This is a genomic window from Spirochaetota bacterium, assembly GCA_038043445.1.
Classification (GTDB): Bacteria; Spirochaetota; Brachyspiria; order Brachyspirales; family JACRPF01; genus JBBTBY01.
The window spans coordinates 1-57,671 of record JBBTBY010000003.1; the positions used below are offsets into that span (position 1 = coordinate 1).

At 53.4% G+C, this 57,671-nt stretch carries 49 protein-coding genes (1 of these 49 running past the window's edge); 22 read left to right on the forward strand and 27 right to left on the reverse strand.

All coding sequences use genetic code 11. The annotated features are described in order from the left end of the window. Both AABZ39_00070 and AABZ39_00075 read left to right on the forward strand, forming a co-directional pair. On the forward strand, window positions 1-340 hold a 340-nt coding region (locus AABZ39_00070), incomplete at its 5' end, for a hypothetical protein (protein MEK6793141.1). A gap of 9 nt (window positions 341-349) precedes the next feature. After that, a complete protein-coding gene (locus tag AABZ39_00075; GenBank protein MEK6793142.1) occupies window positions 350-1,576 on the forward strand; it encodes a hypothetical protein in 1,227 nt (408 codons plus the stop codon). A gap of 10 nt (window positions 1,577-1,586) precedes the next feature. Here the strand turns inward: AABZ39_00075 and AABZ39_00080 are convergent, their stop codons facing one another. Beyond that, a complete protein-coding gene (locus AABZ39_00080) occupies window positions 1,587-1,916 on the reverse strand; it encodes a DMT family protein (GenBank protein MEK6793143.1) in 330 nt (109 codons plus the stop codon). A 358-nt stretch (window positions 1,917-2,274) separates the two neighbouring features. Next, complete coding sequence (locus AABZ39_00085) at window positions 2,275-3,171, reverse strand: AraC family transcriptional regulator (protein MEK6793144.1); 897 nt, start codon at window positions 3,169-3,171, stop codon at window positions 2,275-2,277. A gap of 108 nt (window positions 3,172-3,279) precedes the next feature. On the opposite strand from AABZ39_00085, the gene AABZ39_00090 reads away from it, so the two are divergent. Together AABZ39_00090 and AABZ39_00095 are read left to right on the forward strand one after the other, a co-directional pair. Then, a complete protein-coding gene (locus tag AABZ39_00090) occupies window positions 3,280-4,527 on the forward strand; it encodes a hypothetical protein (GenBank protein MEK6793145.1) in 1,248 nt (415 codons plus the stop codon). A 67-nt stretch (window positions 4,528-4,594) separates the two neighbouring features. After that, complete coding sequence (locus tag AABZ39_00095) at window positions 4,595-6,781, forward strand: PAS domain S-box protein (protein MEK6793146.1); 2,187 nt, start codon at window positions 4,595-4,597, stop codon at window positions 6,779-6,781. Here the strand turns inward: AABZ39_00095 and AABZ39_00100 are convergent. The 11 genes from AABZ39_00100 to AABZ39_00150 form a co-directional block, all read right to left on the reverse strand. Further along, window positions 6,768-8,207 (reverse strand): alpha-L-fucosidase, encoded by a 1,440-nt coding sequence (locus AABZ39_00100; protein ID MEK6793147.1) that lies wholly within the window; start codon window positions 8,205-8,207, stop codon window positions 6,768-6,770. The genes AABZ39_00095 and AABZ39_00100 overlap by 14 nt on opposite strands. Before the next feature lie 126 nt (window positions 8,208-8,333). Further along, a complete protein-coding gene (locus AABZ39_00105) occupies window positions 8,334-10,169 on the reverse strand; it encodes a right-handed parallel beta-helix repeat-containing protein (protein ID MEK6793148.1) in 1,836 nt (611 codons plus the stop codon). 22 nt (window positions 10,170-10,191) lie between these two features. After that, window positions 10,192-12,654 (reverse strand): LamG-like jellyroll fold domain-containing protein, encoded by a 2,463-nt coding sequence (locus AABZ39_00110; protein MEK6793149.1) that lies wholly within the window; start codon window positions 12,652-12,654, stop codon window positions 10,192-10,194. 38 nt (window positions 12,655-12,692) lie between these two features. Continuing rightward, complete coding sequence (locus AABZ39_00115; protein MEK6793150.1) at window positions 12,693-13,757, reverse strand: uroporphyrinogen decarboxylase family protein; 1,065 nt, start codon at window positions 13,755-13,757, stop codon at window positions 12,693-12,695. A gap of 47 nt (window positions 13,758-13,804) precedes the next feature. After that, complete coding sequence (locus AABZ39_00120) at window positions 13,805-15,931, reverse strand: beta-galactosidase (GenBank protein ID MEK6793151.1); 2,127 nt, start codon at window positions 15,929-15,931, stop codon at window positions 13,805-13,807. 37 nt (window positions 15,932-15,968) lie between these two features. Further along, window positions 15,969-17,642, reverse strand: a complete 1,674-nt coding sequence (locus AABZ39_00125; protein ID MEK6793152.1) for a hypothetical protein — start codon at window positions 17,640-17,642, stop codon at window positions 15,969-15,971. A 197-nt stretch (window positions 17,643-17,839) separates the two neighbouring features. Continuing rightward, window positions 17,840-18,880 carry an aldo/keto reductase gene (locus AABZ39_00130; protein MEK6793153.1) on the reverse strand — a complete coding sequence of 347 codons (1,041 nt, stop codon included), beginning with the start codon at window positions 18,878-18,880 and terminating at the stop codon, window positions 17,840-17,842. Between the two features lie 5 nt (window positions 18,881-18,885). Next, complete coding sequence (locus AABZ39_00135; protein ID MEK6793154.1) at window positions 18,886-19,695, reverse strand: glucose 1-dehydrogenase; 810 nt, start codon at window positions 19,693-19,695, stop codon at window positions 18,886-18,888. A gap of 59 nt (window positions 19,696-19,754) precedes the next feature. Continuing rightward, the gene (locus AABZ39_00140) at window positions 19,755-20,786 is read right to left on the reverse strand and encodes a galactitol-1-phosphate 5-dehydrogenase (protein MEK6793155.1); all 1,032 of its coding nucleotides are present in this window, start codon (window positions 20,784-20,786) and stop codon (window positions 19,755-19,757) included. 102 nt (window positions 20,787-20,888) lie between these two features. Next, on the reverse strand, window positions 20,889-21,854 hold the full coding sequence (locus AABZ39_00145) for an AraC family transcriptional regulator (GenBank protein ID MEK6793156.1): 966 nt from the start codon (window positions 21,852-21,854) through the stop codon (window positions 20,889-20,891). 6 nt (window positions 21,855-21,860) lie between these two features. Beyond that, window positions 21,861-22,895, reverse strand: coding sequence for a hypothetical protein (locus AABZ39_00150; GenBank protein ID MEK6793157.1), 1,035 nt, complete (start codon window positions 22,893-22,895; stop codon window positions 21,861-21,863). A 295-nt stretch (window positions 22,896-23,190) separates the two neighbouring features. Here AABZ39_00150 and AABZ39_00155 point away from each other — a divergent pair, with 295 nt between their 5' ends. From AABZ39_00155 to AABZ39_00165, 3 genes are all read left to right on the forward strand, one after another. Continuing rightward, on the forward strand, window positions 23,191-24,087 hold the full coding sequence (locus tag AABZ39_00155; GenBank protein MEK6793158.1) for an AraC family transcriptional regulator: 897 nt from the start codon (window positions 23,191-23,193) through the stop codon (window positions 24,085-24,087). A 2-nt stretch (window positions 24,088-24,089) separates the two neighbouring features. After that, window positions 24,090-25,277 carry a methyltransferase gene (locus AABZ39_00160; GenBank protein MEK6793159.1) on the forward strand — a complete coding sequence of 396 codons (1,188 nt, stop codon included), beginning with the start codon at window positions 24,090-24,092 and terminating at the stop codon, window positions 25,275-25,277. A 157-nt stretch (window positions 25,278-25,434) separates the two neighbouring features. Further along, window positions 25,435-25,815: a DUF1801 domain-containing protein gene (locus tag AABZ39_00165; protein MEK6793160.1), complete on the forward strand. Its 381-nt coding sequence runs from the start codon at window positions 25,435-25,437 to the stop codon at window positions 25,813-25,815. Between the two features lie 36 nt (window positions 25,816-25,851). Here the strand turns inward: AABZ39_00165 and AABZ39_00170 are convergent, their stop codons facing one another. The 12 genes from AABZ39_00170 to AABZ39_00225 form a co-directional block, all read right to left on the reverse strand. After that, entirely contained in the window at window positions 25,852-27,894 is a 2,043-nt protein-coding gene (locus tag AABZ39_00170; protein MEK6793161.1) for a DUF4954 family protein, read from the reverse strand. Continuing rightward, a complete protein-coding gene (locus AABZ39_00175) occupies window positions 27,895-29,088 on the reverse strand; it encodes an acetate kinase (GenBank protein MEK6793162.1) in 1,194 nt (397 codons plus the stop codon). It lies immediately after the preceding gene. 44 nt (window positions 29,089-29,132) lie between these two features. Continuing rightward, window positions 29,133-29,435, reverse strand: a complete 303-nt coding sequence (locus AABZ39_00180; GenBank protein ID MEK6793163.1) for a PHP domain-containing protein — start codon at window positions 29,433-29,435, stop codon at window positions 29,133-29,135. An 869-nt stretch (window positions 29,436-30,304) separates the two neighbouring features. Beyond that, the gene (locus AABZ39_00185; GenBank protein ID MEK6793164.1) at window positions 30,305-32,521 is read right to left on the reverse strand and encodes an ATP-binding protein; all 2,217 of its coding nucleotides are present in this window, start codon (window positions 32,519-32,521) and stop codon (window positions 30,305-30,307) included. Window positions 32,522-32,934: 413 nt separating this feature from the next. Next, window positions 32,935-33,192 carry a hypothetical protein gene (locus tag AABZ39_00190; protein ID MEK6793165.1) on the reverse strand — a complete coding sequence of 86 codons (258 nt, stop codon included), beginning with the start codon at window positions 33,190-33,192 and terminating at the stop codon, window positions 32,935-32,937. Between the two features lie 9 nt (window positions 33,193-33,201). Continuing rightward, window positions 33,202-34,764: an ATP-binding protein gene (locus AABZ39_00195; GenBank protein MEK6793166.1), complete on the reverse strand. Its 1,563-nt coding sequence runs from the start codon at window positions 34,762-34,764 to the stop codon at window positions 33,202-33,204. Between the two features lie 9 nt (window positions 34,765-34,773). Beyond that, on the reverse strand, window positions 34,774-35,181 hold the full coding sequence (locus AABZ39_00200) for a hypothetical protein (GenBank protein ID MEK6793167.1): 408 nt from the start codon (window positions 35,179-35,181) through the stop codon (window positions 34,774-34,776). Between the two features lie 60 nt (window positions 35,182-35,241). After that, window positions 35,242-35,676: a hypothetical protein gene (locus AABZ39_00205; protein ID MEK6793168.1), complete on the reverse strand. Its 435-nt coding sequence runs from the start codon at window positions 35,674-35,676 to the stop codon at window positions 35,242-35,244. After that, on the reverse strand, window positions 35,676-35,942 hold the full coding sequence (locus AABZ39_00210) for a hypothetical protein (GenBank protein ID MEK6793169.1): 267 nt from the start codon (window positions 35,940-35,942) through the stop codon (window positions 35,676-35,678). Before AABZ39_00210 ends, AABZ39_00205 begins: the two co-directional genes overlap by 1 nt. A 79-nt stretch (window positions 35,943-36,021) precedes the next feature. After that, window positions 36,022-36,888 (reverse strand): hypothetical protein, encoded by an 867-nt coding sequence (locus AABZ39_00215; GenBank protein ID MEK6793170.1) that lies wholly within the window; start codon window positions 36,886-36,888, stop codon window positions 36,022-36,024. A 63-nt stretch (window positions 36,889-36,951) separates the two neighbouring features. Then, window positions 36,952-37,212, reverse strand: a complete 261-nt coding sequence (locus AABZ39_00220) for a hypothetical protein (protein MEK6793171.1) — start codon at window positions 37,210-37,212, stop codon at window positions 36,952-36,954. A gap of 476 nt (window positions 37,213-37,688) precedes the next feature. Next, window positions 37,689-38,696, reverse strand: a complete 1,008-nt coding sequence (locus AABZ39_00225) for an agmatine deiminase family protein (protein MEK6793172.1) — start codon at window positions 38,694-38,696, stop codon at window positions 37,689-37,691. Window positions 38,697-38,784: 88 nt separating this feature from the next. On the opposite strand from AABZ39_00225, the gene AABZ39_00230 reads away from it, so the two are divergent. Continuing rightward, on the forward strand, window positions 38,785-39,540 hold the full coding sequence (locus tag AABZ39_00230) for a DnaB-like helicase C-terminal domain-containing protein (protein ID MEK6793173.1): 756 nt from the start codon (window positions 38,785-38,787) through the stop codon (window positions 39,538-39,540). An 11-nt stretch (window positions 39,541-39,551) separates the two neighbouring features. After that, on the forward strand, window positions 39,552-40,202 hold the full coding sequence (locus tag AABZ39_00235) for a hypothetical protein (GenBank protein MEK6793174.1): 651 nt from the start codon (window positions 39,552-39,554) through the stop codon (window positions 40,200-40,202). Window positions 40,203-40,447: 245 nt separating this feature from the next. Here the strand turns inward: AABZ39_00235 and AABZ39_00240 are convergent, their stop codons facing one another. Then, entirely contained in the window at window positions 40,448-42,253 is a 1,806-nt protein-coding gene (locus tag AABZ39_00240; protein ID MEK6793175.1) for a DEAD/DEAH box helicase, read from the reverse strand. A 140-nt stretch (window positions 42,254-42,393) separates the two neighbouring features. Between AABZ39_00240 and AABZ39_00245 the strand changes: the two genes are divergently transcribed. From AABZ39_00245 to AABZ39_00275, 7 genes are all read left to right on the forward strand, one after another. Beyond that, window positions 42,394-43,185: a gamma-glutamylcyclotransferase gene (locus AABZ39_00245; GenBank protein MEK6793176.1), complete on the forward strand. Its 792-nt coding sequence runs from the start codon at window positions 42,394-42,396 to the stop codon at window positions 43,183-43,185. A 235-nt stretch (window positions 43,186-43,420) separates the two neighbouring features. After that, window positions 43,421-43,915 carry a tyrosine-protein phosphatase gene (locus AABZ39_00250; protein ID MEK6793177.1) on the forward strand — a complete coding sequence of 165 codons (495 nt, stop codon included), beginning with the start codon at window positions 43,421-43,423 and terminating at the stop codon, window positions 43,913-43,915. Window positions 43,916-43,930: 15 nt separating this feature from the next. After that, complete coding sequence (locus tag AABZ39_00255; GenBank protein MEK6793178.1) at window positions 43,931-44,224, forward strand: HTH domain-containing protein; 294 nt, start codon at window positions 43,931-43,933, stop codon at window positions 44,222-44,224. 172 nt (window positions 44,225-44,396) lie between these two features. Further along, on the forward strand, window positions 44,397-44,951 hold the full coding sequence (locus AABZ39_00260) for a hypothetical protein (protein MEK6793179.1): 555 nt from the start codon (window positions 44,397-44,399) through the stop codon (window positions 44,949-44,951). 26 nt (window positions 44,952-44,977) lie between these two features. Beyond that, window positions 44,978-46,141, forward strand: a complete 1,164-nt coding sequence (locus AABZ39_00265; protein ID MEK6793180.1) for a hypothetical protein — start codon at window positions 44,978-44,980, stop codon at window positions 46,139-46,141. An 88-nt stretch (window positions 46,142-46,229) separates the two neighbouring features. Next, window positions 46,230-46,493: a hypothetical protein gene (locus tag AABZ39_00270; protein ID MEK6793181.1), complete on the forward strand. Its 264-nt coding sequence runs from the start codon at window positions 46,230-46,232 to the stop codon at window positions 46,491-46,493. Window positions 46,494-46,630: 137 nt separating this feature from the next. Beyond that, the gene (locus AABZ39_00275; protein ID MEK6793182.1) at window positions 46,631-47,410 is read left to right on the forward strand and encodes a hypothetical protein; all 780 of its coding nucleotides are present in this window, start codon (window positions 46,631-46,633) and stop codon (window positions 47,408-47,410) included. Between the two features lie 359 nt (window positions 47,411-47,769). On the opposite strand, the gene AABZ39_00280 is transcribed toward AABZ39_00275, so the two are convergent. Further along, window positions 47,770-49,566 (reverse strand): DUF262 domain-containing protein, encoded by a 1,797-nt coding sequence (locus AABZ39_00280; GenBank protein ID MEK6793183.1) that lies wholly within the window; start codon window positions 49,564-49,566, stop codon window positions 47,770-47,772. Between the two features lie 504 nt (window positions 49,567-50,070). Between AABZ39_00280 and AABZ39_00285 the strand changes: the two genes are divergently transcribed. The 6 genes from AABZ39_00285 to AABZ39_00310 all read left to right on the forward strand — a co-directional run. Next, on the forward strand, window positions 50,071-50,862 hold the full coding sequence (locus tag AABZ39_00285) for an AraC family transcriptional regulator (GenBank protein ID MEK6793184.1): 792 nt from the start codon (window positions 50,071-50,073) through the stop codon (window positions 50,860-50,862). Between the two features lie 165 nt (window positions 50,863-51,027). Then, window positions 51,028-52,041, forward strand: a complete 1,014-nt coding sequence (locus tag AABZ39_00290; protein MEK6793185.1) for a zinc-binding alcohol dehydrogenase — start codon at window positions 51,028-51,030, stop codon at window positions 52,039-52,041. A 14-nt stretch (window positions 52,042-52,055) separates the two neighbouring features. Further along, complete coding sequence (locus AABZ39_00295) at window positions 52,056-53,093, forward strand: NAD-dependent epimerase/dehydratase family protein (GenBank protein MEK6793186.1); 1,038 nt, start codon at window positions 52,056-52,058, stop codon at window positions 53,091-53,093. Between the two features lie 33 nt (window positions 53,094-53,126). After that, on the forward strand, window positions 53,127-54,140 hold the full coding sequence (locus AABZ39_00300) for a Gfo/Idh/MocA family oxidoreductase (GenBank protein MEK6793187.1): 1,014 nt from the start codon (window positions 53,127-53,129) through the stop codon (window positions 54,138-54,140). 4 nt (window positions 54,141-54,144) lie between these two features. Continuing rightward, on the forward strand, window positions 54,145-55,167 hold the full coding sequence (locus AABZ39_00305) for an NAD(P)H-quinone oxidoreductase (GenBank protein ID MEK6793188.1): 1,023 nt from the start codon (window positions 54,145-54,147) through the stop codon (window positions 55,165-55,167). A 48-nt stretch (window positions 55,168-55,215) separates the two neighbouring features. Beyond that, window positions 55,216-57,671 carry the 5' portion of an endo-1,4-beta-xylanase gene (locus tag AABZ39_00310; GenBank protein MEK6793189.1) on the forward strand. It continues 217 nt past the right edge of the window, so the window shows 2,456 of its 2,673 coding nt (coding positions 1-2,456); its start codon is at window positions 55,216-55,218; its stop codon lies off the right edge, out of view.

Here is a 57,671-nt window from a genome sequence, read left to right on the forward strand (position 1 = left end):
GAAAACAGCCTTCCCGGGGGTGACCGCGTACGGCGGCTTCAAATATGCCGTGGGCATGGTCTCCGTCGATATTGCCGGCTCATCGCTCACCAATCAAATACCGTTCTTCCCCGTCACCGGTCTTCAGAGCCTCTATCAGGTGCCGACCCTATACGCCGGCGTCGTGCAGTCCCTCGGCGCCGATAATGACCTTATCATCGTCGGCGGCTATATGTTCGGGAAATGGCAGCCCTATGCGGGGCTCATCTTCGCGCTCCCCAACTGGGACCTGGGGCTCATGTTCTATCCGGAAGCGCCGCTCGTTGTTCACCCCTATATCAATCTGCATTTCAGGTTTTAGGGGGAAGCGATGAAAACAATGATACGATCGATACTGACAGCGGCAGCGGCCGTTTCCCTCATGGGTGCCACGAACGGTTCGACGGGCTCACCGACCAACGCAACGAATGACGGGTTTTTCACCATGAACGTCGCGGGGAGCCTGGCGGAGAACGCAATGCTGCTCAACCGCGCAAGCTTCATTTCCGCCAATTCCATTACCCTCGACGTGAGCGGCCTTTTCACGATAAGCGAACGCTCCGCGCTCATGGGACTCTACGAGTTCATCTACGATGGCCCGGGGATATCACCCCAGGACGCCGAGCGCATGAGCGAACGCGTGCAGGACCATAACGTGGTCGTGAAGTACATGCACGACATACTTCCAAATCTCACGCTCTCGGGCCGCATCGACGGCACGGCTGAATTCTATAAGCTGAGCCAAAGCGAGGCCTGGGGCAGCGGCATCTTCGATTATCTCCGCGGCGGCGGCGAGGTCGAAGCGCAATGGAATTATCTCGGCTCGCACTCGGCGGCACTTGCCTACAGCATCGGCTATCTCTATTTCCCGCGATTCACCGATCTGTACACCGAATACCTCACCGGAAGTTCACTGAACCAGGAAGTGTCGCGCGAGAGCCATGTGCTCCAAGTCGCCTCCATAGTGGCAGAGAACGATTCGCATGAACCGTTCACGTACCGTGTTTCGTATCGATTCACCGCGCGTAACTTCGTGAACCCCGGCGTTATCGGTGCCGATGCCTTATACTATCCAAATGTCTATCAGTTCGGGCTCGCGCACACTGCTACCGCGGATATCGCCTGGGAAATGATGTTCATGATACCGGGTATCGGTCTCGATTATGAAAATTCAGCGTCGACAGGATATCATCCGAAACCGCTGGGCACCAATAATCAGACCATCGGCATCAATTATGACTTCAATGACATTCGCGCACGCCTTACGCTCACCTTCGTTCTTTCAAAAGAGATACAAGCCACGGTATTCGGGACCATGTCCTACAAGTACTATCCGCATTTCCCCATACAGGACGCAAGCGGTGTGTATCAGGCGGAGAAGATGTACACGAGGACCGTGCTCGCCGGGCTGGCATGGAATTTCAAGCTGGGCGAGTATTATCGCCTCATACCGTCGTATACGTTCAAATGGGTGGATGCGAACAACAAGTACGGCGACGGAACGGCGTTCAATTACGATGTACACGGACTCGGGCTGCTCCTGTCGTTCGATTTCTGAACGGAGCGGCTTACCATTTCTTAAAAATGAAGAACACCGCGGCGATGATGCAGATGAACCCGACGAGATAGTTCCATCGGAACTCTTCTTTCAGATACACGATCGAGAACACTGAGAACACCACGAGCGTTATCACTTCCTGTATCGTTTTGAGCTCTGCCGCGGTGAACGTGCCATGACCGAAGCGGTTGGCGGGGACCTGAAAGCAGTATTCGGGAAGCGCGATGAGCCAGCTTATCAGTATCACCTGCCAGAGCGCGACGCCCTTGAACTTAAGATGGCCGTACCATGCGATGGTCATGAACACGTTGGAGACGATGAGAAGGCCGATGGTAAGCATTGTGCAGCTCCTGAGACACACTCACCCCATCCCCCGGCCCCTTCCCCTCTCTCACGGAGAGGTGAGAGAGGGGAAGGGGAGAAGAGAGTGCAGTCCCGATCTTATTAAGAACACTGTCAATATCGTTCAGCACGTCATCGTTCATAAAACGAATGGCACGCATACCTAAATCCCTCATACACAAACTGCGCATATGTCTATTCGCTTCTTGCTCATCATGAGATGCCTCTGCTTTTTATTTCCCCCTTCCCTCTCTCACTTCCCTGTGAGAGAGGGAAGGGGGTGCCGCGTATTTCGCGGCGGGGGATGGGTGAGTGTTTATTCTGCAGGAGTAATGCAGCGATAGAGGGGATAGCATTCATCCGGCATTCCTATGTTGTGCCCGGTATGCGCTCGGTGTAACACCGGTCATCTTCCTGAACATCGTCGTGAAATGCTGCGATGAGGCGAACCCGAGATCGAGCGCGATATCGGTGACGGGACGGCCCGGTTCCGCCAGCAGCGCCTTCGCCCGTTCGACGCGAAGCTTGATGAGATAGTCCATCGGCGTTGCGCGTGTCGCCGCCTTGACCTGACGGGCGAACGCGGTCGTGCCGAGGCCGGCATGTCCTGCAAGTTCACGGATGCTCCATTTCCGGCCGACATCCGAGCGCATGAGATCGAGCGCACGCATGACGCTCGCACGAACGGTTCCGACGGCGGATACCGGACGTACGATCGAACGTGCGGCGCGTATGAGCATTTCGGTCACGACGGCGTTCACGCGCTGGCGATATCCTATCTCGCCGAGGGCTATCTCTTCGTAAAGCGATGCGAAGAGCGCATCAATCCCCGGCACGACACCGAGATACGCCGTTGTGCGTGTGCGCAAGGCGTCCCCGAGGTCGCGTTCCTCGCGGGACAACATGCCGCTCCATGCGCCGAGTATGAGCCTCCCGTGCTTCGTACAAAGCTCAGGCTGAACGATCAACCAAGCCAGATGCCCCTTCCCTATGACGTTCTCGCGCCCGCTGTGTTCTTCCCATGGCATGGTCATCGATGATTCGCCGCTTTGGATGCGTATATCGCGCCCTTCCACCGTCCATTCGAATTCGCCGTCGACGGCGTAGCAGATCTCAAACCCGGGGTTCCGATGCGGCGTAAGTGCCGCTTCGGCATAGCCGCGGCGGTGACAGCCGAGCATGATGATATGCGGCCACGGATGAAGGGCCTTATCGCCCGGTTTGTAGACGGTGTTTATCTTTCGTATGTCCATGTACATTATTTCTCACGATGAAATTCGGCAAGCCGCCCGTCGGTATCGGTACTATCATATCTACGAACGGGATCACGGGAGCACATCATGATTGTAGCGGAAAAAACGATGAAAATCAACGTATCTGAGACCGATCGTACCGTCATGCGGACGCTTGCGCGCCGTGTGCGCGAGATGGCCGATCTTCCGATAATGGCGGAACGCAAACGCCTGTGGTATGCGCATAATGCGGCGAAAAGCGTTCGCCCGATGGTGCTCGCCTTCCCCGAGGGCGCGTGGGTGGAAATGCTCACGGATGCCGAGTGCGTATGCGAGAACACGATGCTTCGCGCATGGGAATTGGGCCTACGGCGCAAGATCTACTGGTATGAGCATATCAATGACGACAATACGATAGAGCCGTATTTCGATGTGCCGTGGAACATATCCGTCGGCTCATACGGCGTCGATATACACAGAACACACGGCGAGAACCGCGGCAGTTTCACCTGGACGCCGCCGCTCGCAAATCTCGGCAGCGATCTTAAGAAGCTTCATATTCGCGAATGCTCCGTCGACCGGGATGCGACGTATGCGATCAAGGAGCTCGCCGACATGATATTCGGCGATATACTCACGGTACGCATCGTGGGATCGGCGGCGGTAGGCTGCGGCATGACGAACGATGCGATACAGCTTATCGGCATCGAAGGCCTCATGCTCGCGATGTACGATGACCCCGACGGTCTCCATGCGCTCATGTCATTCCTCCAAAGCGACCGACGGCATGCGCTCGATTTCTTCGAACGCGAGGGGCTGCTTACGCTTAACAATGAGAACGGATATACCGGAAGCGGGGGCGTGGCGTATACGAAAGAGCTCCCGCAGACGAGTTACCATGCGGGTGAGCCGGCGCGGCTTACGGACCTCTGGGGTTTCGCCGAATCGCAGGAGACAGTGGGCGTATCGCCGGAGATGTTCGCCGAGTTCATTTTACCGTATCAGGTCCCGCTCCTTGAACGATTCGGCCTTAACTGCTACGGCTGCTGCGAGCCGGTGGACGGGCGTCTGCCGTACCTGCTCCCCATCAAGAACATGCGCCGCATATCGATATCACCGTGGTCGAACCAGGAATCCTGCGCAGCGCAAATGGGAGATCGATTCATCTTCTCGCGCAAGCCCAATCCCACGATGATATGTGCGCAGTTCAACGAGGACGAGATACGTGCAGATCTCAGCACAACGCTTTCCATCGCCGGGAGATGCAATCTTGAGCTTATCATGAAGGACACGCATACGGTACAGAACGAACCCGATCGCATCGGCCGCTGGGTCAGCATAGCGCGCGAGGAGATCGACCGGTACATCGGAAGATAGATATCTCCTGTTCGCGCATCCCCTCGCCCTGCGGTCGGAATGGGGGCCGGAAAGACGGCTTGACGACATGCAGGAGCGGGACTATACTGTCCGCCATGACAGTATTGGCGGTATTGGATCGCAGCCCTTTTCCTGCGATGGGACATCGCTCATGATGTTCCGTTCGCCGGAGCAGCGTACGGGTTCCCCTGCCCTCAGGGACTCGTTCCACGAGAACGTGATCCGAGCGAGCATGGTCATCGGGCTCACCCTGACGACAGTGTTCGCGGTGTACAGCATTATCACGGGTGAACAGCTTGATACATTCTTTAACGCACTGAGCGCGTTCGGTCTTGCCATAGGGCTTGCCGTCTTTCAATGGAAGAAGATGTTCAAGGTCGGCGGATTTTTTGCGATACTGTCGCTCCTGCCGCTCCTGTTATACGATGTAATAACGGCCAGCGGGTATTCGATGGACATTCTCTGGTCGCTTCTTCTCCCGGTAATTGCGATACTGCTCCTCGGGCGTGTCATCGGTTCCCTGGTGCTTTCCGCCTACTGGCTGACCGCCGCCGTTCTTCTGTTCACGGTATCGAGAGCGCTCTCGCCGGATATCAAGTACACATTCCTGATATTGTTCGGCGTCATCACGTTCTGCATATGGCTTCTCGAGACGTTCCGCATCCGCGCCTTCGACCTGCATATCGAGAGCGAACGGGCGTTCCGCGCTTTTGTGGATGAACTCCCGCAGATAATCTTCGAGTTCGATGACAACGGCCGGTTTACGTACGTCAATGAGCCCGCGCTCCGTGCCTTCGGCTATTCCCGCGATGATCTTAAGGCCGGAGTATATGCGGCACAGATGTTCCCGCCTGAAGACCGGGACAAGGCGCTTTCGTTCATACGGGAGCGCATGCAGAACCGCGAGCCCGCAGCGCATGAATACACGGTGATGCGCAAGGACGGCAGTCGTTTCCCGGTGCTCATTCACTCCAACCCCGTTGTCCGCGACGGCCGTCCTCTGGGCCTGCGGGGCATTGTCGTGGATATCACGGGGCTCAAGCACGAGCAGGCGGAAAAGGAAGCGCTGCGCGAGCGTCTGCATCTGATGGAGAAAATGGATGCCATTGGAAAATTGGCGGGCGGCATAGCGCATGATTTCAACAATCAGCTCGCGGGCATCAACGGTTTTGCGGAACTGATAATCCGTACGGCGAACACGGAGCCCCCCGAAAAGATCACGGGCTATGCCGCTCGGATAAAAAATATCGGCACCCGCGTCGCGGAGCTCACGTCCCATCTACTCGCGTTCGCCCGTAAGGGCAAGTACCTCTCAGTCCCGGTCGATATTCACCGGATCATCGACGATACCTGCATTATCCTCGAACGAAGCATCGATAAACGCATCCATATCGAACGGACATTATCCGCGCCGTCGCCGGTGATCGAGGGCGATCCCTCACAGCTGCAGAGCATGCTTCTCGATCTTGCGATAAATGCCCGCGATGCCATGCCATCCGGCGGCACATTGTCCATGACTACGAGCGAGACATATCTGTCCGATGGCGATCCGCTGCTGGCCTCATACGGGATAGGTCCGGGCAGTTTCGTGCGGCTGGCCGTGAAGGATACCGGCATCGGCATGACGAACGAGGTACAGCAGCGCATGTTCGAACCGTTCTTTACCACCAAAGGAGCCGGCGTCGGTACCGGCATCGGGCTTGCGGCCGTCTACGGTACCGTGCGCAATCACAAAGGCTGTATCGATGTGAAAAGCGCGACAGGGGCGGGTTCCGAGATCGCCGTGTATCTTCCATTGGCCCATGAAAGAACGGCCTCGGCCGGCGCAGAGCCGCCGGTGCCAGATCGGTTGCCGCCGGCTGCAGCGGGCACGCATGTGCTCATCGTCGATGATGAAATGACCATCCGTGACCTGATCTTTTCCCTGCTGACCGCGATGGGATATCAGGTGACCCGTGCGGCGGACGGGATCGAGGCCGAATCATTGTATCGAGACCATTGGCGAACGATCGATATCGTTCTGCTTGACATGATGATGCCGAGGCTTGGCGGACGAGCGACCTGGGAGCGATTGCGGGCGATCAACCGCGATGTCAAGGTGATACTGATCTCCGGGTACAGCATCGAAGGTGACGCGCAGGAGATGCTGGCCGAGGGAGTGCAGGGATTCCTCCAGAAACCGTTCGAGGTAAAAGCACTTGCCGCTGAGATACACCGGATATCGGGGAACGCACACCCTCTCACCCCAGCGTGAACTTAATGACAGCCCCCTTCTTCGACGGGCGGCTGTTCTCGTCGCGGAAATGCTTCGGTATATCGATGACCACGCCGTCGCTTCCCTGTTTGAAGCGGAGCGCATCATTCATCCCGAGCATCGACACCGATGCGATATTCTTTCCCGCAAGCGAAGTGAGTTTCATCGAGCCGACATCGAAGTGGCTGCTCGGCCAGCGGAGGAATATCGCATAGACCGTCTTCCCGTCCTTGCTCCGCGTATAACGGACATGACGCCCTTCCTGATAGACATCGTAACGCCGCGTATCGTATATCGCCTCGCCGTACGCCGAGAGCCATGCGCCGGTATATGCGAAGCGGTCCTTCACATCGGGATGGAATTCACCCGTCGGCGACGGACCGTAGCCCACCTGGAATATCCCGCCCTTCGCCGTAACATCGACGAGATTATCGATTATCCATTCGCCCGGCTTGTACTCGTCATAGCTCATGTAGGAGAAATTGATGCTGCCCGGGTATATCGCTTTCCACGGACGCCCCATCTTATTCAAATTATGCTGATCATAGAGCTCCTTCGCCGATTCCTTTTCGCTCGGGATGCTGCGTTCCGGCGTATGATGATCACCGTAGGCGCCGATGCCGCGGTTCCTTATCATCATGTTCGGCTGAAGCCGCCGTGCCATCTTCACCGTCTCGATGATATCCTTTGTGAAGCCGTGCTCCTCGTCAGGAAGATTCATATCAAGTGACAGAATATCGATGGGTCCGTAATTGGCGGAAAGCTCGCGCATCTGTTCGCGATGGCGTTGAATCATCCGGCGATACCCCGCCGGATCGCTTTTCGGGGGATAGTCCCTGTCGAGGTGCGGGGTCCATCGATCGCAGCGGAAATCCATGTCGAACCAGTCGATATGCGAGAAGTAGAGCCCGATCCCCAGATCGCGCTTACGCCCCGCGTCGATGAGCTCGCGGACCACATCGCGTTTGAACGGTGTTTCCATGATGCTGTAGCTCATATCGCAGTCGACGATCTTTCCCTCGTTCGGCGGCGTGTGCCCCATGCGGCGCTTTATTCGTGTCTTCGTGTCGTACATCGAAAAGCCGTCGTGATGCTTCGTCGTGAACGAGAAGAATTGTATCCCTCCGTCCTTCATCATCTGTGTCCACTCATCGGCATTGAATTTCGACGGGTTCCATTCCAGCGCTTTCTTCTCGTACTCAGCATGCATCGGATGGCCGGCACGCGGCAGCCCCCATGATTCGCGGAAATTGAACATGCAGTACGGGCCCCAATGAATGCGCAGCCCGAATTTCCGGTCGAGGAATCGCTCTATCGCCTCTTCGCTCGCATGGACATAATCGTCGTCCACGCCGCGGTAGTCGGGGTATCTCTCTTCGAGCCGCTTTTTCGCCGCCGCCTGTTCCTTGGTCACGGTATCGCTCATGTGCCGCTCCTTGTTTTCTATGGTATATCGATAATACCGTTGTGCGAAAGCGGCTAATACCGTACTGTTCCTGATGTATACGAGATTACGATGCGAATCAGCGCGGCGCTTGGTATGCGCAGCACCCTATTCCCCGTAACGCTCCCTGACAAGCCGTCTCGAATAGTCGCCGTAATCCTTCATCTCGCCCTGCGCGAGATCGCCCGGTGCGCCGATACGATTCCCGACAGCGCTTACATTGGATGAATTGAGTATGGTGATCGCATGCGTGGAGCAGAGCGCATAGTTCGTCCCGGCGCGGGAGCCGTCCTTCTGATTCACACGCTGTATGCTGTTCCCTGAAATGCGTACGCCGTTCGCGGCATTGATGAAGATCCCCGCGACCGAACACCCGTCGATGCGGTTGCTCGCGATGACGATGTTCCTGTTAAGCGGAAGCTGCGGCAAGCGCATAAGCTCGTTATCCGCCGGGCGCGGCGTCATGGTCGTGACCGCGATGGCGCCGTAGCCCACACGGTCTATCGGGCTCCACATCACCGGATCGTATCCGCAATCGCGGATGGTATTGTTCCTGATGATGACATCGTTCACCCAATTCGCCTCCGCCCAGAAACTGATCTGCGGTGCTATCTGTATCGCAGCCATTTTAATGTTCTCAAGGACACTCCTTTCGATGATGCCGTGCGGCGACTGCATGCGTATGCCGATGCCGCGATGCTCCGTGAAGCGGCAGTCGCGTATCGCCCAGTTCGGCGCATCGAGTGCGGGCATGGTGAACGCATCTCCGAACTTCGGCGCATATGCCGGCGGCCGGGCGAGTTCCACGCGGCATACGGTAACGCCCTTGGCATCCTTCGGAAAACGCCATTCGGTGACCACGGCATCCTTTATCAGGTCTTTCTTCGCATCCTCGATGGTCATGCTCGCTATGGGAACATCCCCGAGCATGGCGAACGATCCGTAGGTCAAGAGCCGTGCCGTGTCGCCCGTGCGAAAGAGCGCTATTGTCGATTCCATATCGCCATCCCAGCGGCTCGCTATCCATACCGTTCTCCCGCCGTCATAGTCGATGACGGGGTGGGCGTGTCCGTGAAAATTGACCGAATCATCGCCCATGAAGGAGAAATCGCAGCGCTCGAGAACGGGGCCCTTCCGCCCGACGCCGTAATTGAAACCGTCGGCCCCCGTGGAGATAAGCCTCTCTTCGCGGGCACCGTTCGGCAGCGGTCCGCGCTTGATCGTGAACCGAAAATAATTATCGCCGTCCATATAGCGGCAGAGCACCGCGGCGGAAGGCGCCGTATACACGATAACGTCCTCAACGCGTACCGATGTGCTGTTATAGATCTGTATCGCATGCGATTTTCTCGTGGTAAAAATAAAGTAGTCGCCGACGACAATGCCGCTGTGGTCCATCCAGTGCTTTGTGAGCGAGCGCAGTTTCCCCCGCGTCGGGGATAATATTTCGTTCTTCCTGAAATAGAGATCGGGCACATCGCGTTTCCACGCGCGTGTGTTCTTGTCAAAGAGATATATCTGCGTCGTACTGTACGCACCTTCCATGGCGGGATACCCGGCATGGACCTCATAATCGAATTCCGTGCGATCAGCAGATATCGCCGTGATAGTCGCCTGTGTGAACGGCAGGGGATCGTAGTCTATGCAGAGATCCCGAATGGCGACATTGGTACTTCGAAATATGCTGAACGTCGAACGGAGCGTCCTTGCAACGATAACCGTATCCGCCCCGGCGCCTTCGATGATAAGGCCGTTCGCCTTCTCTATCATAACGTAATCGCTCGCGGGATACAATCGCCCGGCGGGAAGCGTGATGCGCTGCGTTTTATTGGAAATGGCATCATTCACCAATTTCTGTATATCGACAATCTCTTTTGCGAACCCGCTCCAACAAAGGAATATCGACATGATGGGGACTGCGCATGACTTGATGCTGTTCTTCATAGCTGCCTCCGTTGCATGATCTTTATCGCTTGCCAAAGCGGCTTTTATCCGCCGAATATCGATCCTCAACTTCCCGTGCGGCAACACTTCGCTGTAATACGCGGAACATCCCAATGTCGCCGCTGAAAAAACCGCCAAGACCGCTCGGGCCGCCGAGAAAACTTCTTTCTTCGGTGCGAAGCCCCAGACAGGAAACAGTACCGTCGGGTTTTCCATTCACGTACAGTGCCAGTTCTCTGCCGTTAAACGTCACAACGACATGGCTCCAGGCGTTCTCAACAAGCGGCGTCCTTCCGGGCAGTACGACATCGATGCGCTCCTCGTTCATGCGTGTGATCTCGAGCGTCATATCGCCCTGCAGTTTAATATTAGCCACAGCACCGATAGACGCGAATATCGTCTGCGCCGCAACGGACGATCGAGGGCGCAGCCGAAGCTCGATCGTTACCGGTCCCGGCGGCATGCACATGGGGTTGACGCCGACGGGCGCGTTCGCCCCGATGAGCGCGATGCGGTTCGATACACCGTCGAATCGCAGATGCCACGGCGCTTCGGGACCATCCCGTTCAATGCCTGGGGCAGCGGCGGCGCTTGGAAGCTTCACATCGCGATGCATATGTCCGCGGTCAATAAGAACGGTGCCGGGTTCGATGATGAAATCCATTATCGTCGCCGTGTCGACAGGTAAAGATATGTTTGTCCGCGGCGGCTTTGCCTGTACCGGGGACGGGAAAACGAAGGTATCGTCGTTCATACGTATGACCGCGGTATACCGATCGATCTCGTCCATGAAAACGCGTTTTTCCCGCTCATGCTCATAGCGTATGGGCTGATACCCCGGACCGTCGTACTCCGCTTCGGTAAATCCGCCGCTCATATCGCTCGCCATTGTCATGCCGGTAAGCGGATTTGCGTTGAGTTCAATAAGCCCGCCCATCGCATCCTTCCAGGGAACGCCGCTGATGGAGATACGGCGCGGATAGGAACCCAGATCATCGGTCGCCACTGCGAGTGCCGCGTCTATCCCCGAAGCGATGCGGTGCAATGGAACATGAAGCCATTTTCTCGCGACCGATTCGCCATTGCGTACTATCGCGAACGGCGCAAGCGCCCCGCGCGGCACGAGAATATCTTTTCCATCCAGACGAACGCGAACGCTCGGAATACCGAAGCCGACGACGGAGATGCCTTTTGAAGAAAAGTTCCAACAGAGATGCCCCGGTAATGGCTCCGCTGCAGCGGGCTCAAGCGTAACGATCGATCCGTCGGAACATCGTACCCGGACATCGGCGCTGTATCGCCGCGCGATCGCATCGGATGCGTTATCCGTCGCATTCGGAACGAGCAGTACGAGTTCGAATAGACTCGGTTCATCGGCGACCACGGCTTTTCGATAGGAAAGGAATGCTTGAGGCTTCTCGCGCTTCGGCCACACGCCGGTCTTCCAGCGCGCACCGAAGTACGCGTTCAGATCGTTGAACGTGAACGTCGTATTCGCAGAACACTCCATCTCTGTTTCAGAGTAATCGTTCAGCGTTGTCAGGTGAACGAGATCGATCTCATTGGTCATGATGTCGAGCCATGTATGCCGATATATTCTTGTCCCCATCGGCGAGCTCATATTCCCGACACGTGTGCTCGATATATATCCCCAGCGGACGCTCGCTCCGATCATCTTCGGCTGTGCCATCGATGCGGCGGCTTGCTTCATCGCGCTGACGATGCTGTTCCCCGTTGCGAACAATGACGGATTGCCGGCGAAATTATATATACCGTCGGTCGCTTCTATGCCGGCAAGCGCCTTTTCGGGAACGCGCCCATCGTTCCATACGTCCTTTCCGAGGCCTGAGAGATCGTTTATGATGCAGAAGTCTCCCCCGGCGGCGCGTGCGCGAGCGATGCGTTCCTTCCACACATCCGCGCCGTAGTAGCCGAACGATATCACCAGGGGACGGCCGGCGACCTTGAAAAGGAATGGATGATCGAGAAGCTCTTTGCTCTTCGATATCACCGCAAGGAAATCGGCGCCTTTTTTGTCCATGCGGTCCATCATGATGCATATCTTCACATCAGTACCGGCGCGCCGCGCCTCTTCCGCCCACCAGAGAAGCGATTTCGGCCCCATATCCTCGAAGCAATCCACCTCAATTACGTCAATGCCCGCTTTGTTCGCATCGATGAATATCTGTCGGAACATTCCCGGCGTGCTGTTGGTCCGTTCTCCATAGATAGGCAGCAGCGGCGCGTTCTCGTAAAACCCGCCGGCTTCTCCCGCCGGAGTGATATACCCTTTCTGAAAGCGTTTTGACCCCGGCGTAGACCAGAGCATGATGTTGCCGATAACGATTTTCGGCATTTTCACATCGGCATCAGAGGGATGTGCGCATGGCGGAAAAAGTAAAAAGGCGGAGAAACAAATGACAGCAAGGGGAAGCGCTCTGGCGAGGCGAGCGATCGATGACGACGATACCCCGCATGTATTCATACGTTTTCTCCTCTTGTGATTATACAGGATAGTATGTCTCAGGGCAATTGCGACGGACAGCCCATGGTACTGCGTGTTTCGAAATAAGCAATGATATTTTCAAGCGGTATATTCCCCGGCAAACCGCCGCATGAGCTGATAATAAACCCCGGATGCTGCCGCCCCTGTTCTATCACTTCCTTCGTATGATCGGCGACCTGCGCGGGCGTTCCGTTCGTAAGGAGCTCCGTCGATATGCCGCCGATGAAACCGCGTTTCGCTTTACCCCAGGTATCGAGCACGCGCTGAAAGGGCGTCGCCGGATTCTCGAACATGATGCCGGCGATCGGCATATCGAGCAGGCGTTCGAGGAATATGTCGATATTGCCGTCGGATACGAAAACAATTTTCTTTCCCGCTTTCACCGCAGGCTCCATTATCTGCTGATACCGCGAGAAAATATGTTTTTCGTAGAATGTCGGCGGGAATACCGGCCCGGTGCCTGTGGAAAGATCGTCATGACAGAATACGACTTTATCGTCGGCTGCGGCGAACGCCTCGAACCGCTTTCGGCTGATAATGGCCCATCGCTCGAAGAGCTTATCGAACCGATCGGGCTCGGCCATCGCGGCCATCATGAACGGCTGCCAGTCAAATTTCATCACCGGCCACATGAAGAGCGTGGTGTAATAGAGATCGTACATCACCGCTTTGTCCCCGAAGTCACGTGCGAATTTCCCGCTTCGTTCACGCTGCAACTCGATGCGCTTTGCGAGATTAAAATCGTCCTTTGCCGTATCGTGATCGAACACCCAGTCAAAATCGAGCGATGTGTTCTTTGAGTGTTCCATTGCCGTCGGATAGACGCCGTAATCGCTGTAGGTGGTGCCGTTCTCTTCCCAGGTGCCGCCGGGCACTTTTGGGCGCGGGGCGTTCTTCTCCGGCTTCGCTACGTGAATATCGATGCCGAGTTTTTCCCAGGCGAGGGCGAACGCTTCCGGCGTATTGTCGAACGGGTCGATGCCCGTTACATGCTTGATAATGGCCGGATGATTGAGCGTTTCCTTGCTCGGTATTTTTTTTGGGGATCGACCCGAAAGCGCGTCGAGAACATCCTGCTTCATGTGCGTTTCTCCTCTTGGCCCATATTCGTCGTATTGGTGGATTGCTTTTACTGTCCGCCTGCACGGTATCCATACATGGAATAACCTATCTCGCGGCAGGCGTCTACCAGTTCCGCATAGGGCGTGTCGCATATATCGACGAACCCGGACTGATAGTTCTCAGACGCAAAGTTCGCTCCCGTAAGCGGCTGACTTTGATAGATGAACCAATTGCAGCCCACAAAGCGGGGGTTCTCAAGGACGCTTTTCACATACCCTTGATAACCGCTCGCGCGCTGCCGCTGATCGGCCACTTCCACCAGACCTGACGGCGAAAAATATCCGCGGTCGGGCGCGGTGATGTGGAATTCCGTGACCATGAACGGCTTGTCGATATCGGCGGGTATCGATGCAGTACGGATATCCGTCCTATATATGTTGTACGTAATGACATCGGCATATTTCGCGCATGCGTACACCGCGCGCGGCTGCGTCCACGCGAAACGGCACCCCATATAGAGGTGCTTCGGCGAGCACGCCTTCACTGCGTTACGGCACATTCGAAAATAGTTATCCGCGGTCTTCGCATAGAACGCGGAAAGGTCCGCATGCGCGCGATTCGTATCGGGTGCATTCGTAGCGGCAAGGATCGCGTCCCATGATCCATACGATGAACCCCAGACCTCATTGAGCTTCCCGATATCGCCGTATTTCGCCCGCAGATCATTCGCAAATACGATCTTTGCCGGCTGTGTTGCCGGGCATTGAAGTGTGGCGGCAGCAAGCACATTCTCATCACGTTCGTCGCCCCAGGAAAGTTCGTTATCGATGCCGAGCCCGATGCACCACGGGTCATTGAACGCATTCGACGCACGGCTGACGACTATCTTCCTCAGGTCTTCCTCGAAATCGGGGGCGAATACGTCGTAGAATTTGCTCCAGTATCCTTTCGACGCCTCAAGCATCGTCCCGTTCTTATTCCCGTCAATGTAGAAATAATAGGGCAGCTTCCGCTTATAGTAGAACGCACCATCGCCGTTGGCGCTCAGCGCGTTCATCCCCCAGCTGGCAAGGCGTGCAAGCGAGATATCGATGAACCGTTCGCGCCAGTTCTCCGCGCCGTATTTTCGTTTCAGGTTCGCTACATGGAAATTGAAGACGGCGACCTCGCGTCCGCGATACCCCTCATAATCCGAAAGACCGACGCGTGACCGCCCGAAGCAATCCTTGAACGAGGGGGCGTTGAACGGCGCATCCTTGAACCATGTGTCCCGCTCGGCCACGGGCGTCAGGGTGCCGAAGCGCATACCATGCATGCCGTGCATGAAAAAAAGATACCCTTCCGGATCGACGAACCACCATTTTCCGTCATGTTTTGCCGTATAAAAAAAACCGCGAGCCTCTTGCCGTGGGCCCGTTTTCCATCCATTGAACATGCTGCGATCGTTCGGTTTTGGGCGTGCAGCGATATCCTTTGCTTCCTCGTCTGCCCTCGCTTTCATCTCCTCAATGGAATGCGTTTTGCCCGGCCATTCATCGTGCAGATACTGCCCGAACGTATCGACGAACGGCAGCGGATCGACCGGAACGCTGCGCACGGTATTCTCACCGACCAGCCCTATGCGTTCGATAACGATGCTGTACCGCTCGGTCGGTCGGGTGACATAGAAAATGATCGTCTGCAGGTCCGCCATATCAAGAAGGTCCTTTTCTTTTCCTTTTCGCGCCCAGGAAGGAATGCCATTCATGTGGAACAATTCCGGCACGACAAATCCCGGCGGCAGCGCCTCGACGCGCGCGGGCGATATTATCCATGCCCTTTTTTCACCGGGGTTGATGTACATTTTCTGCACCCAGCGGCGATTCGCCTTCTCACCCCCGGTACTCTCGAGTTGACAGCCGAGATTCGCGCGATTCACACCGATATTCCTCACTTCAACAACGAGCGCGGTGTATCTCGATATGTCCTTCAATTCCGCCGGTACCGTTATCTTCACGCCAGGCCATGCATAATCGTACTTTTCATTGAACTCGATCCCGAGCCCGGCGCCTTTATCAGATCTGATGTGCGAAATTTTTGTCTCCACCGTCGTAAGTTTTGAAAGATCAAGCCCGACACTGAAGTCGAAAAGCACTCTTTCGTCCGCAGCACCAAGCCATGCCGCTATGCCTATGAGTATGAAAACATTTTTCATCGCATTCTCCCTGTGTTCATAACCCTGTGGCGCATTCTCATTCTTTCCCCCCCAAGGTCGGATACAACTTCTTCCAATTCGCAACACCGTCAGCCCCCTGCGAGTATTCATTCCACGAAACGTTCGTCTCCCCGGGAAAAATGGTCTTAAAAATATTATCGTGCTCGCTTTCCCAGACAAACGTAGTGCGATCGCTACGGTACGGCCTGTCGGTGATCCATTCCGGCGAATGAAGCTCGACGATCGGCTTGCCGGAACGCTCAACTCGGACAGAAACCGGCCCGGGGGAGAGCGGAAGCATGACATAATTAAGCCCTGCCGGTACATCGCCGATCTTCCGGCCGCGAAAAAAAAGCACGCCCGGCTCTTTCAAGGCCGTGACGATCTCAACAGCATCGTCGGATGCAAGCAGATCCGACCATTCCTTCTCGCCGATCATCCATTGCGGACGTCCGATCGCGATCGGGAATAAGAGCGGCTGTATCTCTGATCTGTATTTTTTATAGAACACGACGGCCTGATCGGGGAAATGCAGGGGTTCCTTCTTCCACGACGCTTTAAAATATTTCATCAGTATCCCGAACCCGAAATTGTGGTTGATCTCCGGGGCAAGATGATGCCCCTCCTCGTAGTCGTCCCATGACACGATGCCGACCATCTGCACATCATTGCTGATCGCAACACCCCATAGTGAACGAAACGTTGATGAAAGGCGGCTCGGCATCTCTATACGGCGAAGATCCTCAAACCCCTGCTTTATTTCATTGAGGTCAAGTTCGCGCTCATTTTTCGAGACCGACCATACTTTTGACATAGTGCCGCCGGGAAATACCCGAAGGACACACGTTCGATTGCGTTCACGGCAGAGCTCCGTAACGCGTCCCCATGCAAGCAGGTTCTCAGCGGTCTCCATGCATTCGAACCCCGTGATCGCCGGAAAATAATCGAGGATGAGCGATACATATCTTTCATAGAGCGGAAAGTCGAGTTCTCCGGCGGGCGGATCGATCTTATTCCCCTTCATTTTCCGGGTCAGATTATATATCCCATCGAGATGGAATACGATCGCACCGCGTACGCCTATCCTCTGGAACAGAGTGTCGTATGCATCGGCCACGGACTTCATCTTCACCTCTGCTGCCGCCGAATCCCGCAGAACGACGGACGCATCCGAAATGCCGCTTACGATCTTCAATGTGCCGAAAGTGAAGAAGATAAGTCGCCCGTCCGGTGTCCTCAGCCATTTTTTTGATGATGCCGTCTTTTCGAAAAGCAGCTTCAGCTTTTTTGCCATCACGTCGATGGTGCGTTCAGTGCCCCCTTGTATCCGGTAATTTCCCAAGCTCAGTGCTATCCGGAATTTCAGATCCTTTTCCTCGGCCACGCGCAGATAGCTCTCGATGACATTATGGTATAGGTTCAGCTCCCCCTCGCTCTCTTCGCCGCCCGGATAATACATATCGAACCCGTCGATCCCGAAATACAATGCCGTTCGCATTTCGCGTTCGACAATGCGGTCAAGCGCCAGCTGTGCCCCGGCGTCCATTGTTTTTTTCGAGGCTGCGGACGCAAGGCCGGTGCCGTTCACCCCGCCAAAGAACCCGCTGATAGGGAATACCAGATTGAACCCGCCGATATTGGAATAATCTCCTGTCGGCAGATATTTATTCATGGTGAACGTACCGGTCAGCCCGGGGAGAGTTTTTGTCATGCTATGGGCGATAACCAACTTTTCATTCGCGATCGGAAGAGAGAGCACGGGATTATTTTTGGACTCCGCAAATACCGCCGTGTGCAGAAGTAACGCCACCACTACGGGCATTATCATCGGACCCGCTGAATGAAAATTAACCGGCCGCACACCTTGAATCGTCCGTTCTTTCATTCGATATACGATACCATCCATACTTACACCGTCCTATCGTCGGCAGTATTCTCATAGTAGTCGAATGCCGGCCCCATTGCATCCATGAGCGGTGCGGTCGCGCAGTCAAGCTCATCGATGACATCCGCCGAAAGCGGCTTTTCCACTGCTTGTATATTCTCCTCAAGCTGAGCGATATTCCGCGCGCCGACCAGGGATGATGTGATGCCGCTCTTCGATGCCGCCCATGCAAGTGCGATGTCGGTGACGCGCATCTTCGCTTTTGCTGCAATATCTCGTATCGCATGAAGCGCCTCGTCCGTCTCGCGCTCAAAGCCGTTCTCGCGATGACGTGCTTGTTCGTTCGTGCGCGAATCGAAATGGCGGGTGCGCTTCCTGACCGCCGGGATATTGGCAAGCGTTGCGAATTTATCCGAGATGATGCCCTGGAGGAGCGACATATATCCAAGCACGCCGATGCCGTTCGCTTGACAGTGCGGGAGTATGCTTAATTCTATCGCCCGCGTGAGGAGCGAGTACGGCAATTCGTTGATGACTATCGGCACACCGAACGATTTCGATTCCGTGAGAACAGGCACACCGAAATTGCTCACACCGATATGGCGAATCTTTCCCTGTGCGCGTAGTTTTCCGAGCGCCGTGAAAGCGCCTTCGACGGTCGGCAGTATCTTCGCTTTCGTATAATGCTCGACCGATCTCGGATTGATGGGCCAGTGAACCATATAGAGATCTACGGCGTCAATACCAAGCCGCTTAAGCGATGCCTCGCAATGCTCGACGAGCGTCTTCGGCTCGCAATTCGAGGGCGATAATTTTGTACCGATGATGAGCTTCTCGCGCGGCAATCCTTTGATGGCTTTGCCGAGCGACTCTTCGCTCCTGCCGTCATTGTACGCTTCGGCGGTATCGAAATAGTTGATCCCCAGTTCGTATGCGCGATGCACAACGGAATCGACGTCGCTTTGATCCTGCGCACCCCAGTAGTCGCCGCCGCCGAACGCCCAGCAGCCGAGACCGAGTACGGATAACCTGAGATCGGCTGCGCCGCATTGTCGTGTTTCCATATATCCTACTTCTTCCCGCTCTTATCTGTCTTCTCTATCGTCGCTTTTGTCGCGCCCGTCGATATGCCGCCGTCGACGAGAAGCACCTGCCCCGTGATATATTCGCTCGCATCGGATGCAAGGAACACGACCGCGCCGTCAAGGTCATTGGGCTTCCCCGGGCGTTTGAGCGGTATGCGGTCACAGATATACTTCACCCATTCAGGATCATCATAGAGCATTTTGTTCTGCTCGGTCTTGAACCAGCCGGGGGCGAGGCAATTCACGGTGATGCCGAACTTCCCCCAATCGTCGGCGAGCGCCTTCGTCATCTGCGCCACACCCCCGCGGCTTGCCGAATACGGCACAAGCCCCGCATAGCCGAATACGCAGGTGACAGAACCGATATTGATGATGCGCCCGCAGCCGCGTTTTTTCATCGAAGCACCGAACGCCTTTGACACGAAGAACGATCCGCGGAGATTCGTATCGAGTATCGCGTTCCAGTCATCCCAGGTCACTTCAAGCGCGGGCTTACGCCGGTTCATGCCGGCATTATTGACAAGGATATCGATGCGGCCGAGGTCCTTGAGCACCGCCGCCGCAAAGTCATTGATGCTCTCTTCTTTCGTCACGTCGAGCGAATACGCCGCGACCGCGCGTCCGAGGGAACGGATCTCGTTCATGAATTCATAGCAATCCTCTTTCTTCCGCGCCGTGAGAACGATATCCGCCCCCGCTTTCGCGAGCGCGCGTGCGAAGTACTGGCCGAGCCCGCGGCTGGCACCGGTGACGACGGCACGTTTCCCGGTGAGGTCGAAGAAATTGTGCGGCATATATGCTCCTTGATGTCCGCAGGCGGGGTCGCGCGACCCCGCGCCTGCGGATCTCGTCATTACGGCTTCAATATCACCTTAAACAGCGGCTCCTTGTTCTCAAGCAGCGCATGGAACCATTTCTCGCCATCAGCAAGCGGCACGACTTTGCTGATAAGTGATCTCACATCGACTTTGCCGCCCGAGATCAGATCGATGCATTTCTGATATTCACCTGCCGATGCGCATGATCCGTTCACGCGTATCTCGCGGGTCACTACCGTCTGCAGCGGGAAGTTTATTTCCGGTGCGAGATTCCCCACGAGCGTCACTTCTCCGCCCTTGCGTACCGAATTCACCGCGGTCGAAACCGTCTGCGAAATGCCCACCGCCTCGAATGCGGCGTCCGCGCCTTTTCCGCCGGTGGCATCATATATCGCCTTCACCGCATCCGTCGCTTTCGGATCGATGCACACCGATGCGCCGAACTTCTTAGCGAACGACAGTTTATTCGCGTCAAGGTCAACGGCGATGATAGTACCCGCGCCTTTCGCACGCGCCGCCTGCAATGTCATAAGGCCAATGATGCCGCAGCCGACGATAACGACGGAGCCTCCCTGCTTTATGGCCGTACGTTCCACCGCATGAACGCCGATGGAAAGCGCTTCTATCATCGCGCCCTTTTCGAACGACATGCCGTCGGGCAGGCGATAGATGATATGCTCCGGCACAGCGACATACTCCGCCATCGCGCCGTCCTGTCTGTACTCATCGCAGGATACGCCGAGCACGCGGCGGTTATCGCAGAGATTGACGCGGCCGCTCTTACAGTATTCGCATGTACCGCAATAGATCGTTGAGTCGAAGGTGACGCGATCGCCCGACGCGCACTTCGTAACGCTTGCGCCGACGCGTTCCACGACACCGGCCGCTTCATGCCCCATGATTATCGGCGGCTTGCGCCGGCCGGTCTTTCCTGTCATACCGTGTACATCGCTCCCGCAGATCCCCACGGCCATGACACGTATGAGGACTTCGGCCTCCCCCGGTATCGGAGCAGGGACATCGCTCATTTCGAACCTGTTGGCAGCGGTATGAACGAGGGCTTTCATGGTACTCCCGTGAACATTCCTATGCCGTTAGTATACAGCCATGCACAAGAACGGACAATCATGCTGCTACGACAGTTGTATACAGGATTACGATTCCCGATACTACGGCAGCCGCTCCCGATATTCGCGCGGGGACATCTTCTTTTCCTGTCTGAAATTGCGGGCGAAATGCTGCGATGAGCTGAAATCAAGGCGATAGGCTATTTCGGTGACCGAGAGATTCGTCGCGCGGAGATAATTGCATGCCTGCTCTATCTTCAATCGGTTATAGTACTGTGCTATGCTCATCCCCGCAGCCTTCTTAAAATGCGAGCAGAGATAGTTCGGCGTATATTTCACGTGAGCGGCGAGTTCCCTGAGCGAATATTTCTTCTCGACGTTCTTCTTGAGATAGGCGACTATCTTCGCGGCAAGCGCATCGGCATGATCCGTGCTTTCCGGCTGCCGCCAGGCGGTGTGAAGAAGTACGCGATGAAAGAATGCCACAATGTCGGCACCGCGGCGTATCACATCGCTTCCATACGTCGGCGCCGACGGATCCATGAAATACTCAAGGCGGCTCGCATTGAGCGCATCGACGGCGATGCGTATACGGTCCCAGGATGCGCCTTCGTAGCGCACATGTATCCCCGTCTGCGGGATGCCGAAAAGTTCGGCGAGCGGTCTCGTTTCACCGCACGTTTCAAGGTATGTCACATCCCGAATATTCTTCCCGAAGTCATTCCCCGCACGCACAAGCTCGTCGACGGGCACCAGATAGAAGTTAAACGTGAAATACACGACATCCTTTGCCCGCGTTACGAACACATGCTTATCGTTCGGGTTGATGACGATGATATCCTTTTCCCTGACCGTGAACGTACCGTGCGAATGCTCAAGGAACGCCTCGCCATCCATGAAGAACATGCAGTGATACACACGGTGCACATGCCCGGTCGTCCGCATATCGCGAACTATCGTCGTATAATTGATATTGTACGGAACGAACGCGTACGCGGCATTGATACGAGGGGCGTAGATGAGCGGCCACATGGGGGCAAGTGTAAGCGATTTTCCGGTGAAATGCAAACAATTTCAATAACGACAATATTCCTGTATCGCCGCCATGATAAGGCGCATGCCGCTCAGCCGCGAACCGTTATTGATGGACCCCGCTGTCATGAGGCTCACGCCGCGTGTCGGTTTCGCCTGCTCGAAGTCACGCAGCGTTTCAAGGACGATGTTCTCCTCTTCGTTCCGGCTGAACGTGAACGGCGCCATCTGCCCGTCGATATTCGCGTGCGGGCAGTGCGTGCGTATCTCGCCGACCGATATCGTCGGCCCGAAATTGGTGCCGGTGAGATCGAGCGTGCCGAGTATCGGGAGCAGATGCGCCATCGCGGAATCAGAATGCTGATAGCGCACATCCTTCGGGTTTGGGCTGTAGCGGTCGAACATGGCCTTGAGCACCGGATAGCCGAAGAACTCGTACATATCGGCATTGAGCATGGCGCAGTTATCGTCCGCGAACGAGAAGCCGTGCGGGGCCGTCTCCGGATCATACCCCGCCTCTTCATCAAGGACGCGTGCAATACCGAGCATCGTCGTAATGATCGCGTCGCGGAAACGCGCAGCGAGCGACGGGTTGTCGAGGATGAGGAATATGAGGTTCTCGACGCCGAATACGGACGTGGCAAAGGTGACCGGTCCGCGCTGACCTCGATAGAGCGGCGGCTTTACGCCGAGCGCAAGAAGGCGTTTCTTTTCGGTTTCCCAATTCGCGGGAAGGAGGAATGCCCGTAAATTCTTATTACGCTCATCAACGCGGTCAAGCAGGGATGAAAGCTCGTCCGCTGTGTTCGCCGCCTGTTCAAGCCACCACGATCCGCCATGCCACATGTTCTTCGCCTCGAAAACATCGGCAAGGCTTTTCGTGCCGGGGTATCGCTTTGTCGGATCGGATGGCTTTTCATTGATAAGCCGGCGCCCGACGATATTTTCCGCCTTGTCGTTATACTGCTTTGCTAGGGCAAGCGCCCAAGGCTCGTCGTTCTGATAGCGCCACGGATCTTCGGGTATGCCGAGCTCATCGAACACGCATTCCCAGCTCATACGTATGCCGAGCGTCATCTGCGGAATGTCGCCGAATTTATCCTTCTGGCATGCCGCGTCATCCGTCCAGAAGCGCTCGATATCAAGCGGGGCAAGCCCCCGTTCGCCTTGGTACGGGCTATGAGGTCTGCCGCCTTCTCGCGCATTCCCTTTGTGATCGGATGCTCATGTGCAGTCATTCCCGGCTCCTCATGCAGTGTTCGTATCGATGCATTTGCTTATTTCTTACCGCATAAGTATAATTACATCATGGAACGATGCAAATAGACAGATATGATGTTTCTTTGTAAAATAATGATGTAATGATTAAGCGATGATAAACTATTACCTTCCATTGAACACCGTGCCCGAACAGCGGTCGGGTGTGTCGGTAAAGCATAGCGGACGCCGGTATCATCTGCGCATCGAGCATTTTTCTCATGCACGCATCGAAACGTCGTGGCCCGCGGAGCACAGGCATGCGACCTATCATGTGCTCATGTTCCTCGCCGATTCCCGTATGGGTTTCGACGGCGCGATACATCCCGTCCGCAAGAACGACATCGTTCTTATCGCCGCCGACATGCCGCATCGCTTTGTCACCGCCGAGGACGGCAGCGCGACCGAGTACTACGAGATAACGTTCGATCTTGTCGACGACAAGGGACCGCTTATCATGCCGTTCCACGAGCTTCTCCCGCTCTTCTTCCCTTCCTACGGTACTGCACCGTCCACCCCCATCGTTCATATCCCCATCGATCGGGCGGAGGAGCTCAATGCCGTGTTCAACCGCCTCCCTGCGCACGCCGCGCATACGATGAAGGATAATTTCTTCGGGCTTGCGGTAAGCGCCGGGCTCATCGAATTCCTCGCCGTCATCATGAGCGCCGATACGGGAACGAACGACACTCGCCGTTCACAAAAGGCGGAATCTGCGGTGCGTTTCATCTATCTCAACTATCACCGGCGTTTCACGCTCGAGGAGGTCGGCGATTATTGCCGGGCGAACCCGCAGTATATCAGCCGGCTCTTTCACCGCGAGATGAAAAAGACGATAATGGAATATGCCAATGAAGTGCGCATACGCATCGCCGAACGCATGCTGAAAAGCCGTGAGTACCGCATACGCGAAGTGGCGCGCATGACGGGCTTTGAGGATGAATTCTATTTCAACAAAGTGTTCAAGCAGATAACGGGCTTTACCCCCGGCTCGCTCCTCAGGGACGCATGATCATGCCCGAAGGCGATATCAGGAACGATCCATGGTACAGAACTGCGCTTACGCATGACGCGCTCGGGGCGCATCTGCGTCTTGCCGTACCGCACGATGTGTTCTCGACGATGCGCATCGATGAGGGTACGCTCCTTCTTCTCGAGAATCTCCCGGCGAAGGAGCCGGCGCATGTCCTTGACATGGGTTGCGGCTACGGCGCACTCGGACTCCCCATCGCAGCCCGCTTCCCTGCCGCGCAGGTTATCCTGGTCGACCGCGATCTCCTTGCCGTTCACTGGGCGAAAACGAACGCTCTCGCACATGGTCTATCCAATGTCTCGGTATACGGCAGCCTCGGATATCGCGATGTCCCCGAAGAAGAGCGTTTCGATTGGATACTCTGCAATGTACCGGCGCGCATCGGAGAGCCGTTCATCCGTCACCTCCTTGCGTGCGGGCGGACGCGGCTTACGGAGACCGGAGAGCTTCGCATCGTGGCGATAAACGATCTTTCCCCTGTGATCGAGGGGATCGGTGTCAGCGAAAAAATGCCGCTCGTGAAAGAAGGGCAGAGCGCATCGCATGCGGTCTACTCGTTGATGGCGGATCCATCGTTCACGAGAGACACAGCCGCGCCGGACGCTCTCTATCTCCGCGACACGGTCGCTGTTGACGGCTTGAGCTTCGACCGCCCGTTCGATATCGGCGGCGACGATCCGCGTCGATTGAAAAGCGCCGTGCCGATATTCCTCGACGCGATCATGAACCATGCCCCCAGACGAGTGCTCGCATTTCGACCCTCATACGGCATTCTCCCGCTCGTATCGCGCATGCGCTTCCCCGATGCCGATATTATCGCCGTGGAGCGCGACCTCCTCGGCATCGAGTATATCCGCCGCAATGCAAAGAAGAATTCGCTCGCCGGTGAAAAGCTTGTGCTCTGCGAGGCCCATCATTTCCCCGCATCGATAGCGGACGACGAGTTCGACCTCGCCGTCGGCGAACTTTCTTCCTCCGCCGGAAAGAACGTTGCACTCGCTGAGCTCAACGCGCTCGCACACGCCGCCGGAAAGAACGGTATCGCGCTCGTGCTTGCGCTTGAGAAGAACGATAGGGAATGGATACGCCCGTCAGCATCGCGGCAGCAATGCTCGCTCACGCGGCTTATTTCGCGTGACGGATATGTGCTTTTTCAGGTGCGGCGCTAGGCCATTTCGAACTACGAAAAATACGAAATTAGGAAAAATGGGAAGGGATTGAATAGTAGCCCCCCTTTTTTCGTGCTTTTCGTTAATTTCGTTGTTGCCATAAATTGACTTTCCTCCGATTATTCCTATGGTAGTCGTACGAGAGCATGGAGATCATATGAAGAAACCAAAAATCGATTATAAAACGGTCGATGAATACATCGCACAATGCCCGAAGGAGATCCGTCCGACACTTAAGAAATTACGGGCAACGATCCGGGCCGCCGCACCTGACGCTGACGAAAGGATATCATACGGCATGCCGGGATATTATATGGAGAGGCCGCTCGTGTATTTCGCCGCGTATAAGAACCATATCGGGCTCTATCCCGCGCCGAGCGGCATCACGGCCTTTAAAAAGGAATTAGCCGGATACGCATGCTCAAAGGGTGCGATACAGTTCCCCCTCGACAAACCGCCGTTCGCTTTGGTGCGTGCAATAGTGAAATATCGGGTGAAAGAGTCCGGCAACAAGGCCGTTATGAGAGCAAAGCGATAATGCTATCACCTCGTTGCGGGCGGGCGACGATGCCGATCAGCCGATGACGCGCTTCAACGCCTCGTACGATGTTGTTATCGTCTTCTGTTCCGCGCGAAGCTCTTTTATGAAGGCGTGGTTGTCGAAGGTGCTTCGCACCGCGGCAAAATCATTCTCGCCGTCGCCGTCGATGCCGTAACCGATGGCCGAGTATGCGCCGAATTCCTTCGCAGCATCGCGTTCCACCGTGGTCAATATCCGGAGCGATGCATCCTTCCACGCGGCAAGCCGCTCAGCCAATTCCGGAAGCGGCATTTCAGACGGCGCCTTCCCGTAGCGCGAAGCGAACGCCGCGCAGAGCCAATCCCATTCATCGTTCCGGTAGGAATCGTGTATCGCGCGGAAACGCACGAGCATGGCGTCGTAGCATCCGATCGTGCCTTTTTCAACATCGCGGATGAGCGTTTCTATCTTCGCCTGCGGCGCGATAAGCCCGGCTGCATCTATCCACGCACCGCCGTTGGGTGTTCGCATCGGCTCAAGCGCCTTTCGTATCCCGCGCGGCGTACGCTGCCCGGCAAGTCGCGTCACAATGCGGTCGCCGAAATATTTATCGAGTATGGTCCGGTAATGATCGAGTGCGATACCGATGAGCGAACGCTTCATGAGTATGCCGCCGACCGTGATGAACTCGGCACTAGCCGCCGCTTTTCCGCTCGCGTCATTCGTTTCGTGTCCGCCGAGGATGGCGAGCGCGCGCAGCACCTTCTGCATCGTGTAGGGGGAAAGTACATCGAAGGTTATGAGATCGAGCGGTGTTGAGACCGTTCGCCGGTCGCGTGCGGGCCATTTCCTGCCGTCGCGCCGTATCCCTGCCGAAAAGAAATTCTTTCCGGGCAGTATCATCGAAACACCGCGCTCTTCGGTGATCGACGAGAACGGCAGCTCCGAGGTATCGAAATTCGAATAATGCCTGCCGATGACGGTAGAAAACGCGCCGATGCGGCACGGCCAGAGGAGATAGCAGAACGATCCCGTCTTGCACCCGCGTTCGAGCACGCCCTGATGCAAGGGGCCGAGGCGATACTTGTGATTTGACTGATTCGTACCGCTCCCCGCATTGAAGAACGAATATGCCGCTGCGATGAGAAGCGTGGGGCGATGATGCGTGACCGTATACGGACCGCCGAACACGGAGCACGCCTCCGAATGGAACGCCTCCGCATTGGCGAAGAACACCGAGTTCTCCGATGAGAACTGACGCCCGATGCGGCATCCCTCGCCTGCGATCGTCCCCGCGATGACGGCGCCATCTTTGATGGATGCCCCTTTCTGGAAAATGAAATTCTCGGCGATAACGCCGTTGCCGACGACGGTCTTTGCCTCGCGTGACGAATCGACGGTCCCTTCCTTTATCGACTGAATGCCGTTCACTTCCGCGCATTCGCCGATGGCGACATTGACCACCTTGTTCACATTGATGATGCGGCTCCCGCTCCCGATGGGGGCCCTGTCCGCCTGTACGCTCTTCGCGTAACTGTCCGCCATTGCGTTGATGCGTTCGATGAGACGCTTCCGTCCGCGATAGAACACGGCGAGATACGCTATCTGCGCGCTCGTACGCGCGGTTATCGGCAATTCACGCCCGCCGCCCTCGTTCAGCACCGGCACGCGAGCGGCATTCCCGAACGCTGTTTTTCCGCGGCACTCTATCGTACCCGCGTTCTCTATGAGCACATCGTCCCCGATGACGAGATTGGAAAGCCAGCCGCGCACATCGGAAATATAGCATCCATTGCCGATGACGACATTATTGAGCTTGGCGCGGTAAAGCCCCGCGGTACGCGGTACGGAATCGTGATAGGAAAGCGTTCCCGAAAGTCTGCCGATCTTCACCGCACCCTGGAACACAACGGCACGCACGCGTTCCGGGTCGAAACCTTCCGCTACGAGCACGCGGTCCCAATTCTCCGACGTACAACCGTTCTTAAGGAGCGCATCGCGCTCGGTGTTCGTCAGACGGCGAAAGGCTCCGCCTTCTATCTTTTTCTTTTTTGCTTCACGCGGTGAGGTTTTTTTTCTGGCTCGCCGTTTCGCCATTTATTTCTTCGTCGCTATCGCGTATGTATCGCGGGCGATGGCCCCTTCCTCGTTCGTGGGAACGACCATGAGCTTGATCGCGGACGATGATGCCTGTATCTCGCCTTCCTTAACGGAAGCCGTGTTCTTCGACGCATCGAGGATAATGCCGAGCTTTTCCATGCCGGAGAATATGCGCTTCCTCATGATAGGGCCGTTCTCGCCGATACCGCCGGTAACGATGATGGCGTTTGCACCGTTGAGTACCGCAAGATAGGCGCCGATATATTTCCGGATGCGGTAGGCGAATATCTCGAGCGCGAGCGCCGCACGCCCCTCGCCCTTCGCCGCCTTTTCCTCAAGGTCGCGCACATCGTTCGAAACCCCGGAAATGCCGAGGAGGCCCGACTTCTTATTGCAGAGTGTGTCAACATCGTCAAGTGAATAGCCTTTGCGCTCGAGATAGAAAATGATGGCGGGGTCGAAATCGCCGGTGCGTGTGCCCATCACGAGGCCTTCAAGCGGGGTGAGTCCCATGGTCGTATCCACGCATTTGCCGTTCTTTACCGCCGCCATGGAGCAGCCGTTGCCGAGATGACAGGTGATGGCGTCGAATTGATCGAACGGTTTCTTGAGGAGTGCTGCCCCTCGTTCGGCGACATAGCGGTGCGAGGTGCCGTGGAAGCCGTAACGGCGCACCTTGAATTTTTCATAAAGCTCGTACGGGAGCGCGTAGAGATACGCCGTTTCCGGTATCGTCTGATGGAAGGCGGTGTCGAAGCATGCCACCTGGGGCACCGACGGGAGGAATTTCTTCGCCTCGCGTATACCCGTGAGGTTCGGCGGATTGTGGAGCGGGGCGAGATCGCAGTATTCCTCAATGACCTTCTCCACGCGCTCGTCGATGAGCATGGATGCGGTGAATCCCTCGCCCCCGTGGACTACCCGGTGGCCGCAGGCGCCTATCTCGTCCATCGATTTTACCGCACCCTTCGCCGGATCGGTTAACATATGTTCAATGACCGAAAGACCTTCCGTATGGTCCTTGATCTCGCGGACGAGCTTTATCTCGTCGTTCCCGCGCTTCATCGATGCATCAGACCCCTTCTCCCCGATACGCTGCACCATACCCTTGGCAATGACATCGCCCTCAGGCATTGAAAAAAGCTGGAATTTTATCGATGAACTGCCGCAGTTGAACACAAGGACTTTCATAGTGACTCTCCCGCGGGAGAACATACCACTACTTCATTCGCTTGTCAACAGGTTTTATGCCTTTGCTGAAGAGTATCAGTTTTCAGCCGCCGGTCTATATCGTCCGCAGATCTGAACCGCATCTCTGTTCCCGTATAGTGTTTCCCGACATCGGCGGCATGATTGTCCGTTGCATAGAGGAGCTTACATTCATTCTGCGAATGATACAGTATCGAACAGCCGTAATGGTCCTTCACGACAAGGCCGGACATGCCGCGGCGTTTTGCCAGAGCTATCAGCTCCGACACCGTCCTGCAGCCGTCAGAGTTGCTGCTGTGGCAGTGAAGGTCATAGCGATACTTCATCATTCTTTCTTTTGCTTGCTTGCGCGTCTGTATCTGCATTCGATGTAGAGCAGCGGTACGCCATTGGATGCATCGAAGTCTTCGGGCAATCGCAGTGCAACCAGATACTCCCGTATATCGCCCGGCGATTCGCGCATGAATATAAGGTATATGCCGTCCAGTAGCGCATGTATGTATAGCGATCATCGTCCCCGGCTATGCTGGGTGGCCCGGAGAGAAGACTTGCCTTGAAGTATAAGCTCGGCGGGATATCGGAATCCGTGAATTCGCTGTCAGCAATAGCCGATGCATTCTTCAGTGTATGTTCACCAAGTCTTCGGATTTGTATCATCGGGGGCCTCCATCGGTATTAGATACAGTATACCGATGGAGTGCGACAATACCTGTCGTCTTGATTCGCTTCGGGATCTCCGAAGATCTGCGTACTTTCCAGTTTCGTGCTGCAGCGAATACACACACTCACCCCCTCGGGGCTCCCCCTCTCTCACGGGGAAGTGAGAGAGGGGGAGAGCACAATCACTGTAAATAATTTTCTTGGTGTATCTAGTCCCGCTATTCATACATGATGGGAATGGGACGTCCTCCCGCTCAATGTACACTAGCCGCGAAATGCGCAGATCCCCTTCCCCTCTCTCACATCCCCGTGAGAGAGGGGAAGGGGCCGGGGGATGGGGTGAGTGCATTGAAGGGGAACAAAATTTATTTTGTAAGAATACAATCGACTTGGATAACCAATTCTATGACTCCATTTAAAATGCAATGAAATATTTCACGCAGATGTCGCAGATTTTTTATACTCATCTGCGTAATTTGCGAAATCTGCGTGAAACTCTTACCACAGACCATTTCGCTCGCCACCAAGTACTGAGGCGTTAGATGAATCCAATGGCGCTGCGCCTATCCAATGGATTATCCTCAAGCTCACAGGCTTCCCTGAAGTCCGCCATGGACACATGCGCACGGCGTTCGCTCGAAGCGCGGTACGCCGCCGTAATGACGGCGTTCTTGATGCGTCCGCCGGTATACGCATAGGTACGCGCAAGAAGAGCGAAGTCGATATCCGCGGCAAGCGGCATTGCAGGCGGCACGTTCGCGCGCCATATACGCTCGCGGAGCTTCGCCGTCGGCAGCGGAAAATCGATGCGAAAATTGATGCGCCGCTCGAACGCACGGTCAATGCTCCCTTTTACATTCGTGGTGAGCACCATGATGCCGTTGAAGCGCTCAAGCTGTTCGAGGAATATGTTCACGAGGTTCGCGTACATACGCGACACACTGCCGCCGTCCGCGGTCTTCTGTGCAAGCAATGAATCGCATTCATCGAGTATGATGAGTGCATCCGTGCCGTTCATCTTCTCGAACATGCGGTAGAGGTTCTGTTCCGATTCGCCCACGTAGGGGTTAAGGAGCGAGGGCAGCGAGAATGCTTTCGCCTCTTTCCCGAGATCATCGGCGAGCGCGTACGCGCAGGCGCTTTTCCCGGTCCCGCTCTCGCCCGAGAAAAGTGCGATGATGCCGTTGCCGCGGGGGAACACTTTATCGAAACCCCATTCCTTCCATATATTGTCGCGGTTGCGGCAGGAGTCCGCGAGATGCTTTATCTTCTTCCCGGTAGCATCATCAAGAATGATATTCCCGAGGTCGAGCATGCTGTGGCGTTCCACGGAATTGCCGAGCACGCGTCGATTAGCGGTCTTCTGCTCCGCTGCAGCACTTTCGAGATCGGCCATAGAAAGCGTCGGGGCAGCGCTGTCGCGGTTAAGCGCGCGGTATATCGCGGTCAATACGGAGTTTTTGATAAGACCGCCGGTGATGGGATACTTTTCCGCAAGAAGCCGCAGATCGACATCGTCCGCTCTCGGGATGCGGTCGGATATGTGCACATCCCAGATACGTTCACGTTCCGAGCGAGTGGGTATATCGAAATCGATGGTCATGAGAATACGCCGCCGCATGGCCTCATCGATGATGTAGCCGAGATTGGTGGCGAAGATGACGATGCCGTCATAGCGTTCTATCTCGCGGAGCACATCGCTCATATAGCCGTTGCCGGCGCGCCTGTCCGCGAGAAGGTCCTCGCCCTCATCGAAGAACACAATCGCATTATGCATCTTCGCTTCGGTAAGGAGCATGCGCAGATGATCGGCGAAACCGCGCCTCCCTTCATGATTAAGATCATCAATGCTCACGGAGAGCACGCGCCGCCCGAGACGCTGTGCGAGGGCATAGGCGAGCATGGTCTTGCCGGTGCCGCTTTTTCCCTGGAAGAGGAGCACCGCCGCTGTTCCATAGGATATTATCTCTTCGTATCCGAGCGCCTTCATCTTCGTGAGATAATCCGCATGATTCTCCACAAGCGCAAGGAGACGCTCTTTCTTCTCCGCATCGAGTATCACGTTCTCCCAGCGCACCTTGGGCTCAACAAGCCGCGTGAAATTGCTTAATTCCTCGGCCACATCCGTTATGCCCAGTATCCTGTTCTCAGCCGCCGCGGAAATGATGAGCTCGGGATTGTGATTGCGCATCTTGTTCGAATAGATGATGCTCGAACGTATGAGCGTCGAATTGCGTGAAAAATACCGCTCAATGGCAAGGCGCTCCTCTATCGTCGCGGAATACCGGAACACGAGCTCTGAAAGGTAGATGTCCGTGCCCTCGAAATTGGATGCGAACACGGCGAAGAGCATCTCCTGCTCATTATGATCGAGCCCGTATTCGGCGGAGAGCGCCTCAATTCCCGGCACAAAGCCGGATAGTCCTCTACGCACCGCCGCCTTCGCTGCAAAAACATCCACCCTCCTCCGCGCTTCCATTGCCGCTTCCGGGTCGCTTTTAAGAAGTCGTACCGTGTTGGCATTCGTTCGGCTATCACAATGATCCTCGCCGGAGGGCTTTTCTGCGAGCAAAAGAAGCGTGCGCATGGAGTGGAGCGCCAATCTGTCGTCCAATTCCTCAAGATTCGTCCGATACGGCGCTTCGCTCTCCATTTCCCTGAACGAAAGCTCGAGATTCCTTCTCTGGAGCGCGTTGTCGGCATAGTCATCATCATCGAGCTTTCTTTTCCGTACCGGGCGTATCATTTCATTCATGGTGCAACTCCATGACTAAATATACCGCATGAATACGACAGAATTTGTCGCGCGGCGGCGGTGATAAATTCCTGATAAACATGTGGCTGCAATTGAATTCGAAAAAGAAAACGTAATTGTAAAATACGTTTCTATCGTATAAGGATTTACTCAATATTAAGATGAAAAGAAAAAACATTAAGCGCGCCTTAACTTCATACAACAGCCGCTATACGCTCCGCTTCTCACTACCTTTCCCCTCGAAAAGACTTCGTCACGACTTCGACAAGCTCAGGACGGCGCTCAGCCCAAATCGGTAAATTCTTTATCGCCTTTCCCGCACCATGCTGCGACCTCCTCCTGTATTTCATTGAAATAGTTCTCCGCATTCGTACACATGATAACCGCCGTGCGTAAATCCTTCGCTTTTTCCGTCAGCCCCCGCGCATCGCATGCCAATGCGAGCATGAGCCGCAATTTACCGGCACATTTGCCGCAGATGATCTTTTTTGCGGTATTCGATAATTTTTGAACGCGGCATCGAAGTCCGTATCGGTACTGCCGACGAGGACATGATACACGTCCGAAAGCTGTTTCAGCGTGACCGTTCTGCTTTTTTTGAGCGGGCAATAAGATATCGTTTTCATCGCATGGACAAAGTCACCGATCGTTCTTTTATCGTTCTGCTTCATCGATACTCCTTACTCGTCCGTCTTGAACCCGAGCATTTTCTGCCTGTTCTGATTGCGCTCTATCTCCTTTAATGCTTTCTTCACATCCTCATCATCGATGCATATCTCCGCGGACGTCCCTTTCTTAAGCGCATTACGCATGATGCAGGTGGAAAGCTCCACGGCCATGGCCCCCGACATGACGGTATGCTCCGGTATGACGTCATTGAACGATGCGAACGATGTCCGTAAGCCCGAGAGTTTCTTCGTCACAAGATCGATGATGCACGATCTCCCGAGCTCCCCGAGGAAGATCCTGGCATCTATCCTCCCGGGCCGCTCTACGACGGCCTTCTCCACGTTATCGATGCGGTTCGTCGTTACCACGACCAGTATGCCGTCATTCTCCTCAAGCCCGTCCAAGTGCGACATGATGGTCGGCACGATGTTCTTCCCATCGTCCCCCGATTCCCTGTCCTTCATGAAGAAATCGATGTCCTCGAGAATGATGACAGCCGGTGCGCCCAGCCGCGCGAGGCGGAATATGCGGTCTATGTCGTCGGAACGGTTCACATCCCCGGCCTTTACCCAGATGACGGTCTCCTGCAGGGTGGTCGCGATTATCTTCGCTATCATCGTCTTCCCGGTGCCCGGCGGCCCGTAGAGCGCAACCCCGCGCTTGAACGGGAGATTCGCTTTGCGGTACGCATCCTTCATGCCGAAGAATCCGAATATCTCGGTCATTACCTCCTTTCGTGCGCGCTCCTCAAGGACGATATCGCTCATGGTCACTTTCTCCTTGAGCTTGATGATGCGCTGATCCCCCGTGAATTTCCCTCCCTTAAGGTCGAGGTCCCCGAACAATGTCTCCTCGAAACAGGAATCGAAGATGTGCTGTACCGTCTCGGCGTCCTTCCTCCGCGCATACACGGTGAGGAAATACCGTGTCCTGCCGTCGAAATTCTCCGACTTCGTAATGCCTGCCGCGCACACGATGCCGTCCTTTTCATACACGCGGAAGCTGTTTATCTCCGCGTATTTGTAGACCTTCTCGCGCACTTCTATGCGCAGCGACGATGCGGCCTTCTCGGAGTCTTCGGGCGTCTGATATTCGACGATGCCGCGCGGCGTATATGCAGCGAAAAGTTTATCGAGCACATGCAGCGCAGGCAGAAGGAGATTTTCCGGGAGCGTATAGACCTTCATCTCAAGGGGCTTGTCCAGGAATGCGATGAGATGCTCAAGCGATATGAACTCGTCAGGGATACGCGTCTTGATGCCCTCATGTATCCTCTCCACATGCGCTCGAAGTTCTTCGTCGGTCATGGTCTCGGAGCTGAACGACGCGATGTGCCGTCCATCGCGGACATCGTGAAGGCGTTTCTCCGTAAGCGTTACCGTCATGTCGCGCGGGGTGCTGTTGAAATGAAGCTTCGTCTTAAATCGGAGCGGAACGGATATCCTGCTGCTCAAAAACTGCAGTACCGGCTTTTCCACTTCTTCGATAGCGCATCCCTTCCCGGGGAGGGATTTGATCACGTCGAGCAGGGGTATCATGTCGAATGTCGTCAGATAGATGACTTGCTCTCCCATAACAGCCTCCTAGAGCTCGCGTTTGATATGTGATCTGATCTCCTTCACTGTCTTCACGTCCGGAATTTTCACCGGATGCTTTCTTGTCCCCAGCTGCACATCGTCCATGTCGTATTGGATCGTGCCGCCGTTCATGTCGATCTCGCCGACCACGGCGCCGATGACCTTTCGGACGGCCTCTTCGCGCACGATGCAGAGATTCCTTCCGGCGATGGGCTTGTCGATCATGATGAAATAGTACGGTGTGTCGTGCTGTATGACGCAGAACCCGATCACGGTGCCCCGAAGCTTTTTCCCGCGCCAGCTGAAGTTCACTATGGCGTCCATCGGGTATTTCATCGTGCGATAGCGCATCGTGTCAAGCTTTTGCGTCAGCTGTTCGGTACAGATTCGCATCGGCATGTGTTTTCGTTTCATGTGAACCTCCTTGTTCATTCTCTTTTTATCCTATCATGGCATTGCGTCAGATCCTGTCATTCACACTCCGCTCCTCACCGTCGTACGGGCAAGCTCGTTTTCCCCGATATCTATGACCTGTACGTCCAGATGCATGGACGATGGCCCCTTTCCATACTCACCGTTCCTTGAGCGGGCAAGGAAGCCATTGATCCGCTTCTTTGCCGATGCATTGATCCGATAGATCTGTATCCTAAGCTGCGCTTCGCTGTAATACCAGCGCACGCGTATCCATCCCTTCCTGAGCAGATCCGCGATGATCTCCTCGCGCGCGAACTGTTCCGAACCGTACGTCTCTCCGTGCTTCCTGAAAACCGCTTCAAGCCGCTTTTTCGTATAGCCGAAACGCACGGGGTCATCGCATATCTTACTGATGTGCTTCTGTTCGACCGTTATCACTTCACCGTCGGGTGCGATGAAGAATGCGTCATGCTCCATCGGTGTCGCTTTCGGCATCAGTTGCCCTCCGGTCGTTCTTTTACGGCCATTGAACTGATCATGAGCATACGGACATCGTTGGGCAAACGTTGAAGGGCGCTCTCTATCAGCTCTTCGATATGCGACGCCTCAACACGGAATATATACGCTATCTCGATAGCTGTCATCGTTATCTCGGAATCTATACCAAGATAGAGCATAAGAACCTTCTTCTCCGCTATCGTCAGTGTGTCGGCGGCTTGCCTTAATGCCCTGGCGATTTTCTTCCTGTCCTCAGCGTTCATGCATGCGCCTCCCTTGTTCTCATATCCGCATTCTATCATGACCATGCGTCAGAGGCTGTCGTACCCTCTGCGGCACTCGCTACCACTCCTTGCGTTCTGGGAATTGGCGCAGCCAGGCATCTACGACATTCGCATATGCAAGCAGTCTTTTCCTTTCGATACGTACGCTGAAGACCACGGTATCATCCCGCATGTCTTCGGGCAGGTGTTCATACGAAAGCTGGATCGAGAGTCGTACCGTGTCCGCATCGGAAGCGATGGCGCTGAAGAACATCGTCGGCTCGGTGAAGAAGAAATCGGGATGTACCGGCTCCGCGTCGCGGCTGAGCGTTATGAGATAATCCCGGAAATGGGAAAGCTCTTTCGTATTGCGTATCGTCGGGCTCGTCAATTCCCATGAGCGGCCGTTATGTCGTGCGTTCACGGTGATATTAAGCCAGGGGAGATCATAGTCTGCATCGGCGTTGTTGGGATATTGATTCCCGGTGACCTGCATCGCAAGGCTGTTCTCTTGTGCCGGGAATACGATCGTGTATTTCCCGTCGATATCCGATGTCGTTATGAATTCGGCAGCGGCAGCGCTCCGAAACATCCCCGATTTGCTATGAATGAGCACAGGTTTCGGCAGCTTGTCAAACGCTGACCGTATGCGTACCCCTTCATCTTCGGTGATCGGCACTTCGCGTCCGTCGACTATCGGTATCCAGTCGACATGAAAACCACGCTCCCCGTACTGGCGGATCATCCATGCATACGGCAGATCGACCGTAAAATGCTCAGCGATATCATCCTCGGTAAGCAGGCAGATGATGGACCGAATGCCTTCTGCTTTGCAGACATCCAGCCATTCATCGACGATGTCGGGGGTGGCATCGTTCAAGCCGTATCCCGGCCTGCTGAAAACAGCCAGTTCATTATCTATTATCCAGCGCGGCCTGTCGTTCATCGCGGCTTCCCTCCGTCAGCGTATGATCGGAGTATACCATGATGCAGCGTCAGATAGTGACGTTCACTTTTTCTTCCGCGGAGAAGGCGGCGAGATACGCGCACGCTTTATCATTGTTTCCTCGCCTTTTGACAGGATAAGGAATTCACGGCCATGCATCACATTATCCGCGTCTTCGGTCACGATCACTTTCGCCCTGTCATGCCTGATGCGCAACTTATCCCCGACCGTCCAAATGACTTTGCAGAACGCGTCATGTATCTTGTCGTATAGTCTTTGTCCCTTGCGGACAATTATCTGTCTTTTTGCTTTCGTTCTTTCCATTGTATCAATTTATGACAATTGGCGCACAGATATTTGAATTTTTTCACCGTCTTCCCTTCCAAGTGATGAACTTCGAGGCATCTGATATCGTTCTCGTTGCAGTTTTCACATTTATACTTTGCTTTTTTGATCTTCCGAACGGCTTTTACTCCATAGACTTTATTTTTAGGACCCACCACATAATTTGCAAGCGCGTTGGCCATAGTGTATTCGACATCAGTCAAATACTTGCTGCAATCACTGATCATCCTTTTTTTGATCCTATTCTTTTGGCCATAGACGAACGACAATATTCTACGTAAATTGAATTTATTCTCATCATCGGCCATCATGACCCTTTTGCTGATGTCTGTATCATTCTTCATAATGTATTTTCCCATTTTATGCACTCCAGTTATTTGTGATATTTGTGAGAATAACGATGTGCAAGTAAAAGTCAATCATTCCCCCGTATATTCCAGTGATATAGTCATCATTCAAATCACATGACTTATGCAATGTAATAACCCTCCGAATCTAGCCAGTTCTTCTGCATCATCGACCGGTTCGACCTCGGCATATTTTCCCAGTATCCTGATATTCTTCATGAAGCATTCCCTCTCCGCCCCGAACCGCGGCATGAGTATTATATCGCCGAGCCTGAGGAAATTGATGTAACTCCCTTCAATGCTGTCAGGATACTGCTTCGAATGCTTCGGCAGACAGGATGCAAGCGTTACTATCTTTATGTCGAGCTTCGCAAGCGCTTTTTTCACCTGTACCGGCGGCGGCATTTCTACTGCGACCGTACGGGCATCGAGGAAGGCAAAATAACCGTCCGCGTGATGCAGCCAGTCGCCGCGCTTCGAAGGGATAAATATCGGATGCGTAATGCCGAGCTTCTTCTGCAGCATCTCGATTATTTCCGCGCGTGTCTTTTTGAGTACTCGGCCTTCGGTAGTTTTTATGTCCCGGCTGTTCCGTTTGAACATGTATTCATCGATGATGGCAACACCTTCACCGTTATGCACGAGATTCCCGCCGTCCCAGACAAGCGGTATCGTTTCACATCTCGTCCCCGGCACAATATCTCTCCCTATCTTCTCGCAGGTGAGCGCGAAGCCCGCGGGAAGATAAGACGGCGCGAACATGGGCTTCATGATCTTTTTTCTGCCGTTCTCGCGTACCGCGAAGCCGGCATAGTCCCGAAGCCAGGGATAACAGAGCGAGGGCTGGATTGCGGCTGTGATATTGTGATCGTCATTTCCGTATTGCGCAGCAAGCAAAGCAAAGTCGTCCTTTGCCCGGAACAGAATGGTTGCCGGTATCCAGAACGGAATGTGGCGTATGATGAGCTGATCGTAGAATGGGACGAGTTTATCATAGTCGTCTACGCGGCGTTTGCCGCGGAATGTATATGAGTGGCGAATGGCCTTCGGATAGGCAAGGAATACACGCGACGGCTTCTTCCAGTCGGGTATCAATTTGATATCGTTGCTTCTCATTTGTACAGCATAGCATGCCTCTGCGACAGAAGCTGACGATGTCATACGCTATAGTGGGAACAGATACAGCTTACTAAGGAGCGAAGACATGATGGAGATACTTGAGCTCAGGAATGACGGAGAAGCAAAGGGAGTGATCCCCAGCGGCATTCATGCCCTTGACGCTATTCTCGGCGGCGGGCTTCGCCAGGGGAATGTGATACTGTTTGCATCCCGTCCCGGATCCGGGAAGACAAGCCTCGCAATAGATATCGCGTACTATGCAGCATTGAACACGTTCAAACCCGTGTGCTTCTGTTCTGCCGAAATGAGCATCGCGGAACTCTCTGAACGATTCCGCAGTCGGACAGCCGGCAATTGCCTTAATGATCATCCTGTTCTTCATCTGCACGACTCCATCCGTACGGTCGCTGATGTTGAAGCGGCAGGTACCGGGAATACACCCGGCCTCATTGTCATCGACTATATTCAGCTGCTGAAGACCGGCAACGAAGGCACCACCGACTCGCCTGATCTTTCCGCGGTCTCATTGGACATAAAACGTCTGGCAAAACGGCTCAACATCCCGATCATCGTGCTTTCACAGCTTCCGCGAAGCAGGAGAGATAGGCCGGATGAACGCCACGATCTCGGTGACCTTCTTGTATACGGAAAGCTTGAGATGAATACCGACGATATCGTATTCCTCTACCGTGACGACACAGCACAAAACGCAGCAATGAGCGAAGCCGAGCTCAGGGTGTTTAAGAATCGCAATGCAAGGCGGCTTGGCACTGTAAAATTATATTTTGATGTGACAAATGCGATGTTTTATAATGCAAATCCATGGTCGGTTTTTATATAGGATAAAACCATATGAAGCAATGTATTTATGAATTAGCAGGGCACTATATCGAAAATACTATCCCATCCGATATTAAAAACGACAGGATTGGATTGTTCACAAGCAAACAAAATGCAATCAGATTTATTAAGAATAATCATAAATATATCAAATCAGAAGAGGAAGGATTTCATTTATTATACCTATCGTTAGAAAAAAGTCTTGCAAATAAAAAGCGGGGTGAAGTGCAAATATCGGTATATTTGCCAAAAGGAAAATATTATGGTGATGATGAAAAGACCATTGACGCGGTAAAACCCTTTCATGGCCGTGCATTGAAAGACCAGAGATTTAAGGTCGGTGATATTGTAATGTTTAATTGTCCTTTTAATAGATTGCAGATTGGAATTATATCGTTACTCCCATTTACTCCTGAAAAAGTAAAAGAAATAACCAAAAATAATTTCGGCGTGGGGGTCCTTGATTCTTCTGATGATGTATATTGCATTCTATACTACGAAAACAACTTACTAAACCATGATCACGCTCCAGAATGTTATATTTTCAAGCCACATGTAAAAATTGATAAGAAATTGATTAAAAGACTGAAAACTGCATTAAAGAAACTAGTAAGAGCAAGAAGAGCAAATACGGCATACAAATCCGACAATGCTGATCTTTAATGTAAATCGTTCTATTCCCGCTTCTTGTTATTTAAATATCTTGAAACATCATCCGTCGTCAGCAGCAGTTCATCCGTCTCAATATACCGTGCCCCGACATTGCCGTTATGATCATCCGTGCTTCCCACCGGGAGCAGACGATTCTTTTCTGCGAACGCACGCGCCACACCGGAATATCTATATTCATATCCCCCGGCAAGTACTTCTATGCCGTGAACATACGGCAGCAGACGTGCCGCCTCCTTCTATATCCCCAGAGCCGTATGTATCTTCCCCATGAGCACGGCATCGGGCTTTGAGAAAAGCGATGTATTGAGCGTTCTATCCTTCTCAAGGACATAACACGCCGCTTCATCCGCGGTGCCGATGGCCTCAAGATAATAGTTATTCGTGTTCTTCAGCTGGCCTATCCGGTGATTGCGGTCCTCCGCCTGGAAATGATGTACGGTCTGCATGGTGATGTCGCAGAATATCATGCTCCGTGCATTGATGAGCGTAATGCCCGTGTCCATGACAAGCGTTGAGAGCACGGCTACCTTGCAGGAGTCATCGTGCTTGAATCGTTCGATGAGACGATGACGTTCGTGATTCCGGTCCGTACCGGCGGGCGGGTATTCGCCGTGTATGCGAATGGCGCCGTATTTCCGGTAGCGTTCGCAGAGAAAGTCTATCACGCGCGGACGCCATGACCAGAGGACGACATCCTCATTGCCGTTCTCCACCAGGTTCGCGAGGTGATCATCGAGTATCGCCCACCGCGGATTATCAGCGAAGGGCGCGGAAAGCTCGCGCAGCGCGCGGAGGAAATACGGAATGACCTCCGATGACCGATATGCCGGTGCCGGCGCTTTTTTCTCCGGCGGATCGCCCTCGTCCAGAACGCGATGCGCATGCTCCATTTCTTTTCTGAGCGCAGCGACACCCCGGGCATAGCGTTCGCCGAATTTCGTATCCGCATGCGTGTAGCGGAGGAAGGTCACGGTCTTCTCGGGAAGATCGAGACAGTCCTTCTTGAAACGCCGCATCACATACGGCGCAAGCTGTGTCGCAAGGAGCCGCTTTACTGATACATGATCGAGCGCGTACTTCGCGCCCTCGGCCGTCGCCGCACGGAGCGATCGCTCAAAGGCGCTGTAGGGGACGCCGATGATATTGGGCGAAAGCACGCGCATGAGCGAGAACAGTTCGACGGGCGATTTCCTTATCGGTGTGCCGGAAAGGAGATACCGATACGCACAGAACGGCGCATTGGCATGTGTTATGGCGCTTCGCTGCGATCGGTGATTGCCCAGATAATGCGCCTCATCGCATACGAGCATGGTCGATCGCTCAAGGAGATGCTCCGTAAGCGACGACGCCTCGCAGTGCGCACATCGCTTTTTCTTCGTACCGTTCGCGTCCCTGGCTCGATGGCAGTACTCGCAGGCGACTATCTTCCAGGTATCATAGGTCATGATGTATATTTTCTTTTCAATGGAGAACATACGCCGGTGCTTTTTCTTCTGCGAGCTGAGCACAAGAATATCGTCCGCGGTGAATTCCTTCGAGTATTTGAGTATCTCCGCCTCCCAGGCATATATCATCGATGACGGCGCAAGTACGATGAGCCTCCTGCATTTCCGGTGCACATAGAGATGCCGGAACACGGTTATCATGATAAGCGTTTTCCCGAGGCCCATTTCATAGAATATGCCCTGCACGTTCGTCGTGAGGCATTTGACGAATGCCTCGTGCTGTGCCTGATAGGGCTTTGCGTTATGGAAAAAATGTGCGCTCGCGTTCGCCTTTGCGTCATGTATGATGCCTTCCGGCAGATGCTCGCGCATCGTGCGCGCGGCATGGGTATACACATCCTCCGCGATACGCACATGCGGATAGCGCTCGAATTCGAGCAGAAACTGTATGATATTCTGCTCGGGTATGAAAAATCGTCTATCCCCGGCGTCCTCGGCACCGCAGCGCCTGACGAGATACATCAGATAGAAATAGGATACATCGTCAGCATCGATGGCGGCCAGAAAGCGGCTGTTCTCATATACGCATGTGTTCATAGCGCCTCATCGATGCCATCGATCTCGGAGAAGACGTCATATACCTTTCATCCGATTAAGACAAGCCTCAGTATATACGCCGGAAGCGACAGATAGTGACGCCTGCATGGTGTATAATACGGGTGTGAGGTGGAATTGAAATGAAGTACTTCGCCTACGGATCGAACATGAATGCCGCACGAATGGAGGAGCGGCACATCTCATATCGCAAGAGGACACGCGCAACACTTGCCGATCATCGCCTTTGTTTTGACAAGATCGCATCTGGCCTTGAGGGCGCAGGATATGCTAATGTCATCCCGTCGAAAGGTGAAGCCGTCGAAGGCATTCTGTATTCTTCAGTATCGGAAGCCGGGATACAACTGCTGGATGAGAAAGAACACGTTTATACCAGGCATTACACACGCGAAAAAGTCCGTGTGAACACGGAAGCCGGCACAGAAGAAGCATGGATATATATCGCGGGCAGGGAATATCGATGCGACGGCCTTAAGCCGACATCAGACTATCTAGCGCATCTTCTTCAAGGCGATGACATCCTTTCTGAAACATGGGTCGATGAACTTCGCGATATCGAGACAGTCGATACGCATCTCTTCGTATACGGAACACTGAAAAAAGGGCACTCGAATCATCGGCTACTCTCGGGCAGCCGTTGCATAGGCACAGGGCACACACTGCGCAAGTATACTATGTATGCTGACGGTATTCCGTATGTAAAGTCAACACCCGCAACATCGGTCATACAGGGAGAGATATATCGGATAACGGACGAGATATTGGAGCGCTGCGATGCGCTTGAAGGGCACCCGCGATGGTATCGGAGAAAACAGACGCTTGTCCAGACCGACGGCAAGCCGACATGCGCATGGCTTTACTTCTGCGACACTGCGGACGGCACGATACTCCCGGAGGGTCGTTGGTCAAGATAGCATGAATATCGCGATACAGAGAACAAGGGGGCATGCCCCCTTGTTTTTGGCTCTATCGGCGATCAATAAACGCTGAGGTCCATGTTTATTTCTGACTATCGTATTTTCGCGGCAGCTGCTCAGGGCATGGACGCGCTGCCGGCATGGGGTTTACTGCCAGATCAACAGCGTCAGTTTCTGTCAACATCTCATGGTATACTATGCCTATCACTGAATGAAAGAAAGGAGGCTTATTATGAGAAAAGTAACACTGCCGAAAGGCACGGCCGGGAAACTGTATCTGCACAGCATGCCCGGGAGAGACGGGGAGAACATGACAAGGCTCATCGCCGAGATGCAGAAGAACGGCATCACGGTCGTCGTATCGCTTGTCGAGAAGCACGAGATAGAGAAAAAATCACCGGCATACGCCGAGGCTCTCAGGAACGGGCAATTCCCGTTCCGCATCGAATCATTCCCCATATCGGACTACGGTTTGCCGGAAGATGATGAGGCCTTCGCCGCATTCGCAGGCAAAATATCCGGTATGATCACCGAGGGTACGAATGTGCTCATACACTGTGCCGCCGGCATCGGACGTACCGGTATGTGTGCTGTCACCGTTCTCCTTGCACTCGGCATGGATCTGAGAACTGCACGGGATACAATAGTCGCCGCCGGTTCAATGCCTGAGTCGGGGCAGCCGGAGTATCTGGAACGTACTACACGACATTTCCCGGCTAAGGAATAAACAAAGGAGAGATGTATGAAAGCCAGATATATCCATGGGATAAAAAGGGCAACCGGACGCACGATAACGACAAAGATCGAACGGTTCATCAAATACATACTGATCCTGCTCTCTCACGGGAAGATATCGGTAAAGAAGATCCATGCCGAGACCGGAATATCCAAACGCACGCTGTACCGTGATCTCGTATTGCTGGAAAGCTATCTCAGTATCGAATTCAAACACGACTACGGAGAGGACATCTTTTTCCTTTCACAGTACGACAGGAAAAATCTCATGCACCTGTTCAGCACCGGTTCTTTCACGTAAGAATTCGCATCAGAAGATACGGACGGTCATTGAGCGGAGTCGAAATGACCGGCATCTCGGCACCTCGGCTCCGCTCGGTGACCTTGGTTTCGCTCGGCACGACGCTCCGCTCGGTGACCGAAGATAGATCTTTCGAAAGAGGCTCAATGAGAAGATGTTCAAGGAGGTAATTATGAGTATCAGGACGAAAAAGCCCACGGCTGCACACGAACCCGACAACGAGATGACATTCGTCTCCGGAAAGGACGCCGTTGCCGTACGCATATCGGGATATCAGTATCCCAACACCGACGAGTATCAGCCTGAGGACATAGAATGGCTGATGGTCGATGTAAAAGCCGTCTATCAGGGGAAACGATGGACATGCACGGACGCCTGCTTACGCTGCCGTGATCTTCCGCTGTTACGGGAGTATTTCACCGCCGCCCGGGATGATATGCCGAAGGGCACGGTTTTCCGTTCCATCGAACCGAACCTGCAATTCCATGCATCCGCCCCCGACACGCATAGAGAGATTACCATCATCCTCTCCATGGAACTACTCCCGAAATGCATTCGCAATGAAGTGATCTCCATACGCTGCCGTGTCAGGAGAACGGATATGCTTCGCTACACCGACGTTATACGCCGGTGGGAGAAAGAATATCCCGACCGAAAGGATGAAACGCCGAAGCACGTGCCCCGGAGGAGAATGAACTGGAAAAACATCGTGGAGATAACCGTATGATTTTCATAGAAAAAATGGAGGCCTGTATGAACATCATTGAAACGATACGCGACAGAAAGCCGCCGATGCGGACTGACAGTGACTTTGTATATCTGTACCATGTGAAGGAGCTTATCAAGGAACGGACGGCACCGCTCCTGACCATACCCCGGGAGGAATTGCTCCGGTACATGGAGGGCACGGAATACAAGGACTATTCGAATTTCAGGGAACGCTGCAGGCAGTGGGCACAGGGGATCATCGGAGACTTCTACCTCTCCATGCTCGCAAAACTCGGCATATCCCTTGAAGAGATACGTGCGTGCATCGCCCTCGACCATGAAGAGAGCCGAACCGCCGTATCGCTCCCTTTCAGCGCAAGCACATGCCGTATTCAATTGAATGCATGCGCGAACGAATACCGCATTGCTATCCCGGGTCCGGGAACGGGGGATGATGCCCTGTCATGGGTACAGGGAAGCATATCGCCGTGGGCAGACGCATATATCGAACTCAACAGCAGGACATACTACATACACCGTAATGAATGCACGATCGTCCGCCATGAGCCGTATGTGAAAATAACAAAGACATCCGTTCTGTTCCGGCAGAAGGAGCACAGATCCCCGATAACCGGGATACGGGCAAGAGCCCTGCCCTATGTCCTCTCCGATGCGGAATTCATCTTCATGAACATAGACATACTGCTCAATGGCCTCGATGCCATCATCGCCGAACCGCGGTACAAAAATACCGTTCTCGGCTTTGCATCGGCGGGTCTTGCCTATTTCGGGGGCGTGCCGGTAACGCTGGGGCTTCTTGCCGAACTCTGGCGGGAAGGGCTGTCTGAAACATGCCCGTACTGCGGGGGCAGGGCATATATACACTCCGCCGGGGCATCGCCGCTTTCCGGGAGCAATGTGTTCCGTGCATTCTGTCCCGCATGCAGAACACCGGTCATCGGCTCATCCGCCCGGGGCGCATCGCTGGCACGCGCATTCGTCAACCGCTACCGCAGCAGCGGATACGGGAGATCAACGGACGGCATCGATATCGATTCGATAATAATCGAACTGGCACAAGCGCAGAAGACCGCCGTATGCGGGGGGAGGGGCTATGTGATAGCAAGCAGCGAGGAGCATGAGGCACAGTTCGGCATGTCGCTCAAGAAAGGAGGACCGGTCATCGCTCTTGATACGGTAACAGCATAACAAATAGCACTTTCCTGGAATTGCGACAGTTTCTGACATGACACGAAGTTACAATAGGTATACCAATGAATGAATGCAAGGAGGCATTATGAACGTACCATTGCGAGTGCATGCTGGGACCACCGGACAGCCCGCCATTGGAAATGTTCTCCTTCTCGACTCGGAGATCGACGGGGTACACAGGCTCCTGCAAACGAAAGGACCGGTATTCGCCGTTGATGCATTACGGAACATGTATCCGTGCTCTATAGGGGAAGCGAAGCGATGCGCGGAATATATCGCGGAGAATTATGAGAAGGAGAAATTCAGACTGCTGAAAGAGATATTGTCTTCACCGAGCGAACGGGAGTGATACGAGAGAGTGCCTCGCAAATAAAGAACAAGGGCTCATGAGCCCTTGTTCTCAGCGATCCTGAGATATTTCTGCTGGTAATAGCATCATTTCTGAGAACTGTATTTTCGCGCCGGCCGCAATGAACGGAGGGCAGCATGTCGAAAGAACTGCTCGAATATCTGAACGGCAATACTGACGGCAGATTGCGAAAGCTCATCGATACGCTCCCCGCAACGCCGTCGATAGCATGGTATCCATCTTCCGGCGAAGACTTCCGGGCGCTCCTCTATCTCTCGCCGGAGTATGCGAAGCAGCACCCCGCAGGCCAAGCAGAGACATTCCCCGATATTTTCCTGTACACCGATCATTGTCCTTGGACAGGATCTAAATTCCTCAGCACGCCGGTAGTCCACGAGGACAAAAGGACAAAGATATCCGTACAATATATGGAAGAACTCCCTCGTATAACCGTGCCGGTGGACAGGGAGATAGTACATTTCCCGGACAAGAGCCCCGGATTGGGGAAGGTCTTTTTTCTGGAGTTACTCGTCGAATCGAATCAGCTCGGGACGTACACATACCCGGTCATTTTCTGTTTTGTCGAGAACGAGGCGTTCTGCGCAAAGGTATTGCTGAGAAAGAATGCCATCATCTCCCATGCAATTCACGTGCGCTCCGGCGGCGGAGGCGGCGGGGGCGGGAATGCTTCGGGGATATGGGTACCGAATGTCCTTACGCGGCTGGGATGTAAAGTGATCGTCACGGACAGTCATTATTATCTGCAGAACGGGGATGAGGCGGCGTATCGGTTATATCCGGAGCTTAGGGGAACACATCCTGTCATGCGGGTGATACGGACGGTAAAAAGCGATGGGTGGTCGGGGCATGGGGATGTGTCTTGGAATATTGTTGATGGGGATGATGGGAAGAATTGAACCACGAAAATCACGAAAATACACGAAAAAGAAAAGAGAATTGAAGACCAGATCTCTTCTCCCCTTTCGTGCTTTTCGTCTGTTTCGTGGTTTTCTCTGCTTAATCCGCTGTCTGGGAAATAACGTCATCATCACGGACAGTCATTACGGGCTGCACAACGGGGATGAGGCGGCGTATCGGTTATATCCGGAGCTTAGGGGGACGCATCCTGCCATGCGGGTCATCAGGACGGTAAAGAGTGAGGGATGGTCAGGACATGGGGATGTTTCGTGGAATGTTTAATGGATAGTTAAAACCATTCAAGTACATTCATGCACCAAGTAAACGTATTCTTATAACAAAAACACCATAGAGTGAATTAATCAAAGTATTTTATTTGTACTTTATAATTATCTGAGAACCAAATATAGTTAATCAGTTTTATTATCGATTTAAGTCTTCTGTCTATTGCATCTTTATCCCATTTTTGAGCAGGATCAAACCCATACGCGTCGTATGCTTTTTTATGTATATTAGCGCTCGCACGCGGGTGTTCAATTTTTGAAACAATTGATTTTGTCAAGAATGCCCCGTCTTGTCGATATGCCTTACACTTCTTTTGCCATTTTTTCTGCACCGATGAATTCATAGGCAGCGGCAGCAAAGTCAGATTTCCGATACTTTTTGAAAACAAAGCATATTCTTTTTCGCTCAAAGACAAAAATGAGTTATCAAAGCCGTCTCTTCTAGTACACTTATCTTTTGGCAATATATGTTCAACTGATTTATTTAAGTGATAACCGCCATCTAGGTATCTGCTAATTTCACTAAGCAAAAGCAAAGTTTTTTTGTGATCTTTGCTTTCATCATACTTAAAATCACGTAAAGACCCTAAAAACTTATCTTTATTGTTATATATAAGGTCATCAAAAAGCTTTTTTACAAATATTTTCTCGTCATCCGTCAATGATGTTTTGCTTCTGATTTTTCGTTGCCGTATCGATTTTGATATTTCGCAGAATTCTTTTTCGAGAATATTTGTTTTTAGCTTTGAAAAAACAAATATGTATGTAATTATTAATAAATAATTAGAAACAAGTTTATCGAGAAATTTATTTTCTTTTGTCGACGCGGCAATTAAAATAATATACGATTGTCTAAAGTTCAATTCATTCATTCTGCCCACTGGTCCCTGTTTCGTTTGTGACAATTCTTTATACTTGTTCGCGATGAAACTAAGACCACTGACTAATTCACTGATGCGTTGCACTCCATTTTCTTTTATTTGCTCTTTCATTTTTATATATATCTTTGCCTTGCTGATGTAATCTCCTGTTGACATAATGTAGTGCTTGAAAAAAGTTGATGTTCTTACGATATACTCTCCTTTGTTGTTTGAAAGAATGGCAAGGAAATTTTCCCACTTATTCAAGAAACCTGTTATTGCAGTTTCAGTCGTCTTTTTTTTATCAAATGTACTGATGCATAGATTTTTTATCAAATCAATCGGTTCTAATTTTACTCCTCGATCATTAATAGATTCAAACACAGAATATGCGCTTCCAATATCACTACACATTATTTTAATAACCCAGATGTTTTTAAATATATATTGGCATATTTTTTTTAAGTGATTCAGCTTGTGTTCATTAAGCTGCTCACATATTTCGGAATATACTTTTTTGAGATTTTTATCGGCAGGCGTAGTGATTTTAGCCGCATCTATTCTTTTTTCATCGCCCGACAATAACTCTGAGTAAAAATGTCCATCCGCTTTTTCGAGCTTTAGCTTCGGAGCCTTCGCATCTAATTTTTGAGTATAATAGAAAGATTCACAATTATCAATAAACTCTTTATCATCCCTGTTTATATTTCGTTTTGCAGAATATAGCTTTACGATGGCCGATATTATTAAAGTCAATGTAATAATCCTCTGCTGCCCATCAATAACAAGATATTTATTATTTATCCCCAGCGACTCCTCAACAAATACCATGCTGCCAATAAAAAATTCACTTTTTGAATCAACTCCGTCAGTAATGTCTGTTAATAAATCAGCTACGTTTTTTTTCTCCCATACATAATTACGCTGTAAATTTGGAATCACAAACACATCTTTTTTTGACCCCATAAAATCATATAATGTACATTCCGATCCATTAAATGGGTTTTTCATGAACTCTCCTTCACTAATATTTATTCCTTATCCAAGCAATGCATTTGCCTTTGAATTCATTTACATTACATTCGGCTGCAAATATTGTATTCCACTATTCTATTAGCGTCAAGGTGCGGGGCTGTCTGGTAAATAAAATCATCATCACGGGCAGTCATCACGGGCAGTCATTACGGGCTGCAGAACGGGGATGAGGCGGCGTACTGATTATATCCGGAGCATCGGGGGGGCGCATCCTGCCATGCGTGTGATACGGACGGTTAAGAGCGAAGGGTAGTCGGGGCATGGGGATGTGTCGTGGAATGTTGTTGAGCCAATCCATGTACTTGTTACTGACGATCAAGGACCATCGCCGGGAAATTATTGAATTAAGAATCATATATTGTTTTCCCAGCAACTGCCAGCACTGCATCTCAATGCTGCAGAAGTATGCAATATTGACGTAACGGACAAGACAATATACTGTCATGAGCGGACACGATCCCCCTATTGCCGGCAGGTGCCATGAGCGATCCCGAAACAGCTGTTGCATCGTATTTTTTGACGATGCTGTATCTGAAAAAACACCTGCTCTTCAACTCGCATGCAGCCGGTCCGCAATCCGGTTTCCCGAATTCCTGCATCGGCTACGTTATTCAGGGCGCCGTGGATTTTATCGCAAAGTCAGGAACGCTTCACGCGGACCAAGGGGACATCATCTATATACCCAAGGGGCAGAAATATGTTTCCCGCTGGCGCGGCTCGCCCGAGATCGAATTCTATTCCCTGAACTTCGAGTTCAGATCGAACGTGCTGCCGGGGGACCCGTACAAATTCCAGATCATAAAGGATGCAGAAGATGCGGTCAAATGTTCTCTCGATCGTATCTATAGTGCTTTGAATGCGAATGACCTCAGTTTGGGCATTGGAGAGTTCTATATGCTCTATCACACTTTGTCGCGGGAACTCGTCTATTCCGGATCACGGCCCGGCATAACCGAAGTGAAAGCGGCGATCGAGTATATTGAAAGCCATTATCTGCATGATTTTACCATTGCACACCTTGCCATACTGTGCAATCTAAGCGAATCACGGTTCTTCACCTTGTTTAAAAAGTCGACGGGGTGTACGCCCGTCGAATATAAGAACAAAGTAAGGATACAGCACGCGGTGAACTATCTTGTTACCGGCACGAATACCGTGGAATGGATAAGTGAAAACCTCAATTTCAGCTCGCCGGCGTATTTCAGGAAAGTATTCAAAACGATCATGGGAATAACGCCGAAAGAAATGCGGCAGCAGATCACATCAATGTAGAAGGGATAACAGACGCATGCCGTACTGTAGAATAGTGTCTGTTTATTGCAGTATAGTACCTTGTCCGGTATCAGGCCGGATGTATATTGTCTGCATATGATCGTCACCATCCGGGACAGGTAACGATGCCGATGAGACAGCAGGAACGGATCGAAGGAGACACTGATGGACGGCTCGTGTATCGTATTTGAGTCGACAGGCAAGGCTGTGGTAAAACAGATCGATGTCCCTCAGCCGAAAGCGGATGAAGTTCTGCTGGAGAACGAATACACCGTGATAAGCGCCGGCACGGAACGGGCTAATCTGATGAACCTGCCGAACACCGGAAGCGAAGAACAGGGTTTTCCATTCTACCCCGGTTACTCAGGGTCGGGCCGCGTCATGTCAGTCGGCGATGAAGTTACTGATCTCAACATCGGTGACCGTGTCGTGGTCAACTGGGGCGGCCACCGTTCGCATTCGATACGAAAGGCGAAGACGATACTCAAGATCGATGACAGTTCTATTGACATGCTCGACGCCGCGTTCGCGCCTATCGCCTCATTTTCATTCCTGGGTGTGCGTAAGCTGAAACTTGAATTGGGCGAATCCGCAATGATAGTCGGCCAGGGTATACTGGGCGTATTCGCGCTTCAGATCGCCGTTCTCTCCGGGGCTATCCCGGTGATAGCATCGGATCTCGACCCGACACGCCGTGCGCTGGCACTCAAGCTCGGTGCGGCATCTGCTTTTTCTCCCGTCGAAGATAATTATGCAGAGAAGGTGAAAGCGGCGACGGGCGGCAACGGGCCCAACGCTGTGGTCGAAGTTACCGGCTCTGCCATTGCGCTTAAGCAGGCATTGGAGTATGTGGCGTGGGAGGGGCGTATATCCCTTCTCGGCTGCACCCGTATTTCCGATGTACCCATCGACTTCTACAAGTATGTACACCGCCGCGGTATAAGCCTCATCGGGGCGCACACCTCCGCCAGGGCGCAGATGGAATCTTCTCCCGGACATTGGACGGAGCATGACGATTACCGTACGTTCCTGAAGCTTGTTGCGGCAAAGAAGATGCAGACGAGACCGCTCATCTCCGAGATCGTTTCACCATTGGATGCGCCGGCTGTCTATGCCCGCCTTGCGGAGAAAAAAGATCCGCCGTTGGGAATTGTTTTTGATTGGGCAAAGATAGGATAAAGGAAGGCTCTACCATGTTACAAGCGCAAGAAAACAATAGTGAGGCAAAAATTTTAACAGACCGCACGGTGCTGGTACTTGGCGGTACCGGGGCGATGGGCGTGTATCTGGTGCCAGAACTCGCGGCCATGGGATACGAAGTCAAGGTGGTTTCCGCCGATGATGCCGTATCCAGCGACCCAAAAGTATCCTATGTCAAGGCCGACGCAAAAAACAGTGAGATCATGAAAGAACTCTTGAAAGGGAAATTCGACGCCATCGTCGACTTTATGATCTACGGGACGGAGGAGTTCAGGGGGAAGCACGAGCTCCTGCTGCAAAGCACGGCGCACTACCTATTCCTCTCTTCCTATCGCGTGTATAACGAGACGGTCCCAATTACTGAAGAGTCGCCTCGGCTGCTTGATACATCGAAAGACAAGGAATTCCTGGCAACCGAGGATTACTCCCTATACAAGGCGCGCGAGGAGGACATCCTTCAAAGTTCGACGTTCGATAACTGGACGATCATAAGGCCGGCCATAACCTATTCGAAAAGGCGTTTTCAGCTGACGACGCTTGAGGCGCATGTGGTCGTGGCCCGCGCGATGAAAGGCTTGCCGATCGTTATCCCGCGCGAGGCGCTTTCGGTGCAGGCGACCATGAGCTGGGCGGGCGATGTGGCAAAGATGATCGCACGGCTCCTTTGCAACCCCGCGGCCTTGCGCGAACGCTTTACCCTGGCCACCGCTGAACATCGCAGCTGGGGTGAGATCGCTGAGTACTATAAGGAGATCATCGGCCTGCACTATGTGCCTGCCGACACTGAAGACTACTTGAAGATCATGGGCGGTTCGCACTATGCTCGATACCAGCTGCAATACGACAGATTATTTGAGCGTGTTGTCGATAACTCAAAAATATTAAAGATCACCGGGCTTGTGCAGGAAGAGCTGATGCCGCTCCGCAAAGGACTTGAAAAAGAACTGTCCGCGTTGCCAAAAGACATGGTCTGGCAGGACGCAAGCGGCATCGGGAAGGAAATGGACGACTACGTGAGACGACACGGATAATGAATCCGTAATACTACAGGATTGAAGAAGAATATGAAAAAAATAAAGATCGGACAGCTCGGCGTCTGCCATGAGCATGCGGTCAAGATCGCGAGCCTGCGCAGAATGCCTGATATATTCGAAGTGGTGGGCGTCGTTGATGATAGAACGTCACCATCCGCAAAATTCGCCGGTTCTGATCTCGCACCTTATGAGGGGCTGCCGTGGATGACGGAAGATGAGTTGTTCAAATATCCCGGGCTTCAGGCTGTGACCGTTGAGACACCGAATGGAGATCTGGTCCCCACCGCCATACGCTGCATGGAACACAACCTGGCGATACATATGGATAAACCCGGCGGCGAAGACCTGAAGCTGTTCGGTCAGCTGATCAAGGGCTGCAGAGAAAAAAATCTTCCGTTCCAGATGGGATATATGTTCCGGAACAATCCTGCCATGCAATTATGCCTCAAGGCGGTCCGGGAAAAGTGGCTTGGCGATATCTTCGAGGTGCAGGCGGGCATGAGCCATAATTACGGCGGTGATGCATATCAGCAGTATCTTGGTAATTTCCGCGGCGGCATCATGTTCAATCTGGGATGCCACTTCATCGATCTGATAGTCGCTATGCTGGGGCGGCCGGGAAAGATCACCCCAATACTAAAGACAACTCTTGGACTTGCCGGTGATATAAAGAATAATTGTCTTGCGATACTTGACTATCCGCACGCAACAGTGACATTGCGTGCATGCAGTATGGAGGTCGATGGCTCGAACAACAGGCGGTTGAAGGTCTGCGGCACCAAAGGGACTATCGATCTTTGCCCGCTCGAGCGTTTCGACGGCAAACCGCTGACGATGCGTTTGACGCTCAGTGAAGGCCGCGGGGAATATCCGGCAGGGACACATACCATAGATCTCGGGGTACATACCGACCGCTATCAAGATCAGTTCTCCGAGTTCGCTAAGATCATCAACGGTGAAATGAAAAACCCTTACACCTATGGACATGATATGCTGGTAGAGGAGGTGGTCTTAGCCGCTTCCGGATATATGAAATGGGAGTGATGCAATGAAGGCAATGCTCGTTGATGAAAAAAAATCGCTGGTGTGGACGGATGTCCCTGATCCTGAGCCGAAAAGTAATGAGATACTCATCGATATTCACGCCGTTGCTCTCAATCGCGCCGATCTCATGCAACGGTCCGGCGATTATCCATCACCCCCCGGATGGCCTCCATGGATGGGGCTCGAAGTTGCCGGTATGGTGAGTAAAGCACCGGCAGGCTGCCGCTGGAAACCGGGAGACAAGGTGTGTGCGCTTTTAGGCGGGGGCGGGTACGCTGAGAAGGTCGCCGTTCCTGCTGACATGGCCCTGCCGGTCCCACAGGGTTTGTCAATGGCCGAAGCTGCTGCAATACCGGAAGCGTTCGCTACATCATATTTGAATTTGTGCATCGAAGGTGGCATGAAAGCAGGAGATACCGTGTTCATACCGGCCGGTGCGAGCGGGCTCGGGATGGCGGCGATTCAGTTGGCGAAAGCGCTAGGTGCAAAAGTCGTGACCACGGTCGGTTCTGAAGAGAAAGCGAACTTTGTCCGCGAATTAGGGGCTGACGTTATCATCAACCGAAAGAAAGAGACTATCGCGCAGGTACTGGCGCAGCACCCGGTCGATATCGCCATGGATTGTGTCGCGGGGGCGGATCTCGGCGCCTGTCTGGGAACGATGGCGCGCGGCGGGCGTTGGATAGTCATCGCGACGCTCGGCGGGCCGATGAGCGAACTGAATATGACCGATCTTTTCAAGCGCGGAATACGGATTATCGGCAGTACGCTCCGCAGTCGTACAGCGGAGATGAAGGCGAATATTCTCTCCGAACTTGAGACGAAACTTTGGGGCAAATTCTCCTCGGGCGAATTCAAGTCTATCGTCCATATGACGCTCCCTATGACTAGGGCGGAAGAGGCGCACGGGGTTCTTGAAAAACAGCGGAACCTGGGCAAAGTCGTTCTGACACTCAAGGGAGGAGAGTACAAAAGCCCTTCTCCTGGATATGGACTATGCGGCGGTGAAAAGAGGATCCGAGAATGACAATATCGGTAAATAATTAAATACCACTTTTCGAAACGGAGGACTTCAATGAACCTTTACACCCGCATCGTGAGCCTGTGCGCGGCAGCCATCTTGGTAAATTCCGTGGTTGCCGCTCCGGTGTCCGAGATTCCCTATCTCACGAAAAATGAAAGCTTTTGGCGAGCATGGCTTCCCGGGGTGATCCGTCCTGATGCCGGGACCATCGAGATCACGATGCGCGTCGACAAGCCCATCAGCGAGTTCGGTAACTCCTGGGAATATGTTCTTGACATACCCCCAGGGAGTACCTTGAAAAAAAGTGGGGTCTCTTTGCTAGGATTAACGTCTATCCCGCTTCCAGGCAAAGGAATCACCGCGGTAATGCGGACGGGCGAGAGCACCTACTACGCCAACATACCTGACTTGCGGGTTGAGCCGGGAAAAAAAATCAATCTCGCCATCTCCTGGGGCTCCGCTCTTACCTTATATGTCAATGGCGAACAGGCGGCGCGCACACCCATGAAGGACACCCCGCCCGAGAGCGTCTGGCCAGACCATCTGCGTATGCCCCGGTACAGTCCATGGAACCCTCAGGCGGTTCGCGTCTCCACCATCGAGCGGGCCGGCGGACAATTAGCGTCCGATCCCGAGTCCGCATTCGTCCGTGACGACAACACATCCCTCGTCGCCAACGACCTCTCCAAGCCATCACAGCTTTTCCATACGGCGTGGCATACTGAAAAGGCTGTAGCACTGATCAAACCGGTGTTCCGTCCGGAGAAGCAATGCGACATCGTGGGCGAACGGCCGGTTTTCCCGGTGGTAGCAGTCAACCGTTCGGCCGCTCCCAAAACCGTCCAGATCGATTTGAGCGTCACGTCTCTTTCCGGAATGGAACCAAAATCCAGTCATTTCACGATTGACCTGCCGACTGACACCAGCGCCCAAGTTCACGAACTGCCTCTCACGGGACTGGAAAATCAGAGCTATTACACCATAACCTACCGCATCCGCGGCGAAGGCGTCCCCGACATCAACGGAGTCAGCCAGACAGCGGTGTTTCCAAGAGACCGGAAAGAAAAAGAAGGTGCAATGTCCCGCTTTTACGGAGTACATCATGAGAACCATTTCGCACCCGAGGTGTGGGCCAAGATAGACAGCCGCACCAGTCGCGCTTGGGCCGGAGGAAATGTGTTTCTCTGGTGGAAAGTGGAGCCGGTGGAGGGAGAGTTCAATTGGAAGGAGGCCGATGCTTATGTGCGGGAATGCCAGTCTGCCGGCATGGAGGTCCTGGGCGTCCTCGGGTATCCCTCTCGCTGGGCAGCCGCCGATCCAGGAGAGGAGCACAAGGCGAAGAAAGGTTTTTATTGCCCGCTTCCTTCGCACTGGAAACCGGCCAGCATGACCGCCTGGGCTCGTTATGTCCGCGAAACCGTGAGGCATTTCAAGGGGCGGGTGAAATACTGGGAGATATACAACGAGATCAATTTCCGTCCTCCTTCCTTCCCTTGCGCCTTAGCCGGCGCTACCACCGAGGAATATCTGGAATTGCAAAAGATCGCATTCCAGGAAGCTAAGGCCGCCGATTCCGACTGCATGGTGACCAGCAGCGGCTTTTCCGCCGATGCAGATAAATCCCTGCCGGTGGATTTTATCCGCTTGGGGGGCGCCGCATTCTGCGACATATACAACGTGCACGGCTATAGCGGAGTGGAGGGTGCCGCCCCCTTCGTGAAACCATTCATGGCGGCCAAGCCAGGGGCGCCCATTTGGCAGACCGAGCATATGTGGTTCACGATGACGGATCAGAAAAAACGAGTGTACTTAGATGTGGCTTGGCCGATTTTCTTCGCCGAGGCGGGATACTCCCGCTTTTTCAACATGGGTGTGATAGGAGTATTCTTTGACCGTATCACCCTCTCTCCCAACCTGGATCAATATGTAATCGGTGTCTTCCAGAATGAAATGTATCCGTGCGAAACATTCGCCGGACGTATCAGCTTCGTGGGCGACACCCTTTTCGACTTGCGTCACCAGTTCCGCCGAACAGACGGTACGATGCTCACCGTTCTTGGATCGGAAACCACGGCTAATGAGGTGTATCTGGCGGAAACGCCGAAACGCATCCGGGATCTCTTTGGCCACCCTGTACCCGTGACCGCCGAGGAAGGCGGTGTCCGTCTGCTGATCACCAATGTAGCCTATGTGGTATCGGACACTTCCGTAAAGGTACGCAAGATCATCGCCAAATCGCGGATGAACCTGATGGTCAATGGGCAATTTGAGGAGGTTGATGGCGATGTGGCAATGGCCGGCATCGAAACGGGAAAGGCGCGGCATTTCATCCTCCACGAAAAAACCTATGATCCGGAAGGTTGGATTCGTCTGACCGGCAAAGCCCGTAACGGTTCCTACGCCATGCAGGTTCATTCCTCAGGTAAAGGACGAGTGGTAATCTTGCAGGAAACCTCGGTGCCTAAGGCCGGAACATATGTGCTGAGCGGCTACTTTCGCCGCCTTTC

What these genes read in the sequence shown, in the direction of transcription:
- AABZ39_00075 (MEK6793142.1), top strand. Translation starts at nt 350, where the DNA reads ATGAAAACAATGATACGATCGATACTGACAGCGGCAGCGGCCGTTTCC.
- AABZ39_00080 (MEK6793143.1), bottom strand. Translation starts at nt 1,916, where the DNA reads ATGCTTACCATCGGCCTTCTCATCGTCTCCAACGTGTTCATGACCATC.
- AABZ39_00085 (MEK6793144.1), bottom strand. Translation starts at nt 3,171, where the DNA reads ATGGACATACGAAAGATAAACACCGTCTACAAACCGGGCGATAAGGCC.
- AABZ39_00090 (MEK6793145.1), top strand. Translation starts at nt 3,280, where the DNA reads ATGAAAATCAACGTATCTGAGACCGATCGTACCGTCATGCGGACGCTT.
- AABZ39_00095 (MEK6793146.1), top strand. Translation starts at nt 4,595, where the DNA reads ATGCAGGAGCGGGACTATACTGTCCGCCATGACAGTATTGGCGGTATT.
- AABZ39_00100 (MEK6793147.1), bottom strand. Translation starts at nt 8,207, where the DNA reads ATGAGCGATACCGTGACCAAGGAACAGGCGGCGGCGAAAAAGCGGCTC.
- AABZ39_00105 (MEK6793148.1), bottom strand. Translation starts at nt 10,169, where the DNA reads ATGAAGAACAGCATCAAGTCATGCGCAGTCCCCATCATGTCGATATTC.
- AABZ39_00110 (MEK6793149.1), bottom strand. Translation starts at nt 12,654, where the DNA reads ATGAATACATGCGGGGTATCGTCGTCATCGATCGCTCGCCTCGCCAGA.
- AABZ39_00115 (MEK6793150.1), bottom strand. Translation starts at nt 13,757, where the DNA reads ATGAAGCAGGATGTTCTCGACGCGCTTTCGGGTCGATCCCCAAAAAAA.
- AABZ39_00120 (MEK6793151.1), bottom strand. Translation starts at nt 15,931, where the DNA reads ATGAAAAATGTTTTCATACTCATAGGCATAGCGGCATGGCTTGGTGCT.
- AABZ39_00125 (MEK6793152.1), bottom strand. Translation starts at nt 17,642, where the DNA reads ATGACAAAAACTCTCCCCGGGCTGACCGGTACGTTCACCATGAATAAA.
- AABZ39_00130 (MEK6793153.1), bottom strand. Translation starts at nt 18,880, where the DNA reads ATGGAAACACGACAATGCGGCGCAGCCGATCTCAGGTTATCCGTACTC.
- AABZ39_00135 (MEK6793154.1), bottom strand. Translation starts at nt 19,695, where the DNA reads ATGCCGCACAATTTCTTCGACCTCACCGGGAAACGTGCCGTCGTCACC.
- AABZ39_00140 (MEK6793155.1), bottom strand. Translation starts at nt 20,786, where the DNA reads ATGAAAGCCCTCGTTCATACCGCTGCCAACAGGTTCGAAATGAGCGAT.
- AABZ39_00150 (MEK6793157.1), bottom strand. Translation starts at nt 22,895, where the DNA reads ATGACGCTCGGCATACGTATGAGCTGGGAATGCGTGTTCGATGAGCTC.
- AABZ39_00155 (MEK6793158.1), top strand. Translation starts at nt 23,191, where the DNA reads ATGATAAACTATTACCTTCCATTGAACACCGTGCCCGAACAGCGGTCG.
- AABZ39_00160 (MEK6793159.1), top strand. Translation starts at nt 24,090, where the DNA reads ATGCCCGAAGGCGATATCAGGAACGATCCATGGTACAGAACTGCGCTT.
- AABZ39_00165 (MEK6793160.1), top strand. Translation starts at nt 25,435, where the DNA reads ATGAAGAAACCAAAAATCGATTATAAAACGGTCGATGAATACATCGCA.
- AABZ39_00170 (MEK6793161.1), bottom strand. Translation starts at nt 27,894, where the DNA reads ATGGCGAAACGGCGAGCCAGAAAAAAAACCTCACCGCGTGAAGCAAAA.
- AABZ39_00175 (MEK6793162.1), bottom strand. Translation starts at nt 29,088, where the DNA reads ATGAAAGTCCTTGTGTTCAACTGCGGCAGTTCATCGATAAAATTCCAG.
- AABZ39_00180 (MEK6793163.1), bottom strand. Translation starts at nt 29,435, where the DNA reads ATGATGAAGTATCGCTATGACCTTCACTGCCACAGCAGCAACTCTGAC.
- AABZ39_00185 (MEK6793164.1), bottom strand. Translation starts at nt 32,521, where the DNA reads ATGAATGAAATGATACGCCCGGTACGGAAAAGAAAGCTCGATGATGAT.
- AABZ39_00190 (MEK6793165.1), bottom strand. Translation starts at nt 33,192, where the DNA reads ATGAAGCAGAACGATAAAAGAACGATCGGTGACTTTGTCCATGCGATG.
- AABZ39_00195 (MEK6793166.1), bottom strand. Translation starts at nt 34,764, where the DNA reads ATGGGAGAGCAAGTCATCTATCTGACGACATTCGACATGATACCCCTG.
- AABZ39_00200 (MEK6793167.1), bottom strand. Translation starts at nt 35,181, where the DNA reads ATGAAACGAAAACACATGCCGATGCGAATCTGTACCGAACAGCTGACG.
- AABZ39_00205 (MEK6793168.1), bottom strand. Translation starts at nt 35,676, where the DNA reads ATGCCGAAAGCGACACCGATGGAGCATGACGCATTCTTCATCGCACCC.
- AABZ39_00210 (MEK6793169.1), bottom strand. Translation starts at nt 35,942, where the DNA reads ATGAACGCTGAGGACAGGAAGAAAATCGCCAGGGCATTAAGGCAAGCC.
- AABZ39_00215 (MEK6793170.1), bottom strand. Translation starts at nt 36,888, where the DNA reads ATGAACGACAGGCCGCGCTGGATAATAGATAATGAACTGGCTGTTTTC.
- AABZ39_00220 (MEK6793171.1), bottom strand. Translation starts at nt 37,212, where the DNA reads ATGGAAAGAACGAAAGCAAAAAGACAGATAATTGTCCGCAAGGGACAA.
- AABZ39_00225 (MEK6793172.1), bottom strand. Translation starts at nt 38,696, where the DNA reads ATGAGAAGCAACGATATCAAATTGATACCCGACTGGAAGAAGCCGTCG.
- AABZ39_00230 (MEK6793173.1), top strand. Translation starts at nt 38,785, where the DNA reads ATGATGGAGATACTTGAGCTCAGGAATGACGGAGAAGCAAAGGGAGTG.
- AABZ39_00235 (MEK6793174.1), top strand. Translation starts at nt 39,552, where the DNA reads ATGAAGCAATGTATTTATGAATTAGCAGGGCACTATATCGAAAATACT.
- AABZ39_00240 (MEK6793175.1), bottom strand. Translation starts at nt 42,253, where the DNA reads ATGAACACATGCGTATATGAGAACAGCCGCTTTCTGGCCGCCATCGAT.
- AABZ39_00245 (MEK6793176.1), top strand. Translation starts at nt 42,394, where the DNA reads ATGAAGTACTTCGCCTACGGATCGAACATGAATGCCGCACGAATGGAG.
- AABZ39_00250 (MEK6793177.1), top strand. Translation starts at nt 43,421, where the DNA reads ATGAGAAAAGTAACACTGCCGAAAGGCACGGCCGGGAAACTGTATCTG.
- AABZ39_00255 (MEK6793178.1), top strand. Translation starts at nt 43,931, where the DNA reads ATGAAAGCCAGATATATCCATGGGATAAAAAGGGCAACCGGACGCACG.
- AABZ39_00260 (MEK6793179.1), top strand. Translation starts at nt 44,397, where the DNA reads ATGAGTATCAGGACGAAAAAGCCCACGGCTGCACACGAACCCGACAAC.
- AABZ39_00265 (MEK6793180.1), top strand. Translation starts at nt 44,978, where the DNA reads ATGAACATCATTGAAACGATACGCGACAGAAAGCCGCCGATGCGGACT.
- AABZ39_00270 (MEK6793181.1), top strand. Translation starts at nt 46,230, where the DNA reads ATGAACGTACCATTGCGAGTGCATGCTGGGACCACCGGACAGCCCGCC.
- AABZ39_00275 (MEK6793182.1), top strand. Translation starts at nt 46,631, where the DNA reads ATGTCGAAAGAACTGCTCGAATATCTGAACGGCAATACTGACGGCAGA.
- AABZ39_00280 (MEK6793183.1), bottom strand. Translation starts at nt 49,566, where the DNA reads ATGAAAAACCCATTTAATGGATCGGAATGTACATTATATGATTTTATG.
- AABZ39_00285 (MEK6793184.1), top strand. Translation starts at nt 50,071, where the DNA reads ATGAGCGATCCCGAAACAGCTGTTGCATCGTATTTTTTGACGATGCTG.
- AABZ39_00290 (MEK6793185.1), top strand. Translation starts at nt 51,028, where the DNA reads ATGGACGGCTCGTGTATCGTATTTGAGTCGACAGGCAAGGCTGTGGTA.
- AABZ39_00295 (MEK6793186.1), top strand. Translation starts at nt 52,056, where the DNA reads ATGTTACAAGCGCAAGAAAACAATAGTGAGGCAAAAATTTTAACAGAC.
- AABZ39_00300 (MEK6793187.1), top strand. Translation starts at nt 53,127, where the DNA reads ATGAAAAAAATAAAGATCGGACAGCTCGGCGTCTGCCATGAGCATGCG.
- AABZ39_00305 (MEK6793188.1), top strand. Translation starts at nt 54,145, where the DNA reads ATGAAGGCAATGCTCGTTGATGAAAAAAAATCGCTGGTGTGGACGGAT.